Below are 41210 nucleotides of genomic sequence, written 5' to 3' on the forward strand. Positions count from 1 at the left end.
GCGCGTGCGATGGCGACGCGCTGCTGCTGGCCGCCCGACAGGCTCGCCGGGGCCGCGTCCGCGTACTCGCCCAGCCCGACCCTGCCCAACAGCTCGTGAGCGCGGGCGGCAGCGGCGTCCGCGGCCCAGCCGTGCACCCAGCGCAGCGGTCCCGCGACGTTCTCGGCAACGCTGAGATGGCTAAATAGCGCGAAGTTCTGGAACACCATCGAGACCCCCGCGTCGACGCGCTCGGCGGCCAGTCGCGACTCCGAGTGCCGGCGCCCGGTCGCTCCGATCCCCAGCTCGGCGCCGTTCACGGTGACGGTGCCGGAGTCGCGTGTCTCGAGCTGGTCGATGATGCGCAGCAGGGTGGACTTGCCCGACCCGCTCGGGCCGAGCAGGGCGACGACCTCGCCCGGTTGTGCCGCGAGGTCGACGCCGTCCAACACCGTGCGCTCGCCGTAGCGTTTGACGATCCCCGTCAGCGCCAGCGCTGCGCCGCGTGCCTCTGGCCGTCCGTCCTCAGCGGGCGCACCGCCGCGCATCTCGACGACTTCGACCGGTCCGGCGAGCTCTGGCGGCGTCCCGGGCCCCCGTCCTAGCCCCGCGGTGCTCGCGGCGGTCGTCTCCGCTCGCCCTCGCTTGCGCCGGGCTAGAGGACGCGAGCGCACGCCCGCGATGCGGACCGAGCGGCGTTCCACGAGCAGCTGCACCCCGGTGATCGCCCCGGTCAGGAGGAGGTAGAGCACGGCGGTGGCGACGTAGATCTCGAAGTAGTCGAAGGTCGAGCTCGCCAGTTGCTGGGTGCGCAGGGTGAGCTCGGGGACCGCGATGATCGACGCGAGTGCCGAGTTCTTCATCGTCGCCACTGCCTCGTTGCCGAGGGCGGGAACCATCTGGCGGAACGCCTGCGGCGCGGTGACCCGGCGCATGAGCGCGCCCGGACCGAGCCCGAGCGCCCGCCCCGCCGTGGTCTGCGCCTGGTCGACCCCTCGGATGCCCGAGCGGAAGATCTCGGAGAAAAAGGTCGCCTCGTTCAGTGCCAGCGCGAGCGAACCGGCCACGATCGGCGTGAGGACCACGCCGGCGTGCGGCAGCACGGTGAAGGTGAAGACCAGCTGCAGGATGAGCGGGGTGCCGCGGTACAGCGTGGTGTAGCAGCGCGCGATGACGGTCAGTGTTCGGAACCGGGTGAGCTGCATCGCCGCGAGTACCGCGCCGAGCGCCATACCGCCGAGGAACCCGAAGGCGGTGAGCTGGAGGGTCACCAGGAGCCCCTCGACGAGGTAGGGGAGCGTCAGGTAGTGCAGGAAGCCGGTGATGTCCATGGCGGTCTGCCTCAGCCGACGCTGAGGATGGTCGGCTCGGCGTCCTCGCTTGACTCGAGCTTCCACCGGGCGGCGAGCTCCTGCTGGATCCCCTCCGACTGGATCTGGGCGATGGCGGCGGCGACGGCATCACGGAAGGCATGCTCGCCCTGCGGGATGCCGATGCCGATCTCGTAGTCGAGCATGACCGTCTCCGCGGAGTCGAGGTCGTCGGGGTGCTCCGCGATGTAGCGCATCACGGTGTTGATGTCGTTCATGTAGCTGTCCGCCCGTCCCGAGAGGATGGCCTGCACGCAGTCGGCGCTGGAGTCGAACAGGCTCACGGTCGGCGCGTCCAACCCCGCGGCCTCACAATCGGGGCCGACGGCCTCAACGAGGGGGACCTCCACGTAGCCCTTGTTCAGCGCCACGGTCGTGCCGCAGAGCGACGTGTCGATACCGGTTAGCTTCTTCGGGTTGCCGGAGGCGACGAGGATGCCGTCGAAGACCTTCGAGTAGCTGACGAAGTCGACGCCGCCCGCGGCCCGTTCCTCGGTCGCGTAGAGGTTGGAGACGATCCAGTCGGCCTGGCCGCTGGAGACGGTGGGGATTAGCTCGGCGAATCCGACGGGGACGTAGTCGACGTTGAAGCCGAGGCATGCGCCGATGGCGTTGCCGAGGTCGATGTCGAAGCCCTCGTAGCTGTTCGGGTCGTCGGCGCTGATGGTCTCGTACCCGGGGGTGTGCGGGTTGAGGGCGTTGGTCTTGGTCTGGCCGACGAGGTCGGGGTTCTCCTCGCGGAGCTGGCTGCAGGTTTCGCCCGCGGCGAGTTCGGCCCACTCGTCCGTGGGCGATGCGGTCGGGGTCGTGGGGCTGCTGCAGGCGCTGAGCGCGAGGATCAGTGCGGAGCCGGTTGCGGCGATGCCGAGGGTGCGTGTGCGCGTCACGATGGTGTCCTTCGTTTGGGAGGGGCGGGGCGGGGTGAGCGCGTCCGGTCATGGAGCGGATGGACACGAGTTGGTCGATTGGTCCGACCAATTGACGTCAGGTTATGCGTGAAGAAAACGTCGTCGTCGTCGTTTCGATGACTTGTAATTGCGTCTTTACACAGGGGAAACACGCGCCGTCGTTCATGCGGTGTTTTGGTCCGACCAGAGCGGTCGGCGCTGCTAGCCTGAACGCACACACCGGAAGGAGGTGGCATGACCGCCCTGATCCCCCCGCTGCCGCGACGCACCGACAAGGAGTCCGTCGCCGTCACGGCCCACCTGGAACGCCTCATCGCGACCGGTGCCGTCGCCCCGGGGGAACGGCTGCCGGCAGAGCGTGCCCTGGCCGAGCAGCTATCCGTGTCGCGCACCACCCTGCGCGAGGCCATGCACGAGCTGGAGAACAGGCGGCTCATCGAACGGACGAGGGGGAGGGGCACCCGGGTGCGGGAGCTCGGCGACCGCGAGCGCGACCTCGACGCCCTCGTCGCCGCGGCAGGGCGGCACGACGACGTGGCCGAGCTCCGCTTCGCGGTGGAACCGCTTCTGGCCCGTCTCGCTGCCCAGCGCGCCACGAGCGCCTCCATCGTCGCGCTCGAGGAGCTCGTCGCCGCCTCAGGGGGGCCGATCACCGCGGCCCGTTCGCTCGAGCTGGACACCACCTTCCACCAGACGCTCGCGAGCGCCGCGGGGAACCCCCTGCTCAGCGAGCTGCAACGGCTCGTCGTGGACTGGACCACGCCGCTGCGCCGCGACTCCCACGCCCACCGGACCGGAAGGACCATGTCGGCCAGGGGGCATGAGGCGATCCTCGTCGCGGTACGCTCCGGCGACCCGGACGCCGCACAGCGGGCGATGGAGCGCCACCTCGTCGAGGTGGGCGAGGCCATCGCCACCGAGCGCGATCGCCGCGCGGGGAACGAGGCCGCTCGATGACCCGCCTCCGCCGCGACGTCACCGGCCTGCTGATCCTGACCTTCGCCACCGGACTGCTCGACGCGGTCAGCTACCTCGCTCTTGATCGGGTGTTCACCGGGAACATGACCGGCAACGTGCTCTTCGTCGGCTTCGCGCTCACCGGCGTCGACGACATCCCCCTGCTGAACAACCTCGTCGCCCTCGGCGGCTTCGTGCTCGGCTCGATCGTCAGCGGGCGCATCGTGCCGAGGGGCAGGGCGGACGACCTCGGCGGCCGGGCGCAGGCGACCCTGCTCGGCTGTGCGGCCGTGATCGGCGCCGTCGCGCTCGTCTGGCTGCTCGTCGGCACCGGCGTCCACGTCGTCGAGCTCGGCATGACCGGCGCGCTTGCCGCGGCGATGGGCGCGCAGGTGTCCGCCGTGAAGCCGCTGGGCAACAGCGACATCACCACGATCGTCGTGACGAACACGCTCGCCAACCTCGCCAGGGACGGCCGCCTCGCCGGAGGGCGCGGTCAGGCCTGGGTGCAGCGCGGCGCGGCCGTGCTCAGCATGGGGGCGGGGGCTGCGGCCGGCTCGGTGCTGCTCACGGCGGGCGGAGGACCGCTCGCCGTCGGGGTCGCCTGCCTGCTCGTCGCCCTCGTCGTCCCGCTGCTGCGCCTGCGCCCCGGCACGGTGTGACCCGGCGAACGCACTAGGCTCGCTCCGGGCCGCGAGGTGCGCGGCGGAGGGAGGCCCGAGCGGTGTCAGGCGGTACGCGCCCCGGCGCGGGGACCCGGATCGACGGGCCACGCCCCGACGGCGGCGCGCAGGGGATCGGCGGGACGCAGCGGCGCGTGCTCACCGCCAGGCACGTGCGATTCATGGCGCTCGGCGCCGCGGTCGGCACCGGGCTCTTCTACGGCTCGGCTCAGGCCATCCAGACGGCGGGGCCCGCGGTCCTGCTCGCCTACCTCATCGGCGGTGCGGCGGTGTTCGTGATCATGCGGGCCCTCGGCGAGATGGCCGTCAGGCACCCGGTGTCGGGCTCGTTCGGCCAGTACGCGGCCCGCTACCTCGGCCCCCTCGCCGGCTTCACCACGGGCTGGACCTATACCTTCGAGATGATCGTCGTCGCCATCGCTGACGTCACCGCCTTCGGCGTCTACATGGGGTTCTGGTTCCCCGACGTGGCGCGCTGGGTGTGGATCGTCGCGGCGATCCTGCTGCTGGGCGCGCTCAACCTCGTGACCGCCCGGGTGTTCGGCGAGCTGGAGTTCTGGTTCGCGCTGGTGAAGGTCGCCGCGATCGTCGCGATGATCGTCGGAGGAGCCGCGATCGTCGTCTTCGGCTTCGCCACCGCCTCTCCGGGAGCCGCCGGGCTGGACACCCTGCTGGGCAGCGGCGGCTTCGCCCCGCACGGCGTGCTCGGCGTCGTCGCGAGCTTCGCGATCGTCATGTTCGCGTTCGGGGGCATCGAGGTGATCGGCATCACCGCGGGGGAGTCGGAGGACCCCCGCCGGGTGATCCCGCGCGCGATCAACACCGTGCCCGTCCGAATCCTGCTGTTCTACGTGCTCACGCTCGCCGTCATCATGATGATCGTGCCCTGGGACCGGATCGGGGTCGGCGAGAGCCCCTTCGTCACGATCTTCAGCGAGCTCGGCATCCCCGCGGCGGCGCACATCCTCAACGCGGTCGTCATCACGGCGGCGCTCTCCGCGATCAACTCGGACATCTTCGGGGCGGGGCGCATGATGTTCGGCCTCGCCGCGCAGGGCCACGCGCCGCGCGCGTTCATGCGGCTGAGCCGTTCGGGGGTGCCGTGGCTGACCGTCGGCGTGATGATGTCGGCGCTCGCCGTCGGCGCCCTCGTCAACGCGCTGCTGCCGGAGGACGTCTTCGCCGTGGTCGCCTCGATCGCGACCTTCGCGACCGTGTGGACGTGGGTGATGATCCTGCTCACCCACGCCGCCATGCGCCGGGAGCTGCGTCGGGCCGGGGCACCCGCTCCCGCGTTCGCCGTCCCCGGGTGGCCGTGGCTGCCCGCGCTGACGCTTGCCTTCGTGCTCGGCGTGCTCGTCGTGATCGCGGTGCTCCCTGAGACGCGGATCGCGCTCGTCGTCGGGGTCTCGTGGCTGCTCGGCCTGCTGCTCGCCTACCGGTTCCTGGTCCGGCCCGAGGGCAAAACCCGGCCGGTGCTCCCTACCGGTGACGGCCAGGACGACGCCGATGCGGACAACGGCAACGGCAACGGCAACGGCAATGGCAACGGCAACGGCGGCGGGAGTGCTGACGCGGTCGCACCCGCTCCCTGACAACCGCAACGGCGGCCGCGGCGATGCGCCGCGACCGCCGTCCAGCCCCGGGTGCCCCCGTCAGGCCGCGGTGATGTCCTGCACGTGACCGCCCGCGAGCCGCAGCCGGCGCTGAGCCCGCCGGGCGACCGCGGAGTCGTGGGTGACCAGGATCATCGTCAGACCCCGGTCCTTCCACTGCGACTCCAGCAACGCCATGATCTCGTCGCGCGTGTGCTCGTCCAGGTTGCCCGTCGGCTCGTCCGCCAGCAGCACGGTCGGACGCTTGACCAGCGCGCGCGCGATCGCGACGCGCTGCTGCTGTCCGCCGGAGAGCTCCGAGGGCAGGTGGTCGGTGCGCTCGCCCAGCCCGACCGACTCCAGCGCCTCGCGGGCACGCTGCCGACGCTCGTCGGCCGCCACATGCTGCGGCACGAGGGCGGTCTCGACGTTCTCCTGCGCGGTGAGCGTGGGAATCAGGTTGAATCCCTGGAACACGAAGCCGATGTCGTCGGCACGCAGCCGGCCCAGCTCCCGCTCCTTGAGCGTGGCGATGTCCGTGCCGCCGAGGCTCAGCGAACCGCTCGTCGGCCGGTCCAGCGCGCCCAGCAGCTGCAGCAGGGTCGACTTGCCTCCGCCGGTCGGACCCTGGATGCTGACGAACTCGCCGTCGGGGATGGTGATGCTGACGGAGTCGAGCGCGGTGACCCGCGCCTGTCGCTTGCCGGTGTATGTCTTCGTCAGGTCGGTGAGGGTGTACATGGTGTCTCGTTTCTCTGGGGGAGTCGGATGCGTGCCGGGTCAGGAGAGGGAGCCGAGCGCCGCCGCGGGCCGGAGCTTCGCGGCACGCCAGCCGCCGATCGCGCCGGCGAGCAGGCCACCCGCGACCGCCACCGCGATGGCGATGAGGATGACGCTGGGCGTGAACGGTGCGGTCAGGGTGACGGCGGTGTCCGCCGTCTGGCCCATGCCTGCGCCTCCGAATCCGCCGCCACCGCCGGGGCCGCCCTGCATCATTCCGCCCGCGTTCTCGGTGGTGCTGCTTCCGCCGACGCTCGGGGCGATCGCCGTCACCGTGAGCATCGCGGCGGCACCGATGATGAGGCCGATCACGGCTCCCAGGAGCGACTGCACCAGCGACTCACCGGCGACCTGCCCGACGATGCGTCGGTTCGACCAGCCGATCGCCTTGAGCGTTCCGAACTCACGCGTGCGACGGGTGACCCCTGACACGGTGAACAGGATCGCCAGGATGAACGCGGCGGCCAGCACGATGACGCTCAGCCAGGTACCCAGGCTGGTGACGAGCGCGCTCGCCGAGCTCAGCGACCCCGAGACGGAGCTGGCGAGCTCCTCCTGCGTGTTGACCGTGGTGTCGGGCAGGGCCTCGCCGATGTCGTCGGCGACCTGCGTGATCGCGGAGGAGCTGGCGGCCTGCACCTGGATGGTGGAGATCTGCTCGTCGAGCCCGGAGATCGTCTGGGCGGTGTCCAGCGGGAGGTACACGTTCGCGGCCGACTCGTCTGTCCCGGTCGAGGTCACCGTGCCGACCACGCTCACCTCGGTGTCGCCGACCGTCAGGGTGTCGCCGACGGCGATCTCCGCGGTGGTGGCGTAGTCGCTGTCGACGACCGCGGTGTTCTGGCCCGCGTCGTCAGCGGTGAGCAGGCGACCGTCGGCGAGGGTGACGGAGCTGAGCGGTCCGATGTCACTGACCGACGGGTCGACGCCGAGCACGGTGAACGAGTCGACGGAGAAGCTGCTGCCGCCCGCGCCGTCGGGTCCGCCCTGGGGAGGGGTTCCGCCGCCCTGGCCCTCGGCGCTGCCCTGCTCCTGCTGGTCCTCGCTCATCTGGGGGATCTCGCCGTCGAAGCTGGTGTTCGTCAGGGCGAGGGTCGCCGTCGCCGAGGAGACGTTGTCGACCCCGAGCACGGTGGTCAGCGCGTCGGCGCTGAACGTCTCGGTGCCGCGGTCGGCACTGAGCATCGACTGGCTGAGGCTGGTGGTTCCGTCGCTCTCCTCGCCGTCGTTCGCGCCGAAGTCGAACTGGGCGCCGCCCGGCCCTCCGCCGCCCTCACCCTCCTGCCCCTCCTCGGGGGCTGCAGGTGTGGTCGTGACGGTGATGTCGGTTCCGACGCCGTAGACGGATTCGAGCGCTTCGGCCTGCGCGGCGCGCACGCCGGCGGTCAGGGAGGTGACGAGCATGACGAGGGCGACCGCGAGGGCCATCCCCGCGGCGATGATGATCGTGTTCTTGCGCCGGCCGAGGAGTTCGCGGCGGAGATAACTTCCGAACATGGGGTTCTTTCTGCTGGGGGCGGCCGGGGTGCCGCGCGCTGTCACGCTAGGCAGCGGGGCTATGCCGCTCGTCGCGCGGCGCTATGGCGACGCTATGAGCGGACGGCCGGGACCGGCCCCGCGTCGATAGGCGATCCGCGGCCTCGTCATAGATTCCTCATAGCGAACGCGTCGATACTGATGACGTGAGCGATACGACCTTCTCCTCAGCCCCTCAGACCCGACTCAGCCGCGCCGATGGCAGCGCCGTCAGGGTCCTCGTCGTCGACGACGAGTCGACGCTGACCGAACTGCTGCGCATGGCCCTCAAGTACGAGGGCTGGGACGTGCGCACCGCGGCCAACGGTCAGCAGGCGCTCAGCACGGCGAGGGAGTTCGAGCCGGACGCGATCGTGCTCGACATCATGCTGCCCGACCTCGACGGACTGCAGGTCCTGCACCGGCTGCGTAGCGGGGGCGACGACGTGCCGGTGCTCTTCCTCACCGCGAAGGACTCCCTCGACGACCGGCTCGCCGGGCTCACCGCCGGTGGCGACGACTACGTCACCAAGCCGTTCAGCCTCGAGGAGGTCGTGGCCAGGCTGCGCGGCCTGATCCGGCGTTCCACGCTCCTGCAGGCCACCGGCGACGGGCCGGTCATCACCGTCGGCGACCTCAGCCTCAATGAGGAGAGCCACGAGGTCAGCAGGGCGGGGACCGACATCGAGCTCACGGCGACGGAGTTCGAGCTGCTGCGCTACCTGATGCGCAACCCGAAGCGCGTGCTCAGCAAGGCGCAGATCCTCGACCGGGTGTGGAGCTACGACTTCGGCGGCAAGGCCAGCGTCGTGGAGATCTACATCTCGTACCTGCGGAAGAAGATCGACGCCGGGCGTCAGCCGATGATCCACACCATCCGCGGCGTCGGCTACGTCCTGAAGCCGGCCGTGGCGTGACCCGGCTCAGGGAGCTCACCGGTGCGCTGACGCTCCGGCACCGCCTGGTGCTCATCGTCGTGTCGATCCTCGCCCTCGGCAGCATCGTCGTCGGCTACGCCAGCGTCTTCGCCGTCCAGGGCCAGCTGTACGACCGCGCGGACGAGCAGCTCGGCCGGTCCATCGAGCGGCTGACCGGTCAGAATCCCAACTCGCCGCAGCAGGGCGCGCCCGGGCTGATCGGCGAGCCGGGCCTCGGCCCGGGCGCCCTGGGGGCGAGCTTCGTCAACGGCGAGCTCTACTCCGCCTCGTACCTGGACCTGGATGCCAGGGCCACGGCCCTCACCGATGAGCAGGGGGCGATCCTGACCCGCGCCGCGGAGGGGGCGACGACGTCGACGGTGGACCTGGGCGGCGACGCCGGTCTCTACCGCGTCATGCACGTCCAGCTGGAGCAGGGGATCACCGTGATGATCGGCACACCGCTGAGCGACGTGTCCCTCACGGTGTCGCAGCTCGTCGTCCTCATCACCGTGATCACGGCTCTCGTCCTCGCGGTGGCGGGCGCGGTCGCGTACGGGACCATCCGCCTGGCACTCCGCCCGCTCGACCGGGTGGCGGCGACGGCGGCAGCGGTGTCGAAGCTGCCCCTCGACAGGGGCGACGGCGCGCTGTCGGTCCGCGTCCCCGAGGGCGACGCGGACGACAGGGGAGAGGTCGGCCGCGTCGGGGCCGCCATCAACCGCATGCTCGGCCACGTCTCCGCGGCGTTGCAGTCGCGCCAGGCGAGCGAGAACAAGGTCAGGCGCTTCGTCTCGGACGCCAGCCACGAGCTGCGCACCCCGCTCGCCGCGATCTCCGGGTACTCGGAGCTGGCCAGCCGCTACGGCGACGAGATCCCCGAGGACGTCGCCTACTCGCTGACGAGGATCCGGTCCGAGTCGGCGCGGATGGCCGCGATCGTCGAGGACCTGCTGCTGCTGGCCCGGCTCGACGAGGGACGGGAGCTCGGTAGGGAGGACGTCGACCTGACGATGCTCGTCATCGACGCGGTCAACGACGCCCACGCCGCCGCCCCCGACCACGTGTTCGAGCTCGACCTCCCCGACGAGCCGGTCACGCTCGTCGGGGACCGGTCGCGGCTGCACCAGGTGGTGGCGAACCTCCTCGCCAATGCCAGGGTGCACACCCCGGCGGGCACGCACGTGACGGCGGGGGTGGAGCTGCGCGGGGACGACGTCGTGGTCAGTGTCTCCGACGACGGCCCCGGCATTCCGCCGGAGCTGAGGGAGCGGGTGTTCGAGCGCTTCGTGCGTGGTGACGACTCGCGCTCGCGGGAGACGGGCAGCACGGGGCTCGGCCTCGCGATCGTGTCGGGGATCGTGGGCGCCCACGGCGGTTCGGCCGACGTGAGCAGCGTCCCGGGCGCGACCCGCTTCGAGGTTCGGCTGCCGTTGGCGCCGGCTGCGTCGTCGGCCGAGCTGGCGCCGGCCGAGCCGTCGCCGTCGGAGTCCTCGCCGTCCTCGCCGTCCGATTCGGTGTCGGCCGATGACGCCGACGCCGAACGGAGTCGTCCGGTCGACTAGGCCTCCGGCGCCGCCGTGCCGTCTGGGGTGCTCGTGCCGTCGGGCGCGGCGTCGTCGTCCGGTGCAGCCGTGTCGTCCGGTGCGGCCGTGCTGTTCACCGCGGGCGGGTTCACCAGCACGCTGTCCGCGCTCGACCGCTCCGCCGCGGTCCTCTGGTCCCATGCGGGCCGGCGCAGGCGGTAGAACAGCAGCGGAGGCCCGCCGAGCAGCACGACGACGGCCACGACGACGAGCGGGTACCCGAGCTCGGACAGCCCGGTGAAGCCGCTCGGCCGGACGAAGGCGAGGACGAACGCCGCGGCGCACGAGATCATGCCCAGCCACGCGACGAAGCGCATCGCCGGCGTGCGGTAGCTGCGCACCACGGTCGGCTGGGTGCGGCGGAGCCGGAGCGCCGCCGCGAACATCATCATGTACATGATCAGGTACAGCGCCGCCGCCATGTCGACGAGAGCGATGAACGCCGTGTTGCCGTTCGGCACGAGGACGAACAGCAGCGCGAGCAACGTGACGACCGCTCCCTGCGCCCCGAGGATCCCCACCTGGACGCCGGCGCGGTTGCGCTTCTGCAGGAACGGCGGCAGCAGCCCCGTGCGCGCCGCGGCCAGCAGCCCCCTCGACGGCCCTGCGATCCAGGTCACCACCGACGCGAACGCGCCGAGGGCGATGAGCAGGGACACGACGGGGGTCGCCCAGCCGATGCCCCAGTGGTCGAAGAAGGCCTGGAACGCCAGGTTGATCCCGTTCGTCACGCCGAGCTGGCTCGAGGGCACGGCGACGGCGATCGCGATCGTCGGCAGGATGAACACGCCGAGGATGAGCACCGTCGCGATGAGGATCGACCGGGGGAAGCCTTTTCCGGGGTTCTTGAGGTCGTTCGCGTGGACGGCGTTCACCTCCATGCCGGCGTAGGCGAGCACATTGGACACGACCAGCACGATCGAGGCGATCCCGGTCCACGGCGGGACGACGTCCGACAGGCCGAGTGGGGTCTGCGACCGCTCGCCCGTCCCCAGCCAGACGGCGCCGAGGACGATGAGGAGCACGGCGGGCACGAGGGTCCCGAAGATGCCGCTCCAGCTGCCGACGCTCGCGAACAGCTTGCCGCCGGCCAGGGCGATGAGGGTCGACCCCCAGTAGAGGACGAGGATGACGACCGCCGTGTACACGCCGTTCGAGGCCAGCCCGGGGTTTCCGACGACGAACGACAGACTCGCGGCGATGAAGGCGATCTGCGTCGGGTACCAGACGACGTTCTGGATCCACTGGAGCCAGATGGCGACGAAGCCGGCGCGCTCGCCGAAGGCCTCCCGCACCCAGGTGAACACGCCGCCCTTCCACCCCGTCGCCAGCTCGGCGGCGACGAGCGCGGTCGGCACGAGGAACAGCAGCGCCGGGATGACGAACAGCGCCACCGAGCCGAGCCCGTACGACGCCATCGCCGGCAGCGACCGCAGCGAGGCGACGACGACGACGGTCAGCATGGACAGCTGCATCACGGTCATGAAGCTCGTCGGCCCGGCCGCGGGGGCCCCGATGGCCGGGCCGGCGTGGCCGGGAGGGCGGCGGGACCGGCTGGTGCCGTAGGGGTGAGGCCGCACGTGCTCGGGCGACGGGGCGTGGGTGCCGTCCGCGCGCTCCGGCGGTGTCGGGCCCGTGCGGCCGTCCTCGGCGGGCGTCGGTGGCAGCTGTGGTGAATCGGACATCGTCGCCTCCGTCTCCGCCGGCCTCAGTGGTGGAATCCGCCGTGCTGGGTCTCGGCGGGCAACGGGCCGTCGAGGGCGTCGAGGTAGTCGACCTCGGCGCGCAGGTCGTCGAGGAAGGAACCGGCCAGGTCGTGGCTGAAGCCGCTCCTGACGACGATGCGCTGCACGGTGATGTTGGTCAGCTCGTCCGGCATCGGGTAGGCGGGCACGAGCCAGCCCTTCATCCGGAGGCGGTCGGAGAGGTGGTAGAGGTTCCAGTTCGTCGTGTGGCCCTCGCGCAGGCGCCAGGCGAACACGGGGATGTCGGAGCCGTCGTTCCAGAGCTCGAACTCCGGCATGCGCCCGATCGCGTCGGAGAGGTAGAGAGCGACGTCCCTGGAGGCCCGCTGCACCGCCGTGTACCCGGACCGGCCGAGGCGGAGGAACATGTAGTACTGCAAGAGCACCTGCGCCCCCGGCCGGGAGAAGTTCAGGGCGAAGGTGGGCATGTCCCCGCCGAGGTAGCGCACGCGGAACACCAGGTCCTCCGGAAGCGACGCGACGTCACGCCAGACCACCCAGCCGAGCCCGGGGTAGACGAGGCCGTACTTGTGGCCGGAGGTGTTGATCGACGCCACGCGCTCGATCCGGAAGTCCCAGCTGAGCTCCGGCTGGAGGAAGGGAGCGATCATCGCCCCCGAGGCGCCGTCCACGTGGATCCGCACGTCGAGGCCCGTCCGCTCCTGGATGTCGTCCAGCGCTGCGGCGATCCGCTCGACCGGCTCGTACATCCCCGTGTAGGTCACCCCGAGGATGGCGACGACGCCGATGGTGTTCTCATCGACGTACGCGTCGAGGCCGTCGCCGTCGAGGACCTTGTGCTCCTCGCTGATCGGGACGTACCGCGGCTCCACCTCGAAGTAGTTGCAGAACTTCTCCCAGCACACCTGCACGGCGCTGGAGAGGACGATGTTCGGCCGCTCGGTCGACAGGCCGGCGGCGCGCCGGGCGTGCTGCCAGCGACGCTTCAGCGCCAGGCCGCCGAGCATGCAGGCCTCCGAGGAGCCGATCGTCGACGTCCCGATGGCGCCCTCCGCGGAGGGGGCATGCCAGAGCTCGGCGAGCATCCGCCAGCAGCGCGTCTCGATCTCGGCGGTCTGCGGGTACTCGTCCTTGTCGATCATGTTCTTGTCGGCGGCCTCGAGGTACAGCTTGGAGGCGTGGTCGTCCATCCAGGTGCCGACGAAGGTGGCGAGGTTGAGCCGGGCGTTGCCGTCGAGCATCGACTCGTCGTGGACGATCTGGTAGGCGGTCTCCGGCAGGGACTCGTCGTCGGGGAAGTGGAACTTCGGCAACGACGTCGCCTCCCCCGGGCGGGCGAACACGGGGTTCAGCTCGACGCGCTCGCCGTCGGTGGTGTCTTCGGTGTGGATTCCGTTCTGAGTCATTGACATGCTCCCGGCTCTCAGCGCGAGCGGGGCTCGCGCACCTGGGGCCATCGTATGCCCGTGCCGCGCGGAGGCACACCCCCCTGCCGCGGCCCGCCTGCGCTGCCGCGCCCGCGCCCGCGCCCTCGTCCTGCGTCCGGAGGGGAGGGCGACTTGCGCGGCGCCCCCGCCGGTCCTATGCTGATCTCAAGCCCAAGACCGTAGGTCGTTGTCGTGCGCCTGGCGCACACATCGAAGGCCCTCAGATGAGGCGGCCCGCGCAGGTGTATGAAGTTCTCCTCAGGTTTGTCCTGCGAGCTCCGTGCCTCTGCGCCGGAGCTTTTTTCATGTGCGGACGGTCTCCGGGCACCCGGCCGCCACCGTGGCCGGGACGTACATCTAAGGAGTGGCCATGGCGAACAAGGAAGCCGCGGTTGCCGAGCTCACGGAGTTGTTCCAGAGCTCGACTGCCGTTCTGCTGACCGAGTACCGCGGCCTCACTGTGGCGCAGCTGAAGCAGCTGCGTCGTTCCATCAGTGAGGACGCAAGCTACGCCGTGGTGAAGAACACGCTGACCAAGATCGCCGCGAACAACGCCGGCATCACCGCTTTCGATGACGAGCTCGCCGGCCCGTCCGCGATCGCGTTCGTCCACGGCGACCCCGTCGCCGTGGCGAAGGGTCTCCGTGACTTCGCCAAGGCGAACCCCGCCCTCGTCGTGAAGGGCGGTTACTTCGACGGTAACCCCCTCAGCGCCGCAGAGGTGGGCAAGCTGGCCGACCTCGAGTCCCGCGAAGTTCTGCTCGGCAAGCTTGCCGGCGCCTTCAAGGCCTCGCTGTTCGGTGCCGCATATCTGTTCAACGCTCCGCTGTCGAAGGCCGTTCGCACGGTCGACGCGCTGCGTGACAAGCAGGAGTCCGCGTCCTAAGTCCTTGCGACTTCGCGCGGTGATCACACATCAGTAATAAGGAGAAAACAATGGCTAAGCTTTCCACCGAAGAGCTGCTCGAGCAGTTCAAGGGCCTGACCCTCATCGAGCTCAGCGAGTTCGTCAAGGCGTTCGAGGAGACCTTCGAGGTCACCGCCGCCGCTCCCGTCGCCGTCGCCGCCGCTGGCGCCCCGGCTGCCGGTGGCGCGGATGACGCCGCCGAGGAGAAGACCGAGTTCGACGTCATTCTCGAGGGTGCCGGCGACAAGAAGATCCAGGTCATCAAGGTCGTCCGCGAGCTCACCTCGCTCGGCCTCGGCGAGGCCAAGGCCGTCGTCGATGGCGCGCCGAAGGCCGTCCTCGAGGGCGTTGCCAAGGACGCTGCCGAGAAGGCCAAGGCTGACCTCGAGGCTGCTGGCGCGAGCGTCACCGTCAAGTAATTCCGTCTTCACGGAGTTTCTTCGTCCGGCCCGTCCCCTTTCCGGGGGCGGGCCGGACGTCTGTGTGCGGGCGGGTGACCCGGGCGTCGTGGCTTCACCCGGTCGAGCGGTCGCGATGCGGGCGTCCGCCGGCTCTGCAAGCGCCGGCGGGGCGGCCGGCGGGGCGGAGCGGCCAGGCAGCGGTCGCCGTCGCCGTCGCCGTCGCCGATCGCACGAGCGCGTCCGGACCTGTCGTCCGCGTACGACGACGGCGCCGACGGAACGAACCGTCGGCGCCGTCGTCGTTGTCGTGACTCAGCGGGGCTGCGTCGCGGGTGAGTCGCCCTCGGCCTCGCCCGTGGCCGCGGCCGGCGCCTCGGCCGTGCTGGGAACCTCGACGTCGGGGGCCTCGGTCACCACCGGCTCGGCGACGATCGTCTCCGCGACGACCGTCTCGGAGACGACCGGCTCGGCGACAGCGGCGTCACCCGTCGTTGCCGACGCGTCCGCGGTCGGACGCACGGCGGCGGGGACGAGGGCGACGGCGGCGAGGGCGACCACGACGCCGACGAGCCCGGCGACGAGCAGGCCGACGCCGACGGACAGGTTGCCCTGCGCGCCGTAGAAGTCGAGCGGGGTGGCGTCGGTCGCCGTGAGAGCGGCGGTGAGCGCGCCCTGACTTGTCACGGTCACCACGACGCCCGCGACGAGGGTCACCACGGCGACGGCGCCGCCGATCACGAGCGGCACCTGGCGGCGGCGCTCGGTGCGGGCGGGAGTCTGGGCAGAAGTCATCAGCTATCCAATCGGTGTGCGGCTGCGTACCCGACCACGCTAGGGGGCGAAGCTATGACGAAAGTATGAACACGACGAACGAGTCTGAATGCGTCCTCGGTCCCCCGTCGGCGTCAGGCATCACCGAGCGGGGCGAATCCGGTGCTGGCCCGGAGGACGAGGCGGGTGCGGGCCACCCGGTAGCCGGGGGCCGGCGCGCGGTCGCCCCCGATCATGCCCAGCAGTGCGTGCGCGGCGTCCGATCCCTGCTCCCTCGGGTACTGCTCGACGGTGCTCAGCCCGAACATCTCTGCCTGGCTGTGGCCGTCGATCCCGATCACGCTGAGCTGGCCGGGGATCGCGATGTCCAGCCTCCTCGCGGCGATGATGGCGCCGATGGCGAGCTCGTCGGAGGCGGCGAAGATCGCGCTCGGGCGGTCGGGTGCGCTCAGCAGCGCGGTCGCCGCCTGGAAACCGGAGGGGATCGTCATCTCCGTCGCCGACAGGCGGGCGTTCCCCTGCAGTCCGGCGGCCGCCAGCGCCGTCAGGTAGCCCTCCCTGCGGTGGCGGTGGACGGAGAACTCGTACGGCTCCCTGAGCAGGCCGCCCAGATGGGCGATCCGCGTGTGACCGAGCCCGATGAGGTGGCGCGTCGCCGTCTCGGCGATCGCCCTGTCGTCGAGACCGTACGCTGCGACCCCTGGCATCTCGCCGCCGACGGCGACGAGCGGGATCCCGAGCCCTGCCAACCGTGCGACCTCGTCGGGGCTGGGCTCGGTCGCCACCGCGAGGACGCCGTCGAAGCGGCTCCGGGGCAGGAAGAAGGTGAAGATCCGCTCCCGGTCGGCCGTGTCCGGTCGGGTGGTGTAGAGCGTCATGTCGTAGTCGTGGCTGAGCAGGACGCGCTCGGCACCCTCGATGACGGCGCCGGAGAACCAGCGGTCGTGGTGGGGGGTGAGCACCCCGATGCTCATCGTCCGACCGGTGACGAGACTGGCCGCGTTGGGGGAGCGGACGTAGCCGATCTCTGCCGCGGCCGCCACGACGCGCTCGCTCGTCCCCGGGGAGACCGCGCCGCTGCCGCTCAGCGCCCTGCTCGCCGTCGCCTTGGACACCCCGGCCAGCCGGGCGACGTCGCGGATGGTCGCGGACATGCTCGCTCCTGTGGGTGATCGTCGTCGATGCGCGTGCGGGCGGCCCCGGCATGGAACCGGTTGCACGACTGGTGTCATCGTAGCGGCAGGCGGCAGCCCGGGGCAGCGCAATCCGGACGATGCCCGCCGTGACGTCCGTGCCCCCACCGTTATCCGGAATGGCTTGTGCCGCCCCGTGTGCTCGCATAGCTTGTCCTATGAAACCGGTTCCGCTCGCGGCCGGTCTCGATCGCATGACACTCAATGAGGAGGAGTCCCATGTCAATCACACGTCGTCATCGCGTGTACACCACGGTCGCCACGCTCGGCGTCGCCGGCCTGACGCTCACCGCCTGTTCGTCCGGCCCCGGCGTCCAGCAGGAGTCGGGGGACTCCAACACCGTGACGATCTACGGCACGATCGTCGACGCCGAGGCCGAGCTCCTCGAGCAGTCCTGGGCGGACTGGGCCGAGGAGAACGACATCACCATCAAGTACGAGGGCTCCAAGGAGTTCGAGACCCAGATCTCGGTCAGGGCCCAGGGCGGCAACGCCCCCGACATCGCGATCTTCCCGCAGCCGGGCCTGCTCGCCGACATCGCCGGAAGGGACTACCTGACCCCCGCGCCCGCGGCCGTCGAGGCCAACGTCGACCAGTACTGGTCGGCCGACTGGAAGGCCTACGGCACCGTCGACGACACCTTCTACGCCGCGCCCCTCATGGCCAACCTGAAGGGCTACATCTGGTACTCGCCGTCCCAGTTCGAGGAGAACGGCTGGGAGGTCCCGACCACCTGGGACGAGCTGCTCACGCTCACCGCCGACATCCGTGACGCCACCGACGCCGCGCCGTGGTGCGCCGGCTTCGGCTCGGACGCGGCCACCGGCTGGCCGGGGACCGACTGGGTCGAGGACCTGGTCCTGCGCCAGCAGGGACCCGATGTCTACGACCAGTGGGTCGCCAACGAGGTTCCCTTCACCGACGACCGCATCAAGGAAGCCTTCGACTCGGTGGGTGAGATCCTGCTCAACCCTGACTACGTCAACGCCGGCTTCGGCGACGTCCGCTCCATCAACTCGACCGCCTTCGGCGATGTCGCACCGAAGCTCGTCGACGGCACCTGCGCGCTGCACCACCAGGCGTCGTTCTACGACGGCTTCATCACCGAGGCCGGGGGCACGGTCGGCGAGGACGGCGACGTCTGGGCCTTCATGACGCCGGCGGCCGAGGCGGGCAGCCAGGCCGTCACCGGCGGCGGCGAGCTGGTCGGAGCCTTCAACGAGGACGAGGCGACGCAGAAGGTTCTCGAGTACCTCTCCAGCCCCGAGTGGGCGAACAGCCGTGTCTCGCTCGGCGGCGTCATCTCGGCGAACACCGGCCTCGACCCGGCCAACGCCTCCAGCCCGATCCTGCAGGACTCCATCAGGATCCTGCAGGACGACGCCACGACGTTCCGGTTCGACGCCTCGGACCTGATGCCGTCGGCGGTCGGCGCGGGAACGTTCTGGAAGGGCATCATCGACTGGGTCAACGGGACCGACGTCGACACCGTCACCCAGCAGATCGAGGGCGGCTGGCCCTCCAAGTAGCACGCGACGCACCCCCGTCCCCCGCTGAGGCACGGGGCGGTGGCACCGGGATCCCCGGCGTCACCGCCCCGCTCGGGGGAGGGGCGTGCACCCCGGCCCCCACCGGTCCCTGATCCGACGACGCATCGAAGGCTGACCATGGCAGATTTCTTCAGATGGCTGGCACAGCTGCCGCCACTGGCCCAAGTTCCGATCGTGATCCTGGCGTTCCTCGCCGTGGTGGGCGCGGTCCTGTTCTTCATCGAGATCGCGCCCCGCCGCGGGCGCAGGTACACGATCATCCGTCTGGCGGTGAGCGTCCTCGTCCCGGTCGTGACGGTGTTCGTCGTCGGCTCGTACACCTGGGCGGCCGCGATCGGTGCCGTCGTCGGCGGGATCCTGTTCCTCGTCGACTACCGCTCCCGGCAGGGCGCCGGCTACCTGCTCCAGCTCTGGTGCTTCCTGCTGCCGGCGATCCTCATGCTCGTGATCGGCCTCATCGTCCCGACGATCCAGACCGCCGTCCAGGCGTTCATGAACTCCAGGGGCACCGAGTTCGTCGGCATCGACAACTTCGTCTGGATCTTCACCCAGCCCTCGGGCGTGCGCACCGTGGTCAACACCATCGTCTGGGTGCTGGTCACCCCGGTGGTGTCGACCATCGCCGGTCTCGCCTATGCGGTGTTCATCGACAAGTCGCGCGGGGAGAAGATCTTCAAGGTCCTCGTGTTCATGCCGATGGCGATCTCCTTCGTCGGCGCGAGCATCATCTGGCGCTTCATGTACACCGCGCGCCCCGCCGACCAGGAGCAGATCGGCCTGCTCAACCAGGTCATCGTGTGGTTCGGCGGGACGCCGTACGACTTCCTGGCCAACTCGCCGCTGAACACCCTGTTCCTCATCGTCGTCCTCATCTGGGTGCAGACCGGTTTCGCGATGGTCGTGCTCTCCGCCGCGATCAAGGGGGTGCCGACCGAGCAGCTGGAGGCCGCGGAGCTGGACGGCACGAGCCCGTGGCAGCGGTTCGTGAACGTCACCGTCCCGTCGATCCGCTCCTCCCTCGTGGTCGTGCTGACCACGATCTCGATCGCCTCGCTGAAGGTGTTCGACATCGTCAGGACGATGACCGCCGGCGCCAACGACACCAGCGTCATCGCCAACGAGATGTACACCCAGTTCAAGAACTTCGAGACGGGGCGGAGCGCGGCGTTCGCCGTCGTGCTGTTCCTGCTCGTGCTGCCGATCGTGATCTACAACGCCAGGCAGATCAAGAAGCAGAGGGAGATCCGATGAGCACCGCAACGGAGACCGCGGCCGCGGCCGGCGTCATCCCCGGGCCGGAGACGCCCACCCGACGGGTGAAGCGACGCCTGACCAGCCGGACCGCCACCATCGCCGCCCTGCTGATCGCCATCCTCTGGACGGTGCCGACCCTCGGGCTGCTGGTGTCGTCGTTCCGGCCGCCGCAGGAGGTCGTCTCGACCGGGTGGTGGACGATCTTCAGCAATGTCGGCTTCACGCTCGACAACTACACGAACGTGCTCGCGGCCGGCAACAGCCAGCTGACGATGGCGCAGGCCTTCATCAACTCGATCGCCATCACCATCCCCGCGACCGTGATCCCGCTCGTCATCGCCGCGCTGGCCGCCTACGCCTTCGCGTGGATGGACTTCAAGGGCAAGGACGCCCTGTTCATCGGCGTGTTCGCGCTCCAGATCGTGCCCATCCAGATGGCGCTCGTTCCGCTGCTGCAGCTCTTCGCCCGCGGCGAGATCTTCGGCGTCCCGGTGATCGCGGCCTTCGGCGATGGGGCGGGCTACGCCCAGGTGTGGATCGCGCACTCGATCTTCGCGCTGCCGCTGGCGATCTTCCTGCTGCACAACTTCATCTCGGAGATCCCCGCGGACGTCATCGAGGCGGCGCGCGTGGACGGCGCCAGCCACGGGCAGATCTTCTTCCGGATCGTGCTCCCGTTGACCATGCCGGCTCTGGCGTCGTTCGGGATCTTCCAGTTCCTGTGGGTGTGGAACGACCTGCTCGTGTCGCTGATCTTCGCCGACGGCACGGTCGCGCCGATGACGAAGCTGCTCGCCGAGATCACCGGCAGCCGTGGCCAGGACTGGCCGCTGCTGACCGCGGGGGCGTTCCTGTCGATCCTGGTGCCGTTGATCGTGTTCTTCGCGCTGCAACGCTACTTCGTCCGCGGGCTGCTCGCGGGCTCCACGAAGGGGTAGGGCCGGGGCCACGCGACGCCGCGGGGAGGGACTGTCCCTCCCCGCGGCGTCGCGGTGCGCCGGCCAGCCGGCACGTCAGCGGAGCCGGTCCTCCTCCGCGGCGAGGAGCGCGAACTCCTCCTCCGGGGCGCTGGCCACGAGCCGGTGCCGGCTGTAGAACCAGTAGTAGCCGAGCCCCGCGACAAAGATCGCGGCGGTGATCCCCGCGGCCTGCACGTCGACCACGAAGGTCGCGATGACGGCGACGACGCTGAGCACCAGGCCGATGCCGGTCGTCACGGTCCCGCCGGGGGTGCGGTACGGCCGGGGCATGTCCGGCTCGCGCCGCCGCAGCACGATGTGCGAGAGGTTGAGCAGCACGTACGACACGGCCGCGCCGAAGACCGCGATGTTGATCAGCTTGTCGCCGTTGTTCACCACCGCGGCGAGGACGAAACCGATCGCGCCAGGGACGATGAGCGCCCAGGTCGGCGTCTTGCGGCCGTTCGTCCGCGACAGCCACCGCGGCAGGTAGCCCGCGCGGGAGAGCGCGAACAGCTGCCGCGAGTATGCGAACACGATGGAGAAGAAGCTGGCGACCAGGCCGGCCAGCCCGATGTAGTTGACCACGACCGCGAGCCCCTCGTTGCCGACCGCGCGCAGTGCGTCGGGGAGCGGGCTGCCCGAGGTGCTCATGGCCAGCGACCCCGCGCCGCCCGGCGCCAGGACGAGTACGCCGAGGCCGGTGATCACGAGCACGCTCATCGCCGCGATGATGGCCTTCGGCATGTCCTTGGCCGGGTTGCTCGCCTCCTCGGCGGCGAGGGGTACGCCCTCGACGGCGAGGAAGAACCAGATGCCGAACACCAGGGCGCTGATGACGCCGGGGACGCCGAAGGGCAGGAACGGGCTCGCGCCGACCGCGTCGGTGACGGGGATGTCGAACAGTTTCGCGGCGTCGAAGGCCGGCACCATCCCGACGGCGAAGACGACGAGGGCGACGACCGCGAGCGCGGTGATGGCGAACATGGCCTTCAGCGCCTCGCCCACGCCGATCAGGTGGATGCCGATGAACAGGATGAAGCACACGGCGTAGACCGGCCAGGCGCTGGTGATGCCGAACAGTCCGAGGCTCTCGACGTAGCCGCCGATGAAGACGGCGATGGCGGCGGGGGCGATGGAGTACTCGATGAGGATCGCCAGCCCTGTGGCGAAGCCACCCAGCCGGCCGAGTGCCCGCCGGGCGAAGCCGTAGCCGGCGCCCGCGGCGGGGAGGGCGGACGACATCTCCGCCAGGCCGAAGACCATGCAGCCGTACATCAGGCCCATGAGGACGAAGGCGATGAGCAGCCCGCCCCAGCCCCCGGCGGCGAGCCCGAGGTTCCAGCCGGAGAAGTCGCCGGAGATGACGTAGGAGACGCCGAGGCCGGCGAGCAGGAGCCAGCCGGCGGCACCGCGGCGCAGGGTGCGCTGCTCGAAGTAGACGCGGTCGGCTGTGGTGGATGGCGGGGTGTGCAGCTGTTGTGTCATGACAGTTCCCTGTGTCTCGGTGGTGCTCGGATGACGGTCGTGCGGTGCGGTGCGGTGCGGTGCGGTGCGGTGCGGTGCGGTGCGGTGCGGTGCGGTGCGGTGCGGTGCGGTGCGGCGACGCGTGGCGGGGCGTGGCGGAGCGCTCGAGTCGCGGAGGGGCGGGCTACTCCAGCAGCCAGCTCGGTGAGGCGAGGTAGCGCTCGGCGACGGCGAGACTGCCGGGCAGCTGCTCGGAGAAGAGCGTGCCGGGGAGCGCGTCGGCGCGGTGGGTGACCGTCCAGCCGAGCATCGTCAGCCGCCGCAGCATGCTCAGCGCGCAGGCGCGCTCCAGCCAGCCGTCGTCGGCCTCGGCGTGCTCGCGGTAGCCGGCGACCCAGTCGCGGGCGAGCCGGGGCGCGTAGTCCCTGTGCTCGATGAACGACAGTGCGCTGGCGAAGTCGTAGCCGTACCAGCCGAAGCCGCAGTCGTCGAAGTCGATGACGGTCAGCTCGTCGCCGTCGATCATGATGTTCGACGGGCGAAGGTCCGCGTGGATGAGACCCCAGTGCTCGGCGCCCCTCGGCGCGTCGGCGACCGCGGCGAGGGCGGACGCCTCGGCGCGCTCGAGCAGCCGGAGCTCCGCGTCGGAGCGGACGGCGTGGCGCCAGTCGCCCCAGCGGCAGTCCCGCCCGAGCATGTCGGACAGGTCCCAGCTGAAACGGGAGTGGCCGTCGGGGAGCTGGAAGCCGCGGGAGTGCTCGTGCATCCGGGCCGTCAGCGCGCCGATCCGGCGGTAGTAGGGGGTGGGGTCGTCCAGGTCCTCGAGCACGGTGCCGGCCACGAAGGCGAACGAGACCGCGAACCACCAGGCGTCGCCGTCCCAGAAACGCAGCACGGTCGAACCGTCGGCGAGGGGGATGACGGCGGGGACGGGGATCGCCGTCTCGGTCGACAGCGCCTGCACCCAGCCGAGCTCGGCGGCGATGTCGGAGGGGTCCTCCACGTAGCCGGGGCGGTGAACGCGCAGCACCTGGACCGGGACGCCGTCGACGCTGACCCGGAAGGTGGCGTTCTCGGACACGGCGATGAGCGTGATCGACGTCCGCTCAGGGGGAAGGCCCCACCCGGCCAGCACGGGCCGAGCGAGCCAGCCCGGTGCGGGCTGGCCTTTGGTCAGAGCCTGGAAGGCGGCCAGCGGGTCGGCCGCGGGCGCGCCGGCCCGGTCCTTCCCGAGCAGCGGGACGGGCGCGGTGAGCGTGGCGCTCGGCATGCGGTTCATGGGTTCTCCTCGGTGGACGAGGAGGGCGGGCCCCGCGACAACCGTGGCACGCCCGTGGCCGCCGGAACCACACCGGGCCGGGGTTTTTACCTGACCGTCACGCACCGCCCGGCCCGAAACAAACCATTCGTCTCGCGGGCCGGATTTGTCACCTGCGCGAAACACGGGGGCCACCGCCGGGCGCCGCGGCGAGCCTACGCTGAGGCAGCAGAACAAAACGCCGTGAGGGTCGGGCCCCGCACGCACAGCACAGGCACCGTGAACCGTCACGGGGCAGGAACCGCAACGCACACAGGGAGTGACATGCCCACACGCTCGACCATCATGGACACCAACAGCTACCGGCCCGAGGAGGCCGGCGAGCTGGACGCCGGCACCCGCGAGCTCATCGAGCGCAGGGAGCGCGTCCTCGGCGAGTCCTACCGGCTCTTCTACCGTTCGCCCGTCCACCTGGTCAGGGGCGAGGGTGCCCACCTCTGGGACGCCGAGGGCCGCAGGTACCTGGACATGTACAACAACGTCGCGAGCCTCGGCCACTGCCACCCGGCGGTCATCGACGCCGTCGACCGGCAGATGCGGATGCTCAACACCCACACCCGCTACGTGCACGAGACCATCGTCGACTACAGCGAGCGGTTGCTCGCCACCATGCCGGCCGAGCTCGGCAAGGCCATGTACATGTGCACCGGTTCGGAGGCCAACGACCTGGCCATGCGCGTCGCCCGCGCGTTCAGCGGCGGCGAGGGGATCCTGGTCACCAGGGAGGCGTACCACGGCACCAGCGACCTGACCTCCGGCGCCTCGCCCGCGCTCGGCAGCGGCCAGCCGCTCGCCGCCACGACGCGCATCATCGAGGCCCCCGATGCGTACCGCGTCGACACCGACGACATCGGGCACTGGTTCGCGGACCAGGTCCGCTCCGGCATCGCCGACCTGGAGCTGTCCGGCATCCGCTTCGCCGGCCTGATGATCGACTCGATCTTCTCCTCCGACGGGGTGCTGCCCGGCACCAGGGGGATGCTGCGCGAGGCCGTCGAGGTCGTGCACGCGGCAGGGGGCGTGCTCATCGCCGACGAGGTGCAGCCGGGCTTCGGCCGCACGGGGGAGAGCTTCTGGGGCTTCGGGAGGCACGGCCTCGTCCCCGACCTGGTCACCCTCGGCAAGCCGATGGGCAACGGCATCCCCGTGTCGGGCCTCGTCGCCCGGCCGGAGGTTCTCGCCGCGTTCAGCGACAGCATCCCCTACTTCAACACCTTCGGCGGCAACCCGGTGTCGATGGCCGCCGCGAGCGCCGTCCTCGACACCATCCAGTCCGAGGGACTGCAGCAGCACAGCGCCGAGGTCGGGGCGGAGCTTCTGGCCGCCTACGCGGACCTGGCCGACCGCCACCCGGCGATCGGGGACGTGCGCGGCGCGGGACTGTTCATCGGCTGCGAGCTCGTCTCCGACCCGGCGACGAAACAGCCGGACAGGGGGCTGGCGCTCGCCGTGCTGGAGGAGCTGCGCTCGCGCGGGGTGCTCACCTCCGTCGCCGGGCCGCACGGCAACGTGCTGAAGCTGCGCCCTCCGCTCGCCTTCGACCGAGGCGACATCGACTGGGCCGTCGGCGCGCTCGACGACTCCCTCACGGCGCTCGGCGCCTGAGCGGTCAGGGGGCGATGGAGCGCGAGACGCCCGGCCGTGAGCCGACGGCCGCCACACGGGCCGTCCGCTCGCGGCTGCGCGCCTGGCTGGCGGAGCAGCGCTTCGAGCCGGGGGAGCGCATCGGCACCGAGCGTGCGCTCGCCGAACGGCTCGGCGTCGGCAGGACGCTGCTGCGGGGCGCCCTCGACGAGCTCGAGCACGAGGGCCGCATCCGTCGCACGCTCGGTGCGCAGGGAGGGGTCTTCGCCCACGACGGCCGGATCCAGCGCCACCTCAACACCCTGCAGGGGGTGCCGCAGATGGTGAGGGCGCAGGGGATGAGCGTGAGCACCCGCGTGCTCGGCGTGCAGCTCGGGGTCCCCTCTCCCGACGAGGTGCGGGCGCTCGGCCTGGTCGAGGGCGCGAGCGTGACGCGGGTGCGGCGGCTGCGCAGCGTCGACGGGCCCAGCTGGTCGCTCGACCTGTCCGTGCTGCCGACGGAGCGATTCCCCGGTCTCAGCTCCCGCGACCTCAGCGGCTCCCTCTACCTGCTGCTCGCCGAGGAGTACGGGATGGACCTGGGCAGGGCGGACGAGACCGTCGAGGCGGTTCCCGCGACCGCCGATCAGGCCGAGGCCCTCGACATCGACGCCGGCGCCGCGCTGCTCCGGGTCCGCCGCCGGGCCGTGGACATCGCCGAGCGGCCCGTCGAGTACGCGCTCGACCTGTTCCGCGCCGACAGGACCCGCGTGCACATGCAGCGCTACGGCTCCAACTGGAAGCGCTCCCGGCACTGACGGGGAGCCCGCTGCGGCGGGCATAGGCTGAGCACCATGAGCAGAATGGGCGAGCTGGCCTCGATGGGAGGGGCCAGGGGCCCCGGCGGTCCGCGGAACCGCGTCTCGGGCTCCGACGAGGACGCCCAGCGCAGGGCCAACGAGGACGCCCCCGTGATTCCCGGGCTCGGCCGCCGCATCGCGGCGCTGTTCCGCCCGCACCGGCGCGGTCTCGTCGCCGTCGTCGCGCTCGTCCTCGTCGGGGCGGGGCTGAGCGTCGTCCCCCCGCTGCTCGTGCAGGAGGCCTTCGACGTCGGGCTGTTCCCCGCGGACGGCCGTGTCGACCTGCGCGCCCTCGCCGTCATCGTCGGGGTCATGATCGCCGTGTTCGTCGTGTCCGCCGGCCTGAGCGTCGCCCAGACCCGGCTCACCGCGGGCATCGGCAACAGCGTCATGGGCTCGCTGCGGGTCCAGCTCTTCGAGCGGCTGCAGTCGATGGAGCTCGGCTTCTTCACCCGGACGAAGACCGGCGTCATCCAGTCGCGGCTGCAGAACGACGTCGGAGGCGTGGCCGGGGTGCTCACCAACTCGGTGCAGAACATCCTCGGCAACACCGTCACCGTCATCGCGGCGATCGTGGCGATGCTGCTCATCAACTGGCAGCTCACGCTCGTCGCGGTCGTGCTCATGCCCGGCCTCGTGCTCGTGCAGCGCCGTGTCGGCCGGGTGCGCGCGCGCATCGCCACGCGGACGCAGGAGTCGCTGAGCGAGATGACCTCCATCACGCAGGAGGCACTGAGCATCTCCGGCGTGCTGCTGGCGAAGAGCTTCAACCGGCAGGCGCGCGAGGTCGCCAGGTACCAGGACGAGAACGGCCGGCAGGTGCGCCTGCAGGTGCAGCAGGCGATGAGCGGGCAGTGGTTCTTCGCGCTGGTGAACGTGTTCCTGTCGTCGATCCCCGCGGTCATCTACCTCGTCGCGGGCTGGCTGATCACCGGCGGCGCGACCGACATCACCGCCGGTGCCATCGTCGCGTTCACGACGGTGCAGTCGCGGCTGCTGTTCCCGCTCGTGTCGCTCATGCGGGTGGCGCTGGACGTGCAGACCTCGCAGGCGCTGTTCGCCCGGATCTTCGAGTACCTGGACCTGACGCCGAGCATCGTCGACGCCGACGACGCGGTCGACGTGCCCGAGGGGCCGGCGTCGGTGGTGTTCCGCGACGTGGAGTTCCGCTACCCGGACGCCGCCCCCGGCGCCGCCGCCACCCTCAGCGGGGTCAGCGTCGACATCGAGCCGGGCAGCTTCGTCGGCGTCGTCGGGCCGTCCGGGGCGGGAAAGACGACGATCTCCGCGCTCATCCCGCGGTTCCAGGACGTCACGGCCGGGGCCGTCGAGGTCGGAGGCGTCGACGTGCGCAAGCTGACGCAGAGCTCACTCATCGACCGGATCGGCCTGGTCAGCCAGGAGAGCTACCTGTTCCACGCGAGCATCGCCGACAACCTGCGCTACGCCCGGCCGGACGCCAGCGGCGAGGAGCTGGTCGCCGCGTGCACGGCCGCGAACATCCACGACACGATCTCCTCGTTCCCCGACGGCTACGACACGCTCGTGGGGGAGCGCGGCTACCGGCTCTCCGGCGGCGAGAAGCAGCGGCTGGCCATCGCGCGCGTGCTGCTGAAGGATCCGGAGATCCTGCTGCTGGACGAGGCGACCAGCGCGCTGGACAGCATCTCGGAGCGCATCGTGCAGCGGGCGCTCGACACGGCCAGCCACGGGCGGACCACCATCGCGATCGCGCACCGGCTCTCCACCGTGCAGCATGCCGACCGCATCCTCGTCATCGACGCCGGACGGCTCGTCGAATCGGGGACGCACCCCGAGCTGCTCGCCCGCGGCGGGGTGTACAGCCGCCTGTTCTCCGAGCAGAACGGCTGAGCGAGGCCGCGGCCGTGCGGCTCAGCCCTCGCCGTCGTCCGCGCCGCCCCGCTCGGCGAGCATGTCGCGCATCAGGTCGATCTCCGACTGCTGCGCCGTGACGACGCCGGTCGCGAAGGTCGTGACCACGGGGTTCTCGCTGCGGTCCAGCACCGCCTCGGCCATCTCGATGGCGCCCTGGTGGTGGGCGATCATCAGCGTGAGGAAGGTGCGCTCCGCCTCGACGCCGGACTGGGCCGACAGCTCGTCGAGCTGATCCTGCGTGGCCAGGCCCGGCATGGGCTCGCCGGGGACATGCGCCGACTCCGCCTTTCCGGTGTGGTCGTGCCCCGTGCCGTCCAGTCCCGGCCGGGTCATCCAGGTCATGGACGCCTCGCTGCCGTACTGCGGCAGACCCCACACCGACAGCCAGCCGGACATGATCCCCGACTGCGTCGACTGGGCGGTCGCGATGTCGTACGCCAGGGTGCGGACCGCGTCGTCGTCGGTGAGGTCGCGGACGATCATCGCCATCTCGACGCCCTGGTTGTGGTGGGTCTGCATATCGCGCGAGAAGCCCGCCTCGGCGCTCGTCGTCGTCGGCGTGGTGGTGCCGATGGCGGAGAGCCGTCCGGCGGAGAACGCGACGGCGGCCGCCACGAGCGCGACGAGCACGACGACGAGGACGAGCACGCCCCTGCCCAGCCGGCGCGGCGGGGCGGCGAGGGCACGGTCGAGGTCCTCGTCGCTCATCGCCAGCGTCTGCGCGGTCTCGCTTCCGTCCAGGCGCGGCCCGTCGACGTCGAGGTCGTTCTGATCGTGCCGCCCGTCGGTTCCGTCGGTCGCGGGCGAGGGGCGATCCCCTCGCCCGGCTCCCGTCGACACTGCTACGCCTTGCCCTCGCCGGTCACGCCGCCCACGCAGGCCGCGCCGGGCTCGGGGACGGAGTCGCTTCGCCAGTAGTTCTCGAAGAACTCGGGGATGCGCGCGTCGTCGGCCGAGTCGACCTTCAGCTGCGCGCCCCAGGCGCTGACGGCGATCGGGGTGTCCATGCCCTCGTAGGGGGAGAGGATGGCGTAGGTGGAGGGCATCAGGCTGCGCAGCGTCTCGAGCTCCTCGTCGGAGATCGAGGGGTCGTAGGTCACCCACACCGCGCCGTGCTCGAGCGAGTGCACCGCGTTCTCGTTCACCTGCGGCTCGGTGTAGATGCCGCAGTTCAGCCAGACCGGGTTGTGGTCGCCGCCCGCCGGAGGGGTGACGTCGTAGCTGACCGGGTCGGTGGTGTGGTTGTTCGTCTCGGTGTAGGTCTCGACGCCGTCGATCGTGGCGTCGCCGCCGCCGGCCGTGTAGGTGGCGTAGCGCGGGATGCTCGCGACGATGGCGAAGGTGAGCACGCCGGCGACGGCGACGCCGCCGACCACGGCGGCACCGATGCCGAGGCGCTTGTTGCGCTTCTTGCGCTCCTGCTCCTTCTTGAACGCGGCGACCTTCGCCTCGCGCTGGGCCGCGCGCTGCTGCTTGATGGTCTGCTGGGTCGCCGGGTTGCCGCTCGACGGCTTGCCTGGGTTCTGGGGATTCGGGGTCACGGGTGGCCTCTCGGAGTGGACGGGGTCGTCGGTGCGGAACGCCCGGGGACGCGGAATTGTTCCAGCGGGACCAGATTAGGCTGACAATGCTGGGATCCCGCCGTCATACTCCTCGTCGTCGCCGCACGGGGGCGCCCGTCAGGCTAGGCTCGATCGAAGCGTCACACGACGACAGGTGAAGGACTGCAGTGAAATACGCGAACACGATCGTCGACCTGATCGGCGACACCCCCCTCGTCCGGCTGAACAGGGTCACGGAGGGCATCGAGGCCACCGTCCTGGTGAAGGTCGAGTACCTCAACCCCGGCGGCTCCAGCAAGGACAGGATCGCCGAGCGCATCCTCGATGCGGCCGAGGCCTCCGGCCAGCTCAGGCCCGGCGGCACCATCGTCGAGCCCACGAGCGGCAACACCGGCGTGGGCCTGGCCCTCATCGCCCAGCAGCGCGGCTACCGCTGTGTGTTCGTGCTGCCAGACAAGGTCGGCGAGGACAAGCGCAACGTGCTCACCGCCTACGGCGCCGAGATCGTCGTCACGCCGACATCCGTCGCGCCCGAGGACCCCGACTCCTACTACAGCGTCTCTGACCGGCTGGTCACCGAGATCCCCGGTGCGTTCAAGCCCAACCAGTACTTCAATGAGAACGGGCCCCGCAGCCACTACGAGACCACCGGTCCCGAGATCTGGCGCGACACCGAGGGGCGCGTGACGCACTTCGTCGCCGGCGTCGGCACCGGGGGGACGATCACGGGGACCGGCCGCTACCTCAAGGAGGCCTCCGACGGGGCGGTGCGCATCATCGGCGCCGACCCGGAGGGCTCGGTCTACTCCGGCGGCACCGGGCGGCCGTACCTGGTGGAGGGCGTCGGCGAGGACTTCTGGCCCGGCGCCTACGACCCGACCGTCGTCGACGAGGTCATCGCCGTCACCGACGCGGAGTCCTTCGCGATGACGCGCCGGCTCGCCCGCGAGGAGGGGCTGCTCGTCGGCGGCTCCAGCGGCATGGCCGTCGAGGCGGCGCTGCGCGCGGCGCGGACGCTCGGCCCCGACGACGTCGTCGTCGTGCTGCTTCCCGACGGTGGACGCGGCTACCTGGGCAAGATCTTCAACGACACCTGGCTGCGCTCCTACGGCTTCGCCGAGGACCCGGACGAGGCCACCGTCGGCGACATCCTCGACGCCAAGAGCGGCAGCATCCCTCAGCTGGTCCACGCGCACCCGGCCGACACCGTGCACGACGTCATCGACATCATGCGTGAGTACGGCGTCTCCCAGCTGCCGGTGCTCACCGCCGAGCCGCCCGTCGTCATGGGCGAGGTGAGCGGCACCCTGTCCGAGAAGGCGCTGCTCGACGACGTCTTCAGCGGCCGGGCGTCGATGACGGACGCGGTCGGCGGGTTCTCCGGGCCGCCGCTGCCGCTCATCGGCGCGAACGAGACCGTCGCCGCCGCCCGCGAGGCCCTCGCCGCGACCGACGCGCTGCTCGTCGCCCGCGACGGCAAGCCGACCGCCGTCCTCACCCGCCAGGACCTGCTGACCTTCCTGGCCCGCTGACCCCGGTGACCACCATGACCGCCCCGTTCCCTCCCGTCGGCCCGCTGCGCCGATGTCGCGCCTGACGCCGCCGCACCCCCGGCCCCACCGGGCCACCCCGTCACGCACAGGAGAGAACGAACCATCATGACCACCGCACCCGACCGCCGCTTCGCCACCCTCGCCATCCACGCGGGCCAGAGCCCCGACGCCACGACCGGCGCCATCATCCCGCCGATCTTCCAGAGCTCCACGCACGTCCAGGACGGCGTCGGCGTGATGCGCGAGGGGTACGAGTACAACCGCTCGGCGAACCCGACGCGGACATCGCTCCAGGAGCAGCTCGCCGCGCTCGAGGGCGCCGACCACGCCTTCTCCTTCGCCTCCGGCCTGGCCGCCGAGGATGCGCTGCTGCGCGGCCTGCTCACGCCGGGCGACCACATCGTCATCGGCAACGACGTGTACGGCGGTACCTACCGTCTGATCAACAGGGTGTTCGGCGCCTGGGGCGTCGAGCACAGCGTCGTCGACCTCACCGACGCGGCGAGCGTCGAGGCGGGGATCACCGAGCGCAGCCGGATCCTCTGGGTGGAGACGCCCTCCAACCCGCTGCTGTCCGTCGTCGACATCGCCGCGCTCGCCGAGCTCGGGCACCGGCACGGACTGGTCGTCGTCGTCGACAACACCTTCGCCACGCCCGCACTCCAGCAGCCGCTGGCCCTCGGCGCCGACGTCGTCGTCCACTCGACGACGAAGTACATCGGCGGCCACTCGGACGTGCTCGGCGGCGCCGTCGTCACCTCCGATGCGGACATCGCCGAGAAGGTCGGCTTCCAGCAGTTCGCCGTCGGCGGTGTCTCCGCGCCGATGGACGCGTGGCTGACGACGAGGGGCCTGAAGACGCTCGACGTGCGAATGCGCAGGCACAGCGAGAACGCCGCACGCGTCGCCGAGGCGCTCGGCCAGAGCCCCGCCGTCGAGCGGGTGTACTACCCCGGCCTCGCCGACCACCCCGGGCACGCGATCGCCGCGCGCCAGATGCGCGGCTTCGGCGGCATGGTGTCCGTCACGCTGACCGGGGGTCCCGAAGCCGCGGCCGCGCTCGTCGCGAGGACGCGCGTCTTCCAGCTGGCGGAGTCGCTCGGCGGCGTCGAGTCACTGATCTCGCTGCCCGCGCGGATGACCCACGCCTCCGTGGTCGGGACGGAGCTGGAGGTCCCCGCCAACCTGGTGCGGCTCTCCGTCGGCATCGAGGACGTCGACGACCTGGTCGAGGACCTGACGGCCGCGCTCGCCGGCCTCTGAGGGGCGGCCAGGGCGATCGCCGTCCGGTGCGGCCGATCACCCCGACCAGGCCTCCCGGGGGCCCGGTCCGGACGATAGGCTGTCGGCGAGAACACGCCCCCGCCCGCGCTGCACAGCCAGAAGAAGGACCGAAAGCATGCACCGACGCCTGCCGCTCGCTCTCGCCCTCGTCACGACACTCGCCCTCACCTCCTGCACGACGGGAGAGCCCGCCCCGGTCGATTCCGGCTCCGCGGTCCCGGGCGACGGCGCGTCGTCCGGCTCCGGCGCCGAGCTGTTCGTCGAGGGGCACCTGACGGCCGGCGACGAGGACACGGCTGCGCGGATCGGGCCCCTCGTCAACCGCGGCGACCACGCCGTGCTCGTGCTCGAGCTGGTGCATCCGGACGGCACGGCCGGCGACGGCTTCGAGCGGCGGAAGCACTGGATGGCGCACCCGTTCAGGGGGGTCTACCGTTTCCCGCTCCTGGACCTCGATGCCGGGACGGTCGAGGAGCCGGTGCGGCTCGGGGATGACCAGGACAGCGACTCGGAGGCGACGGCGGAGATACCCGCGTCCAGCGGCTCCCCCTCCGCCGCCTACTCCGTCTACGGGGTGCAGGATCGCGAGTCCGTCGACGTCCTCGTGCCGTCGGTCGGGCTGGTCGAGGACGTCCCCGTCGTCGACGAGTCCGCCCTGCCCGACGGCGACGACGTCCGCTCCGTCGCGGCCATCGACGCGGCGGAGGAGCAGATCGGGCTTCCCGGCCAGGAGATCGTCACCCGCACCGCCCAGCTGGAGTCGTTCGCTCTGTCCGACGACAGTGCCCAGGACATCGAGGTCACCCCGGACCGGGTCGACATCAACCTCAACTCCGACGTCCTCTTCGACTCGGCCGCGGACACGCTGAGCGACGGCGCCGAGTCGGAGCTCCGCCGGGTGGCAGCGCAGCTGGAGGCCATCGACGGAGGCGAGGTGACGATCGTCGGGCACACCGACGACGTCGACACGGACGAGTACAACCAGGCGCTCTCGGAGCGCCGGGCAGAGGCCGTGCACACCAGGCTCGCCGAGCTCAGCGACCTCGACGGTCTGAGCGTGAGCGTGGAGGGCAGAGGCGAGACCGAGCCGCGCGTCTCCGGGACCACCGCGGAGGACAGGGCGGCGAACCGACGTGTCGAGGTCCTCGTCGTCCCCGACGAGCCGAGCGCTCCCGTCGTCATCGAGGGCGGCGAGGGGGAGCTCCCCGAGCCCGAGGGGCCCGTCGGGTCCGCGGGGGAGGGTGTCACCGCGGTCAACGATGACGGCGAGGAGCTGCACATCGACCTGGAGGAGCTGCGCACGAGGGGCCGCTACCTGGTCGGAGACGTGGCCGTGCGCAACGTCGGGGAAGACACGAACTCGCTCGTCATGAACTCGCTGCGCGCCATGACACTCAGCACGCCGAGGGGGGAGTCCGAGCCGAACCAGATGAACATGCCCTCCGGCCTGACCCTGCTCGAGGGCGGCCAGCGGTTCTTCCCCGTGGACTACTCCATCGACGGAGCCCCCTACACGCCCGTCGTCCCTGACCAGGCGGTGACCCTCGAGCCGGGCGAGTCCGTGCGGCTCGCCGTGGTCTGGCCGCGCATGGCGTCGACGTCGGCGGTGCTCGACGTGTCTGACTACAAGGGCACCCTGAAGGGCGGCCGTGCGCACTACTTCCTGTTCCGGGTGACCGGCATCCCCATCCGCTGAGCGGGTCAGGGGTCCTCCGCCCGCCCCGCGGTCCCGTGTCGCGGGTCCGTGTCCGGTGGTCTAGTCGCCCGACGACGACCCGTCGGCGTCCGCGGAGGCGTTGGCATCGAAGCCGGCCTCCGTCCGCGGGGCGGTCGGCTCCTCGTCGTCGATGAGCCCGACCGTGATCGTCGCCGTCGCGACCTCGTCGAAGTCGATCGTCACACGGTGATCGCCGGTGAGGTCGACGCCCCGCTCCGACGTCGAGACCGTGAACGTCTCGTCGACGCCGTCCCCGCTGCACGGTCCCGCACCGATCTCCGCACCGTCGACGCTGACCGTCGCGCTGCTGCCCCCTGCGCACCCCACGGTCACGGTGAGTCCGCCGTCGCCGTCCGCCTGACGTCCGAGGGTCCGCGACACCTCGCCGGCGGTGACGGTCGTCTCCAGCGACTCGCCCGTCCCGGAGAACTGCGCGATCGTGTCGGGGTCGGCGAGGAGCTCGGCCTGCGAGGAGAGCGGGCGGGCGGTGCCGTCCTCCCGGTCGGCCGCGCAGCCGGTCAGGACGAGGACCGCTCCCACGGCCGCTATCGTGAGGAGCCCGAGGGGGTGGCGTCGTGGCATGGCCATCAGTATGCCGCACGCCCGGAACGGCGACCGGGGAAGAACCCCGCCGCCGTGGGCGTTGACGACCCCGACAGCACAACGACCGCGCCCGGACGGCGCTCAGGAAGACCCACACGTGACCTCGACACCCTCCACGCGATCGACCCCGACCCCGACCCCGGCGTCCAGCCATCCCGGTGACGCGCTCAGCCGCGGACGGCGCGCCCTCTACGTCATCGTCCTCGGCACCCTCACCGCCCTCGGGCCGTTCACGATCGACCTGTACCTGCCGGCCTTCCCCCGCGTCGAGGCCGACCTCGGGGTGACGGCGGCGATGGTCCAGCTCACCCTCACCGGCACGACCGTCGGCTTCGCGGTCGGTCAGCTCGTCATGGGGCCGTGGAGCGACAGAGTCGGCCGACGGCTGCCGCTCCTGTTAGCGACGTCGCTGCACATCCTCGCCAGCGTGGGGGCGGCGTTCGCGCCCGACATCGTCACCATCGGCGTGTTCCGCGTCCTGCAGGGCGCGGGGGCCGCGGCCGGTGCGGTCGTCGCGATGGCCACCGTGCGCGACCTGTTCGGCGGCAAGCCCCTCGCCCGCATGCTCTCGCGGCTCGCGCTGGTCAACGGCATGGGCCCGATCCTCGCGCCCCTGGTCGGCTCCGCGCTGCTGCAGGTGATGCCGTGGCGCGGGCTGTTCCTCGTCCTCGCCTGCTACGGCGTGGTCGTCGTGGTCGCCGTGACCCTGCTCATCACCGAGACGCTCCCGCCCGAGCGCCGCACCGCACCGGTGCGAGGCGCCCTGGCGCGGTCGTACCGGCGCGTGCTCGGCGACAGGGTGTTCGTCGGCATGGCGCTCATCGGCGGTATGAGCTTCGCCGGGCTGTTCAGCTACATCTCCTCGTCCGCGTTCCTGTTCCAGCAGGAGTACGGCCTGAGCGCCGGGCAGTACGGGGTGCTGTTCGCGGTCAACTCGCTCGGCATCGTCGCCGGGGTGCAGCTGTCCTCGCTGCTGATGCGGCGGATCGGGCCGCAGTGGGTGGTCGCCGGCTCCGGGGCGGTCCAGCTGCTGTCCGCGATCGCCATCGTCGTGGTCGGAGGGGAGGGGGCGCCTCTCGCCGGGATCCTGGTGGGGCTGTTCGCGTTCATCCTGGCGACCGGGTTCACGATGCCTGCCGTGCAGGTGCTCGCCCTCGCCCGCCACGGCAGGGAGGCGGGCACGGCGGCGTCCGTGCTCGGCGCGACGAACTTCGGCCTCGCCGGGCTGATCTCCCCGATCGTCGGCGTCATCGGCGTGGGCTCGGCCGCCCCGATGGGGGCCGTGATGACGGGGACGGCGCTCGTCTCGGTTCTGGTGCTGTGGCTTGTGGTGAGGCCCCGCGGCGTGCCGGCGCTGGAGGACTGATCGCCTAGGGCCTCAGCCACGGGCGGCGCTCGAACCAGAACAGCAGGCGCGGGTTGCTCTCCTGCAGCTCGTTGAGCGTCACCGGCTTGGGCACGCGCTCGAGGACCGCGTCGACGCGGGATGCCACGAGGGCGATGTCGGAGTGCCGCCAGTACTCGCCGCGCATGCGCAGCAGCACCCTGCCCTCGGCGTCGAGGAGGAACAGCTGCGGCCGCGACGGCACCGACATGCTCCGGTGCATGTCCAGCAGCACGGCCCTGCTCACCCGGTCGAGGGGGATCGTCCGCGTGGGGCCGGCGAAGGGGCGCTCGGCGATGGAGTCGGGCCCGATGAACAGGCCGACCCGCAGGTAGGCGACGAGGGCGACGAGGTAGACCGCGACGACCGCGGCCGTGAAGCCCGGCACCCAGTCCAGTCCGCCGCGCGTCGCCTCCAGCCAGGAGAGGACGACGAGGACGGGGATGAGCAGGGCGAAGGTCACCGCCGTCCCCTGGACGAACAGCCGCCACACGAGCCGGACGCGGACCGCGCGGTGCGGACCGCGACGCGGGGTCGACCGCGTGCGTCGTCCGGGGGCGACGCGCGGTCCGGCGCCGGTGTGGTCGGCGGGGCGGGGGTGGGGGGTCACGGTGTCCTGTCCTCTCATGGCGGGACGCTCGACGCCAGGATACCGACCGGTGGTCCCTCCCCATCGCGGCGGGGAGGGACCGCGCTCAGGCGGCCGTCGGTTCAGGCCGCGGTGCGTGCCGCGTCGGCAAGTGCTCCGAGCACCGAGGTCAGCGCCGCGGTGATCTCGGGGTCCTCGAGCGGCGCGGCCTCGGCGAAACGACCGGAGGAGTTCGCCACCGACAGGGTCGCGTCCGCGATGACCGCGGCACCGGCGATACCGAGCGCCTTCCGTGCCTCGTCCTGAGCCCACACGCCGCCGTACTGACCGTGGGCTCCGCCGATCACCGCGGTCGGAAGCCCGGACACGGCCCCGGCGCCGAAGGGGCGCGACAGCCAGTCGATGGCGTTCTTCAGCACCGCGGGGATCGTGCCGTTGTGCTCGGGCGTGGCGACGAGCACGGCGTCGGCGGCGCCGACCGCGTCGCGCAGGGCCTGGGCCGTCGCCGGAACGGTCCCCGGCTGGTCGACGTCCTCGTTGTAGAAGGGCACATCGCCCAGGCCGTCGACGATGCGGAGCTCGGTCCCCTCCGGGGCGAGGGCGACGGCGGCCTCGGCGAGGGCGCGGTTGCTCGCGCCGGAGCGGAGGCTGCCGACCAGGACGGCGATGGTGGTGGTCACGTGGGGGTCCTTTCAGACGGGATCATTGACGACACAATCCAACACCCCTCGAACAGGGGTATTCCCCGGCGTCGTCATGGGGGGTCGCACGGCGGCTCCCCGCACCGGCGTCAGCCGCGGGCCCGGTCGTCAGCCGGCTCGCCCCGCGGTGTTAACGAGGACGATCCCGCAGCTCACGGCTGCGGGATCGGATGGCGGAGGATAGGGGATTCGAACCCCTGAGGGCTTGCACCCAACACGCTTTCCAAGCGTGCGCCATAGGCCACTAGGCGAATCCTCCGGGTCGCACGAGGCGACCTGACCATCTTAGCCATAACTCGGTGACGGGTGTGACCACCCGCGGGCGTCACCCCTCGGCGGCGGGGGCCTGCGCGCCGGGGTCCGACGCGGTGCCCTCCCGCGGCTCGTCCGCGGGCGCGAGGGCGGCCAGCGCCTCGGCGATGGGGGTGTCACCGCTGATCGCCTCGAACTGCGCGGCCGTGGTCTCCGGCTCGGCGAGCGAGGCGACGACGAGCGCGGCGACGTCGGCGCGGGGGATGGTGCCCCTGCCGGTGCTCTCGGCGATGGTGACGCGACCGGTCGGCTCGTCATCGGTGAGGCCGCCGGGGCGGATGATGGTCCAGTCCAGGTCGCTGTTGCGCAGCGCCCTGTCGGCGTCGGCCTTGGCCTTGAGGTAGATCTGGAACACGTCGTCGGAGTCGGCGTCGTAGTCGTCGGCGGCCATCGCCGAGATCATGACGAAGCGGTCGACGCCAGCCAGCTGCGCGGCGGCGGCGAGCAGGATGGCTCCGTCCCTGTCGACGGTCAGCTTGCGCTCCGGACCGCTGTTGGGCCCGGCCCCCGCGGCGAACACGACCGCGTCGGCGCCGGAGATCGCTGCCGCGAGCTCGTGCGCCTCGATGTTCTCGAGGTCGAGGATGAACGGTTCGGCCCCGGCGGCCGTCACCTCCTCGGCGTGGTCGGGGTTGCGGATCAGGGCGACGGGCTCGTCGCCGGCGTCGCGGAGTTGGCGGGCCAGGAGCAGGCCGATGTGGCCGTGGCCACCGGCGATGACGATCGTGGACATACTGCGATGCTAACGAGACCTCGGCGCGGACGCACGGCGGCCGCCGTGGCCGTGCAGGCCATCGCGCCCCGGTGGTCGTGGAGGGAGCGCCGCTGCGGTAGGCTGGTCCCCGGCTCCCCGCGTGGCGCCATCCAGGCCAACTCCCCCAGGACGGAAACGTAGCAAGGGTAACCGGGCTCTGGCGGGTGCGCGGGGGGTCATTTTTCTTTTCCGGACGATGGGCGTCCCGGGCGAGTGAGGGGCGGGGCCGTTCGGCACCCGCCCCTCACCGTGTGCGCTGCGGGGCGCGTCGCGATCGTCGGCGCTCAGCCCCGCGGCCGTGACCGTCGGGCCGAGAGCGACCCCAGAGCGAGGACCCCCGCCGCCATCAGGAGCGCGGCGAGTGCGAGCGCACCGCCGGAGGCCGTGCCCGTCGTGGCCAGCGCGCTCGCGGGGGAGGCCGCCTCGGCGCCGTTCGTCGCGTCATCGTCGGTCCCGCCCGTACCGGGTGCCGCCCCGGAGCTGTCCGCACCGTCGTCCGAGGTCACGTCCGCGCTGCCGTCCGCGGCCCCGTCCGTCCCCTCTGCCCCGCTCGTGCCTGTCCCGTCGGACGTGCCGGATCCCTCTGACCCGCTCGTGCCTGTCCCGTCGACGTCCGCGCCGGCCCCCGCCCCGTCGGAGTCGGAGCCACCCGGCTCCCCGGTCCCCGTCGAGAGGACGTAGTCGTGCGCGACGAAGGCCTTGAGCTCGGTCGAGCCGAGGTCCTGGGCCGCGGTGCCGTCGCCGTAGAGCGGAACCGTGCCGTCGTCCTGCAGGACGCGGATCCGCTGGCCGTCCGCGGTCGAGGAGACGCCGACCGCCGCCTCGTACGACCCCTCCCAGCCCTCGAGGCCGAGCGGGGCGGTCGAGCGGACGGGGGCCTGCGCCGGATCGCCGGTCCAGGTGAACACCGCGAAGTCGCCGGCATCGTCGGCGCTCCCGGCGAGGATGAGGTAGCCGTCGTCGTCGGCGCGGACCATGTCGCGGATCGCCCGCCCGCCGAGGTCGATGAGGATCGGCTCGCCGACCACCGCCTCCGCACCGGAGACGACGTCGTCGACGTCGGCGACAGGGACGATCAGCGCGCGCTCGTCCGCGGCCGACGCGGAACGGGCGGTGCCAGGGACCAGCGGCGACCGGAACCCCAGCCACAGCGTGGTGCCGTCCGGCGCGATCGCCGCGCCCTCGACGTTCAGCGACCGCGGGCCCTCCGCGGAGGAACCCTCCTCCGTGGCCGCGGCGAAGCCGAAGCGGTCGGCACCGAGTCCATGCAGCCCGGCGTGGTCCCAGTCGACGAGCGCGTCGCGGAGGCCGTGGGCGAAGCCGGTCACCTCCGCCGTCGTGGCTGCGCCCGAGCCGTCGAGCTCAGTGCGGATGACGACGTCGCGGTCCGGCCGGATCTTGCCGCTGCGCGAGTTGCCGAGCGAGCCCACCCAGTACACGGTGTCGCCGACGCGGGCCTGCGCCTCCAGGTCGTGCGCCTCCCCGCTCTGCAGCGGGGGGACGGCCGCGTCCAGGTCGAACTCGGCGACGGCCTCGCCACCGTCGGGGCCGAACAGCCGAAGCTCGTTGGAGTCGTCGTCGGCGACGAGCAGGTGCCCGTCCCCGACGTCCACGGCGGCCGAGGCGTCGGACATGCCGAACTGGACGGTCGCGCTCGCGTCGGCCGGGGTGTCGAGGACGCGGTAGTCCAGCGCCAGCCCGCGGGAGGCCGACTGCTCGCCCTCGCCGGCGCTCGCCGTCACCGTGATCGTCGCCGAACCGGCGGCCGACGGCGTCGCGGCGAGCGTGAAGGCGTCGCCGTCGCGGCGCACCTCGATGGCGTCGTCGGCGACCACCTCCTGGTCGGAGGACGACGCGGTCAGGCGCACCTCGCGACCGTCCGCGTCCGTCACGGTTCCGCGGGCGACCGGATTGGCGTCGCCGCCGAGGACGGCGCCGAGGGCTCCGCCCGCGCCACCGGCCACGCGCGCTGTCCACGACAGCTCGGGCGCGACCGGCTCCGGGTCGAGGGGGGTGTCGACCGGATCGTAGCCGGGCGCGAACGCGACCCCGCGGTACGCGGTGCCCTGCTCGGCGACGGAGATGACCGTCTCCGACGCGCGAAGGGTGTCGTCGCCGGTGTCGAGCAGGCGGACGAGGCTGTTGCCCTGCTCCGACCCCTTCACCGCGTAGACGACGGTGTCGTCGCCGGCGGCGCGCGCGGTCAGGCCCCAGAAGGCTCCGGGGTAGCTGCCGACCGCGCGGTAGCCGCTGCCGGAGTCGACGTACTTGACGATGCCGGCGGCGCTGCCCTCGGTGTATCCGACGTACAGCTCGTCGTCAACGAAGGCGAAGTCGTGCGCGACCTCGGCGCCCGCCGGGGCGGCCGCGACGAGCGTGAAACCGGGCGAGGGCACCGTGCCCGAGGGGTCGAGCGCGCCGACGAGGTTGACGCCCGCGTGGCCGGAGCGGTCGCTGGAGACGTAGACGCTTCCGTCGGCGATGACCGGGACGCGCGCGTTGTTGAGCGCGTCGGAGCCCGACACCAGCGGCGTCGGCAGGCTGCTCCCGCGGGGAGCCCACACGACGCCGGCCTTGGACGCGGCCGCGTCGCCGCCGTGGCCGGCGACGAGGAAGCCGCTGCCGTCGACGCTGACGGCGCCGCGGATGTGACGGAGCGAGAACGCGTCCGCGAGCGAGGTCGACACGTCGACCGTCCCCGCGGCGTCGACGCTGCCGACGACGCGCGGCACCGCGGGGGCAGCGGTGGTGTTGGGCGCGGCGCTGCCCGGTGCGGCGTCGTAGCCGCCGAGTGTCACCACGCTGTGGTCGGCGGACTGCTGCAGGGCGCCCTGCTGGTCGGCCGTGCCACCGAGCGTCAGGGCGTGGGAACCGTCGCCCGAGCCGGTCGTCGGCAGCGTCACGCTCCCGGTCCGCTCACCGGTGCCGTCGGTCAGCCGGATGCTCACGGGGGCGGCCGTCTTGGCCAGACCGGTCCCGTCGCCGACGACGGACACGGCCAGACGGTCCACGGCGGCGGGGTCAGCCGAGGTCCCGGCCGCGATCGCGGCCGACGGGGCGCCAGGGAGGGCGAACGGCGCAACGAGGGCGGCTCCGAGCAGGACCGGCAGGGCCAGGCGGCGACCGGGGCGCGGCGCACGCGGCAGGCGAGGACGGACGGGGGACGGGGGTGTGGACATGACGGGTCC

At 71.5% G+C, this 41210-nt stretch carries 34 protein-coding genes, 1 tRNA gene and 1 other RNA gene (1 of these 36 cut by a window edge); 18 read left to right on the forward strand and 18 right to left on the reverse strand.

Going from position 1 to position 41210, the window contains the following annotated elements; translation table 11 throughout:
• Both FM119_RS10040 and FM119_RS10045 read right to left on the reverse strand, forming a co-directional pair.
• Window positions 1–1310 carry the 5' portion of an amino acid ABC transporter permease/ATP-binding protein gene (locus FM119_RS10040; protein WP_087137690.1) on the reverse strand. It extends 289 nt beyond the left edge of the window, so only the first 1310 of its 1599 coding nucleotides appear in the window; the start codon lies at window positions 1308–1310; the stop codon falls past the left edge of the window.
• A gap of 11 nt (window positions 1311–1321) precedes the next feature.
• A complete protein-coding gene (locus FM119_RS10045) occupies window positions 1322–2236 on the reverse strand; it encodes an ABC transporter substrate-binding protein (RefSeq protein WP_218778765.1) in 915 nt (304 codons plus the stop codon).
• Window positions 2237–2491: 255 nt separating this feature from the next.
• On the opposite strand from FM119_RS10045, the gene FM119_RS10050 reads away from it, so the two are divergent.
• The 3 genes from FM119_RS10050 to FM119_RS10060 all read left to right on the forward strand — a co-directional run bounded on the left by FM119_RS10050 (window position 2492) and on the right by FM119_RS10060 (window position 5492).
• The gene (locus tag FM119_RS10050) at window positions 2492–3214 is read left to right on the forward strand and encodes a FadR/GntR family transcriptional regulator (RefSeq protein ID WP_087137694.1); all 723 of its coding nucleotides are present in this window, start codon (window positions 2492–2494) and stop codon (window positions 3212–3214) included.
• Window positions 3211–3876 carry a YoaK family protein gene (locus tag FM119_RS10055; protein WP_087137696.1) on the forward strand — a complete coding sequence of 222 codons (666 nt, stop codon included), beginning with the start codon at window positions 3211–3213 and terminating at the stop codon, window positions 3874–3876. Before FM119_RS10050 ends, FM119_RS10055 begins: the two co-directional genes overlap by 4 nt.
• A gap of 98 nt (window positions 3877–3974) precedes the next feature.
• Window positions 3975–5492 carry an amino acid permease gene (locus tag FM119_RS10060; protein ID WP_420845587.1) on the forward strand — a complete coding sequence of 506 codons (1518 nt, stop codon included), beginning with the start codon at window positions 3975–3977 and terminating at the stop codon, window positions 5490–5492.
• 60 nt (window positions 5493–5552) lie between these two features.
• Here FM119_RS10060 and FM119_RS10065 read toward each other — a convergent pair whose 3' ends face one another.
• Entirely contained in the window at window positions 5553–6233 is a 681-nt protein-coding gene (locus FM119_RS10065) for an ABC transporter ATP-binding protein (RefSeq protein ID WP_087137698.1), read from the reverse strand.
• 39 nt (window positions 6234–6272) lie between these two features.
• A complete protein-coding gene (locus FM119_RS10070) occupies window positions 6273–7769 on the reverse strand; it encodes an ABC transporter permease (RefSeq protein ID WP_087137700.1) in 1497 nt (498 codons plus the stop codon).
• 185 nt (window positions 7770–7954) lie between these two features.
• Here FM119_RS10070 and FM119_RS10075 point away from each other — a divergent pair, with 185 nt between their 5' ends.
• Both FM119_RS10075 and FM119_RS10080 read left to right on the forward strand, forming a co-directional pair.
• Complete coding sequence (locus tag FM119_RS10075; RefSeq protein WP_087137702.1) at window positions 7955–8704, forward strand: response regulator transcription factor; 750 nt, start codon at window positions 7955–7957, stop codon at window positions 8702–8704.
• Window positions 8701–10269 carry a sensor histidine kinase gene (locus tag FM119_RS10080; RefSeq protein ID WP_087137704.1) on the forward strand — a complete coding sequence of 523 codons (1569 nt, stop codon included), beginning with the start codon at window positions 8701–8703 and terminating at the stop codon, window positions 10267–10269. Before FM119_RS10075 ends, FM119_RS10080 begins: the two co-directional genes overlap by 4 nt.
• Here the strand turns inward: FM119_RS10080 and gadC are convergent.
• Together gadC and gad are read right to left on the reverse strand one after the other, a co-directional pair.
• Window positions 10266–11975 carry a glutamate/gamma-aminobutyrate antiporter GadC gene (gene gadC / locus FM119_RS10085; protein WP_087137706.1) on the reverse strand — a complete coding sequence of 570 codons (1710 nt, stop codon included), beginning with the start codon at window positions 11973–11975 and terminating at the stop codon, window positions 10266–10268. The two genes, FM119_RS10080 and gadC, sit on opposite strands and share 4 nt — an antisense overlap.
• A gap of 23 nt (window positions 11976–11998) precedes the next feature.
• Window positions 11999–13402 carry a glutamate decarboxylase gene (gene gad, locus FM119_RS10090; protein WP_179205289.1) on the reverse strand — a complete coding sequence of 468 codons (1404 nt, stop codon included), beginning with the start codon at window positions 13400–13402 and terminating at the stop codon, window positions 11999–12001.
• A 391-nt stretch (window positions 13403–13793) separates the two neighbouring features.
• Between gad and rplJ the strand changes: the two genes are divergently transcribed.
• Window positions 13794–14309 carry a 50S ribosomal protein L10 gene (gene rplJ, locus FM119_RS10095; RefSeq protein WP_087137710.1) on the forward strand — a complete coding sequence of 172 codons (516 nt, stop codon included), beginning with the start codon at window positions 13794–13796 and terminating at the stop codon, window positions 14307–14309.
• Window positions 14310–14359: 50 nt separating this feature from the next.
• The gene (gene rplL / locus FM119_RS10100) at window positions 14360–14749 is read left to right on the forward strand and encodes a 50S ribosomal protein L7/L12 (protein ID WP_087137713.1); all 390 of its coding nucleotides are present in this window, start codon (window positions 14360–14362) and stop codon (window positions 14747–14749) included.
• Window positions 14750–15043: 294 nt separating this feature from the next.
• Here the strand turns inward: rplL and FM119_RS10105 are convergent, their stop codons facing one another.
• A complete protein-coding gene (locus tag FM119_RS10105) occupies window positions 15044–15523 on the reverse strand; it encodes a hypothetical protein (RefSeq protein ID WP_143822680.1) in 480 nt (159 codons plus the stop codon).
• Window positions 15524–15636: 113 nt separating this feature from the next.
• Complete coding sequence (locus tag FM119_RS10110) at window positions 15637–16656, reverse strand: LacI family DNA-binding transcriptional regulator (protein WP_087137718.1); 1020 nt, start codon at window positions 16654–16656, stop codon at window positions 15637–15639.
• Between the two features lie 258 nt (window positions 16657–16914).
• On the opposite strand from FM119_RS10110, the gene FM119_RS10115 reads away from it, so the two are divergent.
• The 3 genes from FM119_RS10115 to FM119_RS10125 all read left to right on the forward strand — a co-directional run bounded on the left by FM119_RS10115 (window position 16915) and on the right by FM119_RS10125 (window position 20438).
• Window positions 16915–18225, forward strand: a complete 1311-nt coding sequence (locus FM119_RS10115) for an ABC transporter substrate-binding protein (RefSeq protein WP_087137720.1) — start codon at window positions 16915–16917, stop codon at window positions 18223–18225.
• A gap of 138 nt (window positions 18226–18363) precedes the next feature.
• The gene (locus FM119_RS10120; protein WP_087137722.1) at window positions 18364–19497 is read left to right on the forward strand and encodes a carbohydrate ABC transporter permease; all 1134 of its coding nucleotides are present in this window, start codon (window positions 18364–18366) and stop codon (window positions 19495–19497) included.
• A complete protein-coding gene (locus tag FM119_RS10125; protein ID WP_087137724.1) occupies window positions 19494–20438 on the forward strand; it encodes a carbohydrate ABC transporter permease in 945 nt (314 codons plus the stop codon). The genes FM119_RS10120 and FM119_RS10125 overlap by 4 nt, the downstream gene beginning before the upstream one ends.
• 75 nt (window positions 20439–20513) lie before the next feature.
• Here the strand turns inward: FM119_RS10125 and eat are convergent, their stop codons facing one another.
• Window positions 20514–21947 carry an ethanolamine permease gene (eat, locus tag FM119_RS10130; protein WP_087137727.1) on the reverse strand — a complete coding sequence of 478 codons (1434 nt, stop codon included), beginning with the start codon at window positions 21945–21947 and terminating at the stop codon, window positions 20514–20516.
• A 163-nt stretch (window positions 21948–22110) separates the two neighbouring features.
• Window positions 22111–23205 (reverse strand): phosphotransferase enzyme family protein, encoded by a 1095-nt coding sequence (locus FM119_RS10135; protein WP_087137729.1) that lies wholly within the window; start codon window positions 23203–23205, stop codon window positions 22111–22113.
• A gap of 303 nt (window positions 23206–23508) precedes the next feature.
• Here FM119_RS10135 and FM119_RS10140 point away from each other — a divergent pair, with 303 nt between their 5' ends.
• Genes FM119_RS10140 through FM119_RS10150 form a run of 3 tightly spaced genes read left to right on the forward strand, consistent with a single transcriptional unit; the run spans window position 23509 to window position 27539 of the window.
• Window positions 23509–24849, forward strand: coding sequence for an aspartate aminotransferase family protein (locus FM119_RS10140; RefSeq protein ID WP_087137731.1), 1341 nt, complete (start codon window positions 23509–23511; stop codon window positions 24847–24849).
• A gap of 14 nt (window positions 24850–24863) precedes the next feature.
• Complete coding sequence (locus tag FM119_RS10145) at window positions 24864–25625, forward strand: GntR family transcriptional regulator (protein ID WP_087137734.1); 762 nt, start codon at window positions 24864–24866, stop codon at window positions 25623–25625.
• 45 nt (window positions 25626–25670) lie between these two features.
• Window positions 25671–27539, forward strand: coding sequence for an ABC transporter ATP-binding protein (locus tag FM119_RS10150; protein WP_245827438.1), 1869 nt, complete (start codon window positions 25671–25673; stop codon window positions 27537–27539).
• A gap of 21 nt (window positions 27540–27560) precedes the next feature.
• On the opposite strand, the gene FM119_RS10155 is transcribed toward FM119_RS10150, so the two are convergent.
• Together FM119_RS10155 and FM119_RS10160 are read right to left on the reverse strand one after the other, a co-directional pair.
• Window positions 27561–28403: a DUF305 domain-containing protein gene (locus tag FM119_RS10155; protein WP_245827433.1), complete on the reverse strand. Its 843-nt coding sequence runs from the start codon at window positions 28401–28403 to the stop codon at window positions 27561–27563.
• A gap of 2 nt (window positions 28404–28405) precedes the next feature.
• Window positions 28406–29104: a DUF3105 domain-containing protein gene (locus tag FM119_RS10160; RefSeq protein WP_087137736.1), complete on the reverse strand. Its 699-nt coding sequence runs from the start codon at window positions 29102–29104 to the stop codon at window positions 28406–28408.
• Between the two features lie 188 nt (window positions 29105–29292).
• Here FM119_RS10160 and FM119_RS10165 point away from each other — a divergent pair, with 188 nt between their 5' ends.
• The 3 genes from FM119_RS10165 (at window position 29293) to FM119_RS10175 (ending at window position 33658) form a co-directional block, all read left to right on the forward strand.
• The gene (locus FM119_RS10165; RefSeq protein WP_087137738.1) at window positions 29293–30657 is read left to right on the forward strand and encodes a cystathionine beta-synthase; all 1365 of its coding nucleotides are present in this window, start codon (window positions 29293–29295) and stop codon (window positions 30655–30657) included.
• 126 nt (window positions 30658–30783) lie between these two features.
• Window positions 30784–31941: a cystathionine gamma-synthase gene (locus FM119_RS10170; protein ID WP_087137740.1), complete on the forward strand. Its 1158-nt coding sequence runs from the start codon at window positions 30784–30786 to the stop codon at window positions 31939–31941.
• 136 nt (window positions 31942–32077) lie between these two features.
• Window positions 32078–33658 (forward strand): OmpA family protein, encoded by a 1581-nt coding sequence (locus tag FM119_RS10175; RefSeq protein ID WP_087137743.1) that lies wholly within the window; start codon window positions 32078–32080, stop codon window positions 33656–33658.
• Between the two features lie 60 nt (window positions 33659–33718).
• Here FM119_RS10175 and FM119_RS10180 read toward each other — a convergent pair whose 3' ends face one another.
• A complete protein-coding gene (locus FM119_RS10180) occupies window positions 33719–34261 on the reverse strand; it encodes a hypothetical protein (protein ID WP_143822681.1) in 543 nt (180 codons plus the stop codon).
• A gap of 118 nt (window positions 34262–34379) precedes the next feature.
• Between FM119_RS10180 and FM119_RS10185 the strand changes: the two genes are divergently transcribed.
• Window positions 34380–35648 (forward strand): multidrug effflux MFS transporter, encoded by a 1269-nt coding sequence (locus FM119_RS10185; RefSeq protein ID WP_245827434.1) that lies wholly within the window; start codon window positions 34380–34382, stop codon window positions 35646–35648.
• Window positions 35649–35652: 4 nt separating this feature from the next.
• Here the strand turns inward: FM119_RS10185 and FM119_RS10190 are convergent, their stop codons facing one another.
• The 4 genes from FM119_RS10190 to FM119_RS10205 form a co-directional block, all read right to left on the reverse strand.
• Window positions 35653–36276 carry a hypothetical protein gene (locus FM119_RS10190; RefSeq protein WP_087137748.1) on the reverse strand — a complete coding sequence of 208 codons (624 nt, stop codon included), beginning with the start codon at window positions 36274–36276 and terminating at the stop codon, window positions 35653–35655.
• 101 nt (window positions 36277–36377) lie between these two features.
• Window positions 36378–36935 carry an NADPH-dependent FMN reductase gene (locus FM119_RS10195; protein WP_087137750.1) on the reverse strand — a complete coding sequence of 186 codons (558 nt, stop codon included), beginning with the start codon at window positions 36933–36935 and terminating at the stop codon, window positions 36378–36380.
• Window positions 36936–37127: 192 nt separating this feature from the next.
• A tRNA-Ser gene (locus FM119_RS10200) sits at window positions 37128–37215 on the reverse strand.
• A 66-nt stretch (window positions 37216–37281) separates the two neighbouring features.
• A complete protein-coding gene (locus FM119_RS10205; RefSeq protein ID WP_087137752.1) occupies window positions 37282–38001 on the reverse strand; it encodes an SDR family oxidoreductase in 720 nt (239 codons plus the stop codon).
• Window positions 38002–38109: 108 nt separating this feature from the next.
• On the opposite strand from FM119_RS10205, the gene ffs reads away from it, so the two are divergent.
• An RNA gene (gene ffs, locus FM119_RS10210) (signal recognition particle sRNA small type) lies at window positions 38110–38206 on the forward strand.
• A 100-nt stretch (window positions 38207–38306) separates the two neighbouring features.
• Here the strand turns inward: ffs and FM119_RS13675 are convergent.
• Window positions 38307–41210: DUF3616 domain-containing protein (locus tag FM119_RS13675; protein WP_218778766.1), on the reverse strand; the 2904-nt coding region annotated here is incomplete at its 5' end.

This window comes from Mycetocola reblochoni REB411, assembly GCF_900163835.1.
Lineage (GTDB): Bacteria > Actinomycetota > Actinomycetes > Actinomycetales > Microbacteriaceae > Mycetocola_B > Mycetocola_B reblochoni.

Bases quoted from the DNA above. Each gene is read 5' to 3' on its own strand.
- FM119_RS10050 (WP_087137694.1), top strand. From the start codon at position 2,492: ATGACCGCCCTGATCCCCCCGCTGCCGCGACGCACCGACAAGGAGTCC.
- FM119_RS10055 (WP_087137696.1), top strand. From the start codon at position 3,211: ATGACCCGCCTCCGCCGCGACGTCACCGGCCTGCTGATCCTGACCTTC.
- FM119_RS10065 (WP_087137698.1), bottom strand. From the start codon at position 6,233: ATGTACACCCTCACCGACCTGACGAAGACATACACCGGCAAGCGACAG.
- FM119_RS10070 (WP_087137700.1), bottom strand. From the start codon at position 7,769: ATGTTCGGAAGTTATCTCCGCCGCGAACTCCTCGGCCGGCGCAAGAAC.
- gadC (WP_087137706.1), bottom strand. From the start codon at position 11,975: ATGTCCGATTCACCACAGCTGCCACCGACGCCCGCCGAGGACGGCCGC.
- gad (WP_179205289.1), bottom strand. From the start codon at position 13,402: ATGACTCAGAACGGAATCCACACCGAAGACACCACCGACGGCGAGCGC.
- rplJ (WP_087137710.1), top strand. From the start codon at position 13,794: ATGGCGAACAAGGAAGCCGCGGTTGCCGAGCTCACGGAGTTGTTCCAG.
- rplL (WP_087137713.1), top strand. From the start codon at position 14,360: ATGGCTAAGCTTTCCACCGAAGAGCTGCTCGAGCAGTTCAAGGGCCTG.
- FM119_RS10105 (WP_143822680.1), bottom strand. From the start codon at position 15,523: ATGACTTCTGCCCAGACTCCCGCCCGCACCGAGCGCCGCCGCCAGGTG.
- FM119_RS10110 (WP_087137718.1), bottom strand. From the start codon at position 16,656: ATGTCCGCGACCATCCGCGACGTCGCCCGGCTGGCCGGGGTGTCCAAG.
- FM119_RS10115 (WP_087137720.1), top strand. From the start codon at position 16,915: ATGTCAATCACACGTCGTCATCGCGTGTACACCACGGTCGCCACGCTC.
- FM119_RS10120 (WP_087137722.1), top strand. From the start codon at position 18,364: ATGGCAGATTTCTTCAGATGGCTGGCACAGCTGCCGCCACTGGCCCAA.
- FM119_RS10125 (WP_087137724.1), top strand. From the start codon at position 19,494: ATGAGCACCGCAACGGAGACCGCGGCCGCGGCCGGCGTCATCCCCGGG.
- eat (WP_087137727.1), bottom strand. From the start codon at position 21,947: ATGACACAACAGCTGCACACCCCGCCATCCACCACAGCCGACCGCGTC.
- FM119_RS10135 (WP_087137729.1), bottom strand. From the start codon at position 23,205: ATGAACCGCATGCCGAGCGCCACGCTCACCGCGCCCGTCCCGCTGCTC.
- FM119_RS10140 (WP_087137731.1), top strand. From the start codon at position 23,509: ATGCCCACACGCTCGACCATCATGGACACCAACAGCTACCGGCCCGAG.
- FM119_RS10145 (WP_087137734.1), top strand. From the start codon at position 24,864: ATGGAGCGCGAGACGCCCGGCCGTGAGCCGACGGCCGCCACACGGGCC.
- FM119_RS10150 (WP_245827438.1), top strand. From the start codon at position 25,671: ATGGGCGAGCTGGCCTCGATGGGAGGGGCCAGGGGCCCCGGCGGTCCG.
- FM119_RS10170 (WP_087137740.1), top strand. From the start codon at position 30,784: ATGACCACCGCACCCGACCGCCGCTTCGCCACCCTCGCCATCCACGCG.
- FM119_RS10175 (WP_087137743.1), top strand. From the start codon at position 32,078: ATGCACCGACGCCTGCCGCTCGCTCTCGCCCTCGTCACGACACTCGCC.
- FM119_RS10180 (WP_143822681.1), bottom strand. From the start codon at position 34,261: ATGCCACGACGCCACCCCCTCGGGCTCCTCACGATAGCGGCCGTGGGA.
- FM119_RS10205 (WP_087137752.1), bottom strand. From the start codon at position 38,001: ATGTCCACGATCGTCATCGCCGGTGGCCACGGCCACATCGGCCTGCTC.